The organism is Variovorax sp. GW821-FHT06D12 (assembly GCF_059419205.1).
This window is the reverse complement of record NZ_JBWKRI010000005.1, coordinates 282,658-337,270: the sequence shown is the minus strand read 5'-3', so window position 1 is coordinate 337,270 and position 54,613 is coordinate 282,658. Positions and strand designations below refer to the sequence as shown.

The window sequence follows — 54,613 nt, the reverse complement described above, 5'->3', positions numbered from 1 at the left end:
CGTGGTGCCCAGCGCGATCTGGCTGGTCAGCACGGTCAGCGGAATGGCCAGCAGCAGCGGCAGGCCGACGGGCATGAGCCAGATGAGGGCGCTCGGGTCGATCATGGCGACGCCGACGGCCAGCATGGCGATCACCAGCGTCATGGGGGCCAGCTGCGAGGCAGCGACCTTCCACGGCACGGCGTTGGCTTCACGCGGGGGCGACTTCCAGTCGAGCTTGATGCCGGTGAGGGCGACGAGCACGAACAGCGAGTGGGCCAGCATGCGCACCGGAGCCTGCACGATGGCCAGGCCGGCTTCGAGCACCGAGCTCTTCACCAGGCCCCACACGCCGCCGTACTGGCGTTGTTCGCCGCGCATCAGCACAGCGGCGATGCCCAGCACGCGCGGCAGGAACAGCAGGCACAGGGTCCAGACCCACAGGCCGGCCAGTTCGGCGGGCAGCACGTTCCAGCTCGACACGAGGCTCGAGCCGCTCAGCCACAGGGCGGTGCCCAGCGTCAGGAAGGCGAGCCACAGCGGGGCCGAGACATACGCCATGGTGCCGGTCACGAACATCGCGCGGTGCACCGGGTGAATGCCGGGCTCGGCCATCAGGCGGGCGTTCTGCAGGTTGCCCTGGCACCAGCGGCGGTCGCGTTGCAGCTCGGCCAGCAGGTCCGGCGGTTGCTGCTCGTAGCTGCCGACCAGGTCGGACACCAGCCACACGTGGTAGCCGGCGCGGCGCATCAGCGCGGCTTCGACGAAGTCGTGCGACATGATGCCGCCCGACATGCCGCCGGTGCCCTTGATGGGGGCCAGCGCGCAGTGCTTCATGAAGGCTTCGACGCGGATGATCGCGTTGTGGCCCCAGTAGTGCGACTCGCCGAGCTGCCAGAACTGCATGCCCAGCGTGAACAGGCGACCCGTCACGCGCGAAGCGAACTGCTGGGCGCGGGCGTGCAGCGTGACGTGGCCGATGGCCTGCGTCGCGGTCTGGATGATGCCAGCGGTGGGGTTGGCTTCCATCAGCTTGACCATCGAGGCCAGGCAGTCGCCGCTCATCACGGAGTCGGCGTCGAGCACGACCATGTAGCGGTAATCCTTGCCCCAGCGGCGGCAGAAGTCGGCGACGTTGCCGGCCTTGCGGTGCGTGCGGCGGGTGCGCAGGCGGTAGTACACCTCGACCTGCGGCTGGTTCGGGCTCTCGGCCAGCGCAGCGCGCAGATCTTCCCAGGCGGCGCGCTCGGCGGCGGCGGTCTCGGGGTTGTAGCTGTCGGACAGCACGAACACGTCGAACTGCTTGGCGTGGCCCGTGGAGGCAACCGATTCGCAGGTGGCGCGCAAGCCGGCGAACACGGTGGCCACGTCCTCGTTGCAGATCGGCATGATGATCGCGGTGCGTGCCTCGGGGTTCATCGGGTGGTGGGCCACCTGTTTCGCCGAGAGGGCGTGCTTGTCACCGCGCACCGAGACATAGAAGCCCATGAGCGCGGTCACGAAGCCGGTCACGACCCAGCCCGAGAGCAGGCCGTACAGGCCGATCTGGCCGTATTCGAGCCAGACGTTGTCGTAGTCGGGTTGCACGCTGGCGAACAGCGACGACGCGATCACGGTGCTCAGCAGCGTGAGCAGCATGAAGGCGAGGCGGCGCTGGCCGGCGGCGCGTTCCCAGGCCTGCGGGGCCGGGGCGGCCTGCTTGGCGGCGGGGGCGCTGTCGGCGTTGCGGCCGGCGCCCAGGCGCACGAGCAGCGCGGTGCCGAGGCTGTTCCAGAAACCGCGCCAGGGGCGCGGGGCCATGGAACCGCGGTTGACCGGCGGTGCGGTCACGGCGTTGGGGTGGCGTTCCTCGCGCAGCGCGCTGCGGCGTGCGAAATCGGATTCGGCGAGGACGTTGAGGTGGGAGAAGTCGTTCGGCTTCATCGGTTCATTCACCAACGTTGCTTGTCGAGGGGGGTGTCGCCAATGGCCGGAAGGCGCTTGAAGACGCAGTCCGTGGCGGCGCCGCCGACGCCGGAGAGCGCGGTCAGCGAATGGCCCGCGGCACGGGGCCGCGAGGAGGAAAACTGCTTTTGACGCAGGCCGTCGCGCTGCGGACGCAGTGCGAAAGATGGGCTGGTAAGTGCTGTCATGTCAGTACAGGGGCAAACCCTGTGCCAGCCTGGAAAAACGCTTTAAAATCAACGACTTGGCGCGATTCGAAACCGTTTTCCGTGGGGGAGGGGCCTGCCGGGCCCTCGAAACCCCCGTTTTTGTCGCCGAATCCCGACAAGCCGGGGAGGCCCTCGGGAAACAGCCTTTCAAATCAACGACTTAGGCCTGTCGCTACTCGGCGACAGGGTCGCCACCGGGAGCGACAACGTCGGCCTTGAAGTTGCCTGGCGTGAGTTCGTGCTTCTGCAGCAGGCGGTAGAACTCGGTGCGGTTGCGGTCGGCCAGGCGGGCGGCGTCGGCCACGTTGCCGTCGGTCAGCTTGAGCAGGCCGACGAGGTAATCGCGCTCGAAACGCTGCTTGGCCTCGGCGTAGGTGAGCACCTCCACGCTCGGCACGCGCAGCGCGCGCTGCACCAGCGCCAGCGGGATCAGCGGCGAGCCCGACAGCGCGCAGACCTGCTCCACCACGTTGTAGAGCTGGCGCACGTTGCCCGGCCACGCGGCGGTGGTCAGCGCCTTCAGCGCCTCGGGCGCGAAGCCCGAGAGCCGCTTGCCGTACTTGGTCGACAGCTTCTGCAGGAAGTGGTTGGCCAGGAGCGGGATGTCTTCGCGCCGCGCCGACAGCGGCGGCAGCGTGAGCGTCACCACGTTCAGGCGGTAATAGAGGTCTTCGCGGAACTGGCCGGCTTCCATCGCGGCGTCGAGGTCGCGGTGGGTGGCCGAGACGATGCGCACGTCGACCTCGATCGACTGGCTCGCGCCCAGCGGGCGCACCGCGCGCTCCTGCAGCACGCGCAGCAGCTTGACCTGCAGCGCGGGCGGCATGTCCCCGATTTCGTCGAGCAGCAGCGTGCCGCCGTCGGCCTGCTGGAACAGGCCTTTGTGGTTCGCGTGGGCGTCGGTGAAGGCGCCCTTCATGTGGCCGAACAGCTCGGACTCGAGCAGCGCCTCGGGAATGGCGCCGCAATTGACCGCCACGAAGGGCTTGTCGGCGCGCGCGCTGGCCTTGTGGATGGCGCGCGCCAGCAGCTCCTTGCCGGCGCCGGAGTCGCCGCGCAGCAGCACGGAGGCGTCCGACTTGGCGACCATGCGCGCCTCGGCCAGCAGCTCGGCCATGCGGTTGCTGCGGCTCACGATTTCCGAACGCCAGCTGTCGTCGCCGGTCTTGCTCGGCGTGGCCGCCGGAGCGCCGAGCGCCAGCGCCTGCGCGATCTTCTCGAGCAGTTCGCGCGCGTCGTAGGGCTTGGTGAGGTAGGTGAACACGCCGCGCGCCGTGGCCTCGACCGCGTCGGGAATCGTGCCGTGCGCGGTCAGCAGGATCACCGGCAGCGTCGGGTGGCGCTTGCGGATCTCGTCGAACAGCTGCAGGCCGTCGCGCCCGGGCAGGCGCACGTCGCTGAGCACCAGTTGCGGGTGCTCGATCTCGAGCTGCGTGAGCGCGGTCTCGGCCGAAGTGACGGCCGTGACCTGGTAGCCCGCCGACACCAGCCGCATCGAGAGCAGCCGCAGCATGTCCGGGTCGTCGTCGACCACGAGGAGGCGGGCACCAGCTGTACTCATGGGTTGGATCTGCTTCCGTTGGAGGGCGTGGGGGCCGGCGTGTTGGGCCGGGCGAAGCTGCGCTCGATGGCGCGCAGCGCCTCGATGCGCTCGTTGAGCTGGTCGATGCGGCGCTGGCTGTCGCGCAGCTGCTGCACCTGCTTGTCGCGGTCGTCTTCGACGCGGCGCTGCTCCACATAGCGCGCCGCCAGCGCCCGCGCGAGCGGATGCAGTGGCTGCGCCTCGGGCGCGGGGTTGGCGATCACGCGCTGCAGCAGGCCCAGCGCGCGCGCCAGGTCGGCCGGCACGCGGGTCTGTGCGAGCAGGATCGCCAGCTGCATCTGCGCCGCGGGCGTTTCGCCCTGTTCGCCGACGCGCGCGATTTCCGCACTCAGGTCGGCGCCGCCCAGCGGGCGCACCTTGTCGGCGTAGGCCAGCATGGCCGTGAGAGGGCCTTGGGTGAGCTGCGTGAAGAGCGAGGCCGGCTGCGTGGCCGGCGCGCGGGGCTCGGCTTCGACCGGCACCACGCGCGGCGCGGCCACGGGCGGCGGCAGCGCGTCGGCTTCGGCCGGCGGCTTGGGCTGGGAGGCGCAGGCTGCCAGCAACAGGGCGCATGGCACGGCCATGGCCCTGGCGAAGGTGGATCTGCGGACGAACGAAAGGAACATGGGTCGAAAAAGCGCGGGGCGGTGTGGGTGGGGTGTCCGGGGTCAGGTCGTGCGCGGCAGTTCGATGCGAAAGCGTGCACCGGGGCCGTCCGGCAGCAGGGCGATGCGGCCCCCATGGGCTGCAATGTACTCCTGCACGATGGAAAGTCCGATGCCGGTGCCTTTCACCGTGTGCTCTGGCTGGCGCTCGCCGCGGAAGAAGGGTTCGAAGATGCGGTCGCGGTCGTTCACGGCAATGCCGGGGCCGGCGTCGCACACGTCGATGTGCACCGCCTCGGGCGTGCCCGACACGGCCAGCGTGATTACGCCGCCGGCGGCCGAGAACCGGATCGCGTTCGACAGCAGGTTGGCGATGGCGGTGCCGAGCTTGGTGCGGTCGACCGTGAGGGCGATCGGCTCGCCCTCGGCGCGCACGCGCAGGCCGTGCGCCTGCCACTGCAGGCGCTGGGCCTCGATCTGCTCCTCGATCAGCGGCAGCAGCTCGGTGCGCTCGCGGCGCAGTTCGCGCGCCTCGAAGGCGGCGGCGTTGAAGCGCAGCAGCGCCTCGATCTGGTTCTGCAGCGACACGGTGTTCTGCTGCAGGATCTGCGCGACCTCGAGCTGCGCCGGGTTCAGCGGGCCGGTCACGCCGTCCTCGAGCAGCGACACGCCTTCGCGCAGCGCCGCCAGCGGCGTCTTCAGTTCGTGCGACACGTGGCGCAGGAAGCGCGCCTTGTCGGCGTCGAGTTCGGTCAGGCGCAGGCGCAGCCATTCGAGCTGCTGCGACACGCGCCGCACGTCGGCCGGGCCGCGGATGTCGATCGGCTCGTCGAGGCGGTTCTGGCCCAGGCCGACGATGGCGTTCTCGAGCCGCTTGAAGGGGCGCGCCAGCCAGATGCCGAAGGCCAGCGCCAGCGACACGGCCAGCACGCTGGCGGCGACCACCTCGCGCATCAGCCGGCGGCGTGCGTTCTCGATGCGCTTGGCCAGCGCGTCGTTCTGCGTTTCGATCAGGAACTGCGCCTGCTGGGCGATGTTGGTGTTGAGCGCGTCGAGTTCGCGGAACTGCATCGCCATCGTGCTCTCGCGCGCCAGGGCGCTGTCGGGGCTGCCGCCGAGCAGCCCTTCGATCACGCCGAGCTGGCTGCGCCACATGTCGATGCCGGCGGCCGGCAGGCCGTTGCGTTCCAGGCGCTCCAGCACCTGGTGGGCTTCGCGCGCCGCCTCGTCGAAGCGGCGGCGCAGCACGGCGTCGTTGAGCACCAGCGACTGGCGTCCCGCGCGTTCCATGGCCGCGCTGCGCTCGGCCAGCGACTGCGAGGCGCCCGACAGGCGCAGCGCGCGCGCGGCGGCGTCGCGGCTTTGCGTGACGAGCGCGTCGTACTGCAGCACCGAGCGCAGCGCCACGCCGACCAGCAGCGCGGTGATCAGCAGGAAGGCGAACAGCAGGAGCTGCTGGAACGAGCCCCGGACGGATGGACGTTTCGCCATCAGTGGGCGAGCGCCGTGGCGGCAGCCAGGGCCGATTCGCGCGTGACCACTTCGCCGCGCAGCGTGTAGGCCAGCGAGCGGGTGATGCGCAGGTCGGCCATCTGGCCCACGAGGCGGGCGTCGCCTTCGAAGTTGACGACGCGGTTGCAGGCGGTGCGGCCCATGAGTTCGTTCGCGTCCTTGCGCGAGGCGCCCTCGACCAGCACGCGCTGCGTGCTGCCCACCAGCGCATCGCCGAAGCGGCGCACGTTGCCGTCGATCACGCGCTGCAGCGTCTGCAGTCGCGCCAGCTTCACCTCGTGCGGCGTGTCGTCCTGCAGCGCGGCGGCGGGCGTGCCGGGGCGCGGGCTGAAGATGAAGCTGAAGCTGTTGTCGAACTGGCAGTCGTCGATGAGCTTCATCATCTTGTCGAAGTCGGCGTCGGTCTCGCCGGGGAAGCCGACGATGAAGTCGCTGGAAAGGGCCAGGTCGGGGCGGATGGCGCGCAGCTTGCGCACCGTGCTCTTGTATTCCATGGCCGTGTAGCCGCGCTTCATGGCCATGAGGATGCGGTCGCTGCCGTGCTGCACCGGCAGGTGCAGGTGCGAGACGAGTTGTGGCACCTTGGCGTAGGCCTCGATGAGCCGCGGCGTGAATTCGTTCGGGTGGCTCGTGGTGTAGCGGATGCGCTCGATGCCGGGGATCTCGGCCACATACTCGATGAGCAGCGCGAAGTCGGCGATTTCGGCGGTGTCGCCCATCTTGCCGCGGTAGGCGTTCACGTTCTGGCCCAGCAGCGTGATCTCGCGCACGCCCTGGTCGGCCAGGCCGGCGATTTCCACCAGCACGTCGTCGAGCGGGCGGTTCACTTCCTCGCCGCGGGTGTAGGGCACCACGCAGTAGCTGCAGTACTTGGAGCAGCCTTCCATGATCGACACGAAGGCGGTCGCGCCTTCCACGCGCGCGGGCGGCAGGTGGTCGAACTTCTCGATCTCGGGGAAGCTGATGTCCACCTGCGGGCGGTCCAGGCGCTCGCGGTCGTTCAGCATCTCGGGCAGGCGGTGCAGCGTCTGCGGGCCGAACACGATGTCGACGTACGGCGCGCGCGCGATGATGGCCTGGCCTTCCTGGCTCGCCACGCAGCCGCCCACGCCGATCTTCACGCCCTTGGCCTTCAGGTGCTTCACGCGGCCGAGGTCGGAGAACACCTTCTCCTGCGCCTTCTCGCGCACCGAGCAGGTGTTGAACAGGATGAGGTCGGCCTCGTCCACGTTCTGCGTGGGCTCGTAGCCCTGGGCGGCGTGGAGCACGTCGGCCATCTTGTCCGAGTCGTACTCGTTCATCTGGCAGCCGAAGGTCTTGATGAATACTTTTTTCATGGGGAGCTCTCTGTGCCCTTCGCAAAGAGGAAGGGCTGCGAGGCGCGCGTGGCGCCCGCGGATTTTTGCTTGCTTGCGGCCCGGCCGCGTTACTGCGTGTTCAGCGTGTCGTTCGAGACGAACGGCCAGATGTTCAGGAACGGCTTGTTCAGCGATTCGCGGCTGGCCATGGCCTCGTCGGGCGTCAGGATCCAGACTTCGCGCAGCAGCCCGGCGGCGTCGCGCGTGTAGTTCACGAGGTACTTCTGGCCGACGATGGCGCCGGGCATGACCAGCATGTTCTGCGGGCTGCGGATGCGCGCGCCGGCGCCCAGGCGGTCGGCCCGGCCGTCGAGCTCGACGTCGGGGGCGCTGGTCACCATGAACTTGCCGCGCAGCGTGCCGATGGGGAAGTTGCGCCCGCCATTGAGCGACTCGTTCTGGGTCTGCGGACGGGGCACCTCGTCCTGGGCGCTGGCGTGGAGGGAGAAAAGACCTGCGGCGCCGGCAAGGGCTGCGCAAAGGGCGAGGGAGGTGAGTGTTTTCGTGGGTGTCTTGCAGCGGTTCATGGGGTATATCCAGAGGCTGTGGACCGGCGATTTTAGCGAGGGGGTGTTTTCCCTCATACCGGGTGCAGCGGGTGGTGCGGGGGCTTTGCGTCGGCCTGCTTTACATTTCTTTACGGCGCCCATGAACACTGCGCGTCGGCCACTGCTCCAATAGCTGCTGTCAGCCCAAAGTGCACAAGAACCCATGAAGAAATCTGCCGCCTTCGCCCTCGCGGGCGTGTTGATCGTAGCCGTCGCGGGCGGCTGGTGGCGCATGTCGGGCGATCGGCCCGTCACGAAGGACACGAAGGATGCCAAGCCCGCGAACGCCGGGCCTCCCGCCGCGCTGGTCACGCTGGCCACGGCCGAGAAGCAGGACGTTCCGGTGACGGTGCAGGTCAACGGCAGCGTGGTTTCGCTCAACAGCGTCGACCTGCGTCCGCAGGTCACCAACACCGTGAGCGCGGTGCACGTCAAGGAAGGCCAGTTCGTGAAAGCAGGGCAGCTGCTCTTCACGCTGGACGACCGCAACGACCAGGCCAACCTGGCCCGCGCCCGGGCCCAGCAGCAGAAGGACGAGGCCACCATGGCCGACCTGGAGCGCCAGTACAAGCGCAGCCAGGACCTGGTGGCACAGAACTTCATTGCCAAGAGCGCGGCCGACGCCACGCTGTCGCAGCTCCAGGCGCAGCGCGCCGCCGTCGCGGCCGATCGCGCGGCCGTGCAGTCGGCGCAGGTGGCGCTGGGCTATGCCACGCTGCGCGCGCCCATCGCGGGGCGCATCGGCGCCGTCAACATCTACCCGGGCACGCTGGTGCAGCCCACGCTGTCGCTGGTCACCATCACCCAGCTCGACCCCATCGCCGTGAGCTTCCCCGTGCCCGAAGGCAACCTGCAGGACCTGCTGGCCGCGGCGCGCACGCGCGCCAAGGTCGAGGCGCTGGTCACGGGCCGGCGCGAGCCGCTGTTCGGCACGCTCGACTTCGTCGACAACACGGTCGACCCGCAGATCGGCACCGTGCGCGCCAAGGCCGTGTTCGCCAACGCCGACCAGAGCCTGTGGCCCGGCCAGTTCGTCAACACGCGCATCACGGTCCGCATGCTCAACGGCGTCACGGTGGTGCCGGCCGCGGCGCTCATGATGCTGTCCGACGGCGCCACGCTGTACGTGGTCGATGCCGAGCGCAACGCGGCACGTCGCCAGGTCAAGGTGCTCCACACCTTCGGCACCAAGGTGGCCGTGAGCGGCGTGACGCCCGGCGAGCAGGTCGTGATCGAAGGCAGCCAGAACGTGCGCCCGGGTGGCAAGGTGCGCATCGACGTGAAGGCGCCGGCCGGGCCGGGTGGTGCCCCCGCCAACGGCACCACGGGCGTCACGCCCGGCAGCGCCGCTTCGTCGGATGTTCAGCCGGCACGAGAACGCGCATGAACATTTCAGAGCTCTGCATCCGCCGTCCGGCGATGACGGTGCTGCTGTCGGCGGCCGTCGTGGTCATCGGCATCTTTGCGTACTTCAGCATCCCGGTCGCGGCGCTGCCGAGCTACAACACGCCGGTCATCAACGTCAACGCGCAGCTGCCGGGCGCCAGCCCCGACACCATGGCGAGTTCGGTCGCGCTGCCGCTCGAAAAGCAGTTCTCGACCATCCCCGGCCTGCAGACCATCAGCTCGGTGAACACCCAGGGCGTGACCTCGCTCACGCTCGAATTCGTCAGCAGCCGCGACATCGACGCCGCCGCGGTCGACGTGCAGGCCGCGCTGCTGCGCGCCCAGCGCCAGCTGCCGCAAGAATTGACGCAGCTGCCTTCGTACCGCAAGGTGAACCCGGCCGACGCGCCGGTGCTGTTCATCGCGCTGATCTCGCCGTCGATGAACCCGTCGGAGCTCAACGACTACGCCGAGAACCTCATTTCGCCCACGCTCTCGACCATCGACGGCGTGGCGCAGGTGGGCGTGTACGGGCGCAAGGCCTTCGCGGTGCGCATCAAGGCCAACGCCGACCTGCTCAACGCGCGCAACATCACGCTCGACGAGCTGGCCAAGGCGGTGAACTCGGCCAACGCCAACACGCCGGTCGGCACGCTCGACGGCCCGCGCCAGACGCTCACCATCCAGGCCAACCGCCAGCTCATGAAGGCGGCCGACTTCGCCAAGCTGATCATCGCGCAGCGCAACGGCGCGCCGGTGCGGCTGGACGAAGTGGCCACGCTCGAAGACAGCTTCGAGTCGGTCAAGACCGCCAGCAGCTTCAACGGGCAAGACTCGATTTCGCTGGCCGTGCAGCGCCAGCCCAATGCCAACACCGTGCAGGTGGTGGACGCGGTGCGTGCGCTCATCCCGCGCTTCAAAGCCGAGCTGCCGCAGTCGGTCGAGATCCAGATGGTCAACGACCGCTCGATCTCGATCCGCGAGGCGGTGCACGACGTGCAGCTCACGCTGCTGGGCACCATCGCGCTGGTGGTGCTGGTGATCTTCCTGTTCCTGCACCGGCTGGTGGCCACGCTGATTCCGGCAGCCACCATTCCGATCTCGCTGATCGGCGCCGTGGCGCTGCTGTATGCCTTCGGCTACAGCCTGGACAACGTCTCGCTGCTGGGCATCACGTTGGCCGTGGGCCTGGTGGTGGACGACGCCATCGTGGTGCTCGAGAACATCATGCGCTACGTCGAGAAGGGCATGGAGCCGATGGCCGCCGCGCTGCGCGGCGCGCGCGAGGTGGGCTTCACCATCGTGTCGATTTCCATCTCGCTGGTGGCCGTGTTCATCCCGATCTTCTTCATGCCGGGCGTGATCGGCCTCTTGTTCCACGAGTTCGCCGTGGTGGTGGCGCTGGCGGTGCTGGTGTCGGCCGTGGTGTCGCTCACGCTCGTGCCGATGCTCGCGAGCCGGCTGCTCAGGCACGTGCCGCGCAAGGCCGGCGCGCTCGACCACGAGGAAGAACACCCCGAGCCCGGCACGGCGATCGGCCGCGCCTTCGAGCGCGGCTACCGCGCGGTGCATGGCGGCTACATGCGCACGCTCGACTGGACGCTGGGGCACCGCGCGCTGATGCTGGTCATGGCGGGGCTGACCTTCGTCGTCACGGCCTGGCTCTTCATCAGCATTCCCAAGGGCTTCTTCCCCGAGGAAGACATCGGCCAGATCCAGATCACCACCGAGGCGGCCGAAGACATTTCGTTCACCGCCATGAAGGCGCTGCAGGACCGCGTGGCTGCCGCGCTCAAGGCCGATCCGAGCGTGGACTACGTGAGCTCCTTCGTCGGCGTGGGCGGCCCGACCGCCACGCAGAACTCGGGCCGGCTGTTCGCGGTGCTCAAGCCGCGCAGCGAGCGCCCCAAGATGGCCAAGGTGCTCGAGTCGCTGCGCCAGCGCTTCCGCGAGATCCCGGGCATTGCCGTGTACATGCAGCCAGTGCAGAACCTGCGCCTGGGCGGGCGCCAGAGCAAGGCGCGCTTCCAGTACACGCTGCAGAGCGTCAATGCCGGCGAGATGGTGCCGTGGTCGACCCGGCTCATGGAGCGCATGCGCGCCGACCCCGACTTCCGCGACGTGACCAGCGACTCGCAGAACCGCGGCCTGCAGGCCACGCTGGAGATCGACCGCGACAAGGCCGGCGTGCTCGGCGTGGCCGTGGGCGACCTGCGCACCGCGCTGTACAACGCGTACGGCGACCGCCAGATCGGCAGCATCTACGGCGCCAGCAACACCTACCAGGTCATCCTGTCGGCGGCCGACAGCGACCGCCAGTTCGAGGAAGACGTGGCACGCCTGTCGGTGCGCAGCACCACCGGCAAGCTGGTGCCGCTGTCGGCCTTCTCGACCGTCAAGCGCACCGTGGGGCCGACCTCGGTCAACCACCAGGGCCAGCTGCAGGCGGTGACGGTGTCGTTCAACCTCGGCCCCGACGTGCCGCTGGGCAACGCGACCGCGAAGATCGACCGCTTCAAGGAAGAGCTGAAGATGCCGCAGTCGATCATCACGACCTACGGCGGCGACGCGGCGGTGTTCCAGAGCTCGCAGGGCAGCCAGGCCGTGCTGCTGGTGCTCGCGGTGCTGGTCATCTACGTGCTGCTGGGCGTGCTGTACGAGAGCTACATCCACCCGCTGACGATTCTGGCGGGCCTGCCCTCGGCGGCGGTGGGGGCGCTCATTTCGCTGAAGCTCTTCGGCTTCGACCTCACGCTGATCGCGACCATCGGCATCCTGCTGCTGATCGGCATCGTGAAGAAGAACGCGATCATGATGATCGACTTCGCCCTGGACGCGCAGCGCACCGAGGGCATGAAGCCGGTCGATGCGATCCGCGAGGCCTGCCGGCTGCGCTTCCGTCCGATCCTGATGACCACGCTGGCCGCGCTGATGGGCGCGCTGCCGCTCGCGCTGGGCCTGGGTGCCGGCGCCGAGCTGCGCCAGCCGCTGGGCGTGGCGGTGGTGGGCGGGCTGATCTTCTCGCAGGTGATCACGCTGTACATCACGCCCGCGATCTACCTGGCGCTCGACCGCTACAGCGGCAGCGGGCCGATGGTGGAGCTGCCGGGCGAGGCGAAGGCCGAGGCTGCGGCGGGGCACGCGGCCTCGCACGCCTGAGGGCGATTCAAATCACGCGCCTGACGGCGATTCAAAAGATGCCGGATGGCCATGAGCGTGAGCCACCCGGCCAGGAAGGACTTGTGCAGTCCCGCGTTGCGCCACACCCGGACCATCGCCCATTGAAGGCGCTCCGGCCTCTCTCCTCAACGGCTCTCTCCATTCCCTCCGCCGCTGCTCTTCCCATGTGTGTGACGGGATGAATGATCGCGAGGGGGTGAGGGTGTCGACGGTATCCAGCGATACAGGAAGCGGGCTTTTTCCTTACGGTGTCGCGTCGCGGAAACGATGCAGGGCTGGCGCATTCGGGATGCTGACCTGCCGGGCCCGCGTTTCAATGAGCCCTTCTCTCGCCAGCGCATTCAACGTGCGCGTGACCGTGACGCGGCTCAGGGCCGTCATGGCGCCGATCTGCTCGTGCGTCAGATCCACGGTGAGTTGTTTCGGTGCCTGCGCCGATGGCGGGCGTGCCACCCGCAGCAGCAAGTCGATGACCCGCTCCTTGGGCGCCGCCGAGGCCACCCCGGCGAGCTTGGCGACGATCATGTGGTTCTTGAAGCCGAGCAGCTGGATCAACGAGGTCGCGAGCTCGGGCAGCGCCGAAAACTGCTGCGCAACATCTGCCGGTCGATAGCGGCTGAGAACGGCCGGCGCAACCGCCCGGGTCGTCGTCGGCCGGGGGCTGTCGGCAAACGCCGGGCCTTCGCCGAAGATCGCGCCCGGCCCGAAGATCTCGAGCAGGAACTCCGCGCCGTTGCTTCGGTGGATCGTGGAATGCACGAAGCCCGATCGCAAGAGATAGAAGTAGTCGTGCCGTTCGCCTTCGCGCGCAATGGTGTCGCCGGCCTCCAGGGTGACGAAGCTTCCCAGGTGCGTGGCGTCGATCCACGGCGCGGACAGCGACTGGGAGGCGTCCCAGCTGGCGTAGGCCGAGGGCGTGGGGTTCGTTCTTTTCATGGGAGCGTCTTGCCCGGGGCGAAGAAAGGCAAGCGGCTCACCCCACTAGGTCGTGGTCTCGTCCAGCGGCGCGTCCGTCGCCAGGTGGGCGATGTCGCTCCAGCCGACGAGGCTGAAGCCCTCGGGCGTCCACAGCATGCGGTTGATGGCCGCGTTGCCGAGCTGCCAGGTGCGCGGCGCCTGCAGCTCCTGGCGCGTGGCGGCGCGGTAGAGCACGTCCATCACGCCGCCGTGGGCCACCAGCACCACCAGCTGGCCCGGGTGGCGCGCGGCGATGGCCGAGGCGGTGCCTGTCACGCGGTCGCGAAAGGTCAGCAGGCTTTCGCCGCCGCCTTCGGGCTCGAACTCGGGGTCGCGCTCGCGCCAGCGGCGCGCGTCCTCGGGCAGCGTGGCCTCGATCTCGGCGAAGCTCATGCCCTCGAAGCGGCCGAAGGCGCGCTCGCGCAGGCCCAGGTCGGGCTGCACCTCGAGGCCGTGGGGCTCGGCGATGGCCTGGGCGGTCTGCCAGGCGCGCGAGAGGTCGCTGGCATAGACCGCCGCGATCGGCTCGTCGGCCAGCGCCTGCCCGGCGCGCTGCGCCTGCCAGAGCCCGGTGGCATTGAGGCCGATGTCGAGGTGGCCCTGGATGCGGGTGTCGACGTTCCAGGCGGTCTCGCCGTGGCGCACGGCGATCAGGCGGGTGAGATTGGCTTCCATCCGTCCGAATTCTAGAAGTGCGTCATTTCCTGGCGGCCGGTGTGAGCTCGATGTTCACGCGGCGCTCGCCCGGCGGCGGGTTCGGAAAGCCTTGCAGCGCGGCCTCGAACATCACCGGCAGGATCGCCGCGCTCGAACTGTAGGGGCCGTCGTTGCGCGCGCGGGTCTCGTACACCACGCGGTGGCTGCCGCCCGCCTCGCGCAGCACGAGGCTCACCTCGCGCTGGTACCAGGGGTTGGCCGGCGGCGTGAACATCGGGCCGCCGTACCAGCCGCTGCCATACCAGCGGTGGCCGTAGTAGCCGCCGTAGCCGTAGCCCCAGGGGCCGGGCCCGTACAGCCACGGATCGGCCCAGGGCGACAGCGCCGCCGTGACGCGCGCGCCGATCTGCGCCGTGTACTGCGGCCTTGTGTCGTCGCGGCGCAGGCCGACCTTGTCGAGCGCGGCCGCGGCCATGGCCTCCAGGCCTTCCTGGCGCGCCGTGTCGGCCTGCTGCGAAGGCAGGCGCTCGAAGCGGTAGGTGGCGCCGGGCGGCACGGTCGTGCCCGGCGTGGCAAAGCTCTTGACGTTGCTGTCGACCACCCAGGAGGTGGCGCAGCCGCTCAGGGTTGCTACCAAAAATAGAGCTGAAAATGCACGATACATAAGGGTCTCCGGGCCAAGTGCCCTAAATTCCCCTGGGTTGCCCGAGTCAGCCCTGGACGATGCGCAGGGCGGAGGGTGCCTGGGAGAGCAGGTCGAAAGCGGGCGTGTCGAAGGCCTTGTCGCCGTTCTCGTCGGCCACGCCCGTCGCCTTCAGACCCTGGAAGTCGTGCAGCGTTCCGTCCAGCAGGTGCGAAGGCACGACGTTCTGCAGCGCGGTGAACATGTTCTCCACGCGGCCGGGGTACTTCTTGTCCCACTCGCGCAGCATCTCGCCGACCTGCTTGCGCTGCAGGTTCTCCTGGCTGCCGCACAGCGTGCAGGGAATGATCGGGAACTCGCGGTGTTGGGCCCAGCGCACGGTGTCCTTTTCGGCCACGTAGGCCAGCGGACGGATCACGATGTGCTTGCCGTCGTCGCTCACCAGCTTGGGCGGCATGCTCTTCAACTTGCCGCCGAAGAACATGTTGAGGAAGAAGGTCTGCAGCATGTCGTCGCGGTGGTGGCCCAGCGCGACCTTGGTGGCGCCCAGCTCGTCGGCCACGCGGTACAGGATGCCGCGGCGCAGCCTGCTGCACAGGCCGCAGGTGGTCTTGCCCTCGGGGATCACGCGCTTGACGATGCTGTAGGTGTCCTGGTTCTCGATGTGGAAGGCCACGCCGAGCTCGCTCAGGTACTTGGGCAGCACCTCTTCGGGAAAGCCGGGCTGCTTCTGGTCGAGGTTGACCGCGACGATGTCGAAGTGGATGGGCGCGCGCGCCTTCATCTTGAGCAGGATGTCGAGCAGCGCGTAGCTGTCCTTGCCGCCCGAGACGCACACCATGACCTTGTCGCCCTCTTCGATCATGTTGTAGTCGACGATGGCCTGGCCGACCTGGCGGCACAGGCGCTTCTCGAGCTTGTGCGTCTCGCGTTCGATCTTCAGCGAGTTGGAGGGCGCACCGGCTTCGGGCGTATCGTCGATCCAGACGGCGTTCATTGGGGGGCTACTTCGGGCAAATCAGGGGAAAGACCCCCGATTTTGCCTTGGATCACCATTCCCCGGCTTCGATGCGGATGGCAACTTCGCAGTCGTCGAAGATTTCGAGCTTGGCGATCTTCACGCGCACGCCCCGCACGCCGGGCAGTTGCAGCAGGCGCTGCGCGAGCTTGCCGATCAGGCTTTCGAGCAGGTTGACGTGCTCGGCAGTGCACTCGTCGATGATGATGCGGCGCACCTTGCGGTAGTCCAGCACGTGGAAGATGTCGTCGTCCTGCGGCAGCAGCGGCTGCGGGCCGAGGTTGAGCTCGGCGTCCACCAGGATCGGCTGCGGCGCGGTCTTTTCCTGCTCCAGGATGCCCAGGTTGGCGTCGAAGCGCAGGCCCTGGAGGGTGAGTGTCTGGTGGCCGTGCGGTGTGTTCGTGGACATGGTGGTGGTGCTCGTCACATGAGCGAGAAGTCGCGCTCGAATTTCATGAGGTGCTGGCCGCCGTCGACGAGCAGCGTGGTGCCGGTGATCGAGCTGTTTTCCAGCGCGAACTTCACGGTGGCGGCCACGTCTTCCGATGTGGACGAGCGGCCCAGCGGCGACAGCTTGTGCAGCTGCGCGAACTTGTCGTCGTCGAGCATGTGGCTCGCCAGCGTGAGGCCGGGTGCCACGCCCACCACGCGCACGCGCGGCGCCAGCGCCAGCGCGAGCATGGGGGTGGCGGCTTCGAGTGCGGCCTTGGAGAGCGTGTAGCTCAGGAAGTCGGGGTTCGGGTTCCACAGCTTCTGGTCGAGCAGGTGCACCACGGCGCCGCCCTGCGCGTCGCGCCGGGCCAGGTGGTCGTGCAGCGCCTGCGCCAGCAGGATGGCCGCGCCGGTGTTGCTGCGCGCGTGGCGCTCCATGAGCGCGTAGCTGAAGCTGGCGGCGTCGTCGTGTTCGAAGAGGGCGGCGCTGTGCACCACGGCATCGACAGCGCGAAAGCGCGCCGCCACGCGCGGCAGCAGGGCGCGCGTGGCCTGTTCGTCGGCCAGGTCGGCCTCGAACAGCGCCGAGTCGCCCGAGCGCGCGGCGCAGTCGGCCACGGTCTGCTCGGCCTCGGCACGCGAGCTGCGGTAGTGCACGGCCACCTGCCAGCCGCCCGCGGCGAGCGCCAGCGCGATCTCGCGACCCAGCCGGCGGCCCGCGCCCGTGACGAGGACGGTGCGGCGGCGATCGGGGGAGGAGGGTGGGATGGCGCTCATTCGGAGGAAGAAAACAGAAGACAGGAAGAGGACAATGGCGCCGTGACGACGCCAACGACAAACAGTTTACCCATCGCCCTCGACCATCTGATTGCCCGCTCCGTCGAGCGCGCCGGCGGATGGATCGGCTTCGACCGCTTCATGGCCCTGGCCCTGTATGCGCCGGGGCTGGGCTACTACGCCAACACCTCGGCCAAGTTCGGCCACATGCCCTCATCCGGCAGCGACTTCGTGACCGCGCCCGAGCTGACGCCGATGTTCGGCCACACGCTCGCGGTGCAGGTGCTCGAGGCGCTGGAGAAGACCGGCACCGACACGGTGTGGGAGTTCGGCGCGGGCTCGGGGGCGCTGGCGGTGCAGCTGCTGCATGCGCTGGGCGAGATGGGGCGCGGCGATGTGCGCTATCGCATCGTCGACCTGTCGGGCACCTTGCGTGAGCGGCAGCAGCAGGCGCTGGCGGGGTATGCGGGGCGGGTCGAATGGCTCGGGGAGCTGCCTGAGTCCATGCAGGGCGTGGTGGTCGGCAATGAAGTGCTCGATGCGATGCCGGTGCAGTTGCTGGCGCGGGTGAAGGGGGCTTGGTTCGAGCGGGGGGTGGTGAGGAATCCGGCGGGGGATGGGTGGACGTGGGCGGACCGGCCGACGGATCTGCGGCCGCCGGTCGAGGTGCCTGGGGTGCACGACTACCTCACGGAGGTGCATCCGCAGGCGCAGGCGTTCATTGCGACGCTGGCGGATCGGCTCGGGAAGGGGGCGGCTTTTCTCATCGATTACGGGTTTCCCGAGGGCGAGTACTACCACCCGCAACGGCACATGGGGACAGTGATGTGCCATCGGGGGCATCAGGCGGATGGCGATCCTCTGTCGGAGGTGGGGTACAAGGACATCACGGCGCATGTGGACTTCACGGGGATTGCTGTGGCGGGGCAGGAGGCGGGGCTTGCTGTTCTTGGCTACACGAGCCAGGCGCGGTTTCTTTTGAACTGCGGGATGTTGGGGTTGATGGAGCAAGGGACCGTGGCGCAGCGGGGGATGGCGGCTCGGTTGATTCATGAGCATGAGATGGGGGAGTTGTTCAAGGTGGTGGGGTTTGCTGTGGGCGAACCTTGGGACGCCGTCGGGTTCTCTGAAGGGGATCGGAGTCATACGCTCTGACTGTTTGGGTTTTGGCTGGGTGTTTGCTTCCTGAGGCCGGGACTCGCCCCGGCGGGCGACTTACTTTCTTTTGCTTCGCCAAAAGAAAGTAAGCAAAGAAAAGGCGACCCCACTGTCTGCGACCCTTCGCTTCGCTGCGGGCAACCTGCGGTGCTCGCGTTTCGCGGGGTCTCGCAGAACTCGCTTCGCTCAAACAGCTGCGAGCCCTGATCCGCGAAACGCTGCGCTCCTCGGCGCAGCCAGAGGGGCTTGGATGCCGGGCGGGCCATCGCTGCGCTCGGCCCGGGGCTTGTGCTTTCAACGGAAAGAGTTGGTCATAAGCAAGCAACAAAGACTTCGTTGGGGAATGGAGGGCGCGCTTCTACATTCGCGGCATGACTGCCGTTCTTTCCCGCGCTACCCCCGCCGCAGAGGCGCCCGCGCAGCACTTCGAGGTGCGGCCTTTCGATGCGCCGGTCGGCGCGGAGATCGTCGGGCTCGACATCGCTGAGCCGATCAACGCCGCCGATTTCCAACGCATCCACCGCGCGCACCTGGACCACCACGTGCTGGTCTTTCGCGACCAGCGCATCACGCCCGCGCAGCACATCGACTTCAGCCGCCGCTTCGGGCCGCTCGAGATCCACGTGCTGCACCAGTTCCAGCTGAAGAACCACCCCGAGATCCTGATCGTCTCGAACATCAAGGAGAACGGCGAGCCGATCGGTCTCGGCGACGCGGGCGTGTACTGGCACTCCGACATTTCGTACAAGCCCAACCCCAGTCTGGGCTCGCTGCTGCACGCGCAGGAGCTGCCGAGCGAGGGCGGCGACACGCTGTTCGCCGACCAGCACCTGGCATGGGAGGCGCTGCCTACCGAGCTGCAGCAACGCATCCTGCCGCTGAAGGCGGAGCACAGCTACCTCGCGAAGTACGAGGAACTGCGTGCGAAGAACCCGTGGCGGCCGAAGCTTTCACAAGCGCAGATCGATCAGGTCGCTCCCGCCGTGCAACCCGTGGTGCGCACGCACCCGGAGACGGGGCGCAAGGCGCTGTTCGTCAGCGAGCACTTCACGACGCGCATCGTCGGCCTGCCGCAGGATGAGAGCGATGCGCTGCTGGCCAAGCTGTTCGCGCACAGCGTGAAGCCCGAGTTCGTGTACCGCCACGCGTGGGCGCCGCACGACCTGGTGTTCTGGGACAACCGCTCGCTGATGCACCTCGCGGCAGGCACGCCCGACCACCTGCGCCGCCGGCTCAACCGCACCACCATCGTGGGCGACACGCCGTTCTGATTTCTTTTCTTTCCCTTTTCCGGACTTTCCAATGAACCGCTTCACCCGCCGCGCCGCCGCGCTCGTCACCGGCCTCGGCCTTCTCGCCGGCAGCCTGGCCGCGCACGCCGAAGGGCAGATTCGCATCGCCGAGCAGTTCGGCATCGTCTACCTGCTGCTCAACGTGGCGCAGGAGCAGAAGCTGATCGAGAAGCACGCGAAGGCCGCGGGGGTGGATGCGAAGGTGGAATGGGTCAAGCTCTCGGGCGGCTCGGCGGTGAACGACGCGCTGCTGTCGGGCAACATCGAGATCGCGGGTGCGGGCGTGGGGCCGCTGCTCACGCTGTGGGACCGCACCAAGGGCAAGCAGAACGTGAAGGGCGTGGCCTCGCTGGGCAACTTCCCGTACTACCTGGTGAGCAACAACCCGAACGTGAAGTCGATCGCCGACTTCACGGACAAGGACCGCATCGCGCTGCCCGCCGTGGGCGTGTCGGTGCAGTCGCGGGTGCTGCAGATCGCGTCGGCCAAGCTGTGGGGCGACAAGGAGTTCAATCGGCTCGACAAGATCAGCGTGGCGCTGCCGCACCCCGATGCGGCGGCGGCGATCATCAAGGGCGGCACGGAGATCACGGGGCACTTCGGCAATCCGCCGTTCCAGGAGCAGGAGCTCGCGGGCAATCCGAACGCGCGCATCGTGCTGAACTCGTACCAGGTGCTGGGCGGGCCGTCGTCGGCCACGGTGCTGTACGCGACGGAGAAATTCCGCAACGAGAACCCCAAGACCTACAAGGCCTTCGTCGATGCGCTCGACGAGGCGGCGAAGTTCGTCACGGCCAACCCCGAGAAGGCGGCCGACATCTACCTGAAGGTGAGCAACGCCAAGCTCGACCGCGAGCTGCTGCTCAAGATCATCAAGAACCCCGAGGTGCAGTTCAAGACCGCGCCGCAGAACACTTACGTGTTCGCGGAGTTCATGCACCGCGTGGGCGCGATCAAGAACAAGCCGGCGTCGGTGAAGGACTATTTCTTCGACGACGCGCACACGGCTTCGGGGAACTGACGCGATGCTGTCCCGGCTCGAGCGCCTGGCGGGGCCGCCCGCCGCGGCCTTCCTCGGCGGCAGCGTGGCACCGCAGCGGCCGGCCCGGCGGCGCGGCGTGGTGGCCACGGGCGACGCGGCACCGCTGTACGTGCACGAGGCGCTGCTGCAGGTCGAGGGCGTCAGCCTCGAGTACCGCACGCCCGAACGCGTGGTGCGCGCCACGCACCGCGTGAGCTTCGACGTGCATGCCGCCGACCGCTTCGTGCTGCTCGGGCCCTCGGGCTGCGGCAAGTCGACGCTGCTCAAGGCGGTGGCCGGGTTCATCCCGCCGGTCGAGGGCGAGATCCGGCTCGACGGCCGGCGCGTGACGCAGCCGGGGCCCGATCGCATCGTCGTGTTCCAGGAGTTCGACCAGCTGCCGCCGTGGAAGACGGTGAAGCAGAACGTGATGTTCCCGCTGCTCGCATCGCGCACGTTGGGGCGCAAGGAGGCGGCCGAGCGCGCGCTGCATTACCTGGACAAGGTGGGCCTCTCGAAATTCGCCGACGTGCACCCGCACCAGCTCTCGGGCGGCATGAAGCAGCGCGTGGCGATTGCGCGTGCGCTGGCGATGCAGCCGCGCGTGCTGCTGATGGACGAGCCCTTCGCCGCGCTCGACGCGCTCACGCGCCGCCGCATGCAGCAGGAGCTGCTCGAGCTGTGGGACGAGGTGCGCTTCACGCTGCTGTTCGTCACGCATTCGATCGAGGAAGCGCTGGTGGTCGGCAACCGCGTGGCGCTGCTGTCGCCGCATCCGGGGCGCATGCGCGCCGAACTCAACAGCCACGGTTACTCGCTGGACAGCCTGGGCGGCGCCGACTTCCAGGCGACCGCGCGGCGCATCCACGACATGCTGTTCGAGGAAGAACAGGGCACCCCATGAGCACCCTGACGCCACCCATCCGTCCCGAATACGAACGCACACTCGAGCCCTTCACCGAGCTGCCGGTCGAACGCGCGCTGCCGCTGACCACGCGCCTGGCCTCGCACACCTGGCTGCGCAAGGGCCTGATCCTTGCCGTCATCGCCGTGCTGTGGGAGCTGGCGGCGCGCTGGCAGGACAACGACCTGCTGCTGCCCACCTTCACCGCCACCGCCCGCGCGCTGGCCGAGGGGCTGGCCAGCGGCGAGCTGGTCGAGAAGGTGCGCATCTCGCTGGCCGTGCTGCTGCAGGGCTACCTCGCGGGCGTGCTGCTGGCCTTCGGGCTCACGACGCTGGCCGTGTCCACGCGCATCGGGCGCGACCTGCTGGACACGCTGACCTCGATGTTCAACCCGCTGCCCGCGATCGCGCTGCTGCCGCTGGCGCTGCTGTGGTTCGGGCTGGGCCGCGGCAGCCTGGTGTTCGTGCTGATCCATTCGGTGCTATGGCCGCTGGCGCTCAACACGTACGCGGGCTTCCAGGGCGTGCCCGAGACGCTGCGCATGGCGGGGCGCAACTACGGGCTGAAGGGGCTGCGCTACGTGCTGCAGATCCTGGTGCCGGCCGCGCTGCCGTCGATCCTGTCGGGACTGAAGATCGGCTGGGCCTTTGCCTGGCGCACGCTGATCGCGGCCGAGCTGGTGTTCGGCGCCTCGTCGGGCAAGGGCGGGCTGGGCTGGTACATCTTCCAGAACCGCAACGAGCTGTACACCGACCGCGTGTTCGCCGGCCTCGCGCTGGTGGTGCTGATCGGCCTGCTGGTGGAAAGCCTGGGCTTTCGCACGCTGGAGCGGCTCACGGTGCGGCGCTGGGGCCAGCAGCGCTAGCCCGCAGGTGAAGGGGCCGGGCGCACGAATGCCCCGGCGATGGCGCAAGGGCCGTGGGCTCGGGTCTAATCGCAGCTTTTGGCACGCGTTCTCCTTCCCATGAGCTCTTCCGCCCCCGACCTTTCCGCGATCGCCGGTGCGCTGGCCGATGCGGCCGCCGCCCAGTCGATGCGCTACTTCCGCACGCCACTGGACATCATCACCAAGGCCGACGAAAGCCCGGTCACGCTGGCCGACCGCGCCGCCGAGACGGCGATGCGCGAGATCCTCGGCGCACGCGTGCCCACCGACGGCATCTTCGGCGAGGAGCACGGCCCCGAGCGCCTCGATGCCGACCGCATCTGGGTGCTCGACCCGATCGACGGCACGCGCAGCTTCATCACCGGCTCGCCGCTGTGGGGCACGCTCATCGGCGTGCTGCAGGGCGGGCGCGTGGTGTTCGGCATGGTCGACATGCCGGTGCTGAAAGAGCGCTGGATCGGTGAGGCCGGCAAGGGCGCCACGCGCGACGGCCAGCCCGTGCGCGTGAGCGGCTGCACCGAGATCGCCAAGGCCCGCATCGTCACCACCTCGCCCGACATCTTCTCGCCGGCCGACTGGAGCGCCTTCGACCGCCTGAGCCGCCAGTGCGCGATGCGCCGCTTCGGCGGCGACTGCTACGGCTACGCGCAACTCGCGGGCGGCACCATCGACCTCGTGGTCGAGACGGGGCTGCAGCCCTACGACTTCCTGGGCCCGGCGGGTCTGATCGAGGCCGCGGGCGGCGTCGTCACCGACTGGGAGGGCCGGCCGCTGGGGCTGAACGCCGACCAGCGCGTGATCGCGGCCGCCACACCCGAACTTCACCGACAAGCCCTGGCCGTACTGGCCGCCTAGACTGTCTGCATGTTCCGCTGGCTGATCGTCGTCGTCCTGGCGCTGGTGCTCATGAGCGGCCTGACCGCCTGGCTGCGCCGCTTCGGCTTCGGACGGCTGCCCGGCGATTTCGAGTTTCGCGCCTTCGGCCGCGACTGGCAGCTGCCGATCGCGAGCACGGTGGTGCTCAGCATGATCGCGGCGCTGGTGGCGCGGCTGCTCTGAGAAACGCCTGAGAAAGAAGAGAACCCCGCAATGAGAGCCTGCGTAGACATCGGCGGCACCAAGGTCGCCGTGAGCCTTTCCGCTTCGAGCGACGCGCCGCTGATCGGCCGCCGCAGCGAGCCCACCGCCAAGACCGGCAGCAACGACGCCGTGGCGGTGCAGATCCTGCGGCTCATCGACGAGGTGTGCGCCGAGCAGGGCATCGACCCGGCGAGCATCGACCGCGTGGGCGTGTCGTCGACCGGGCCTTTCGAGCTGCACGACGGCATGGTCGAGCTGGCCACGCCCAACATCTGCGGCGGCATCGCCGGCCCCTCGCGCGGGCTGCCCAACAACTGGATGACGGCCATCGTCGAGGCGCCGCTGGCGCGCCGCTTCGCCCGCGTGCGCGTCGAGAACGACGCCGTGGCCGCGCTCGAGGCCGAGCGCCACTGGGGCGCGCTGAAGGGGCTCGACAACTGCGCCTACGCCACCTGGAGCACGGGCGTGGGCGTGGGCCTGTGCGTCGACGGCAAGGCGCTGCGCGGCAAGAACGGCAACGCCGGCCATGCGGGCCACAGCTTCGTGGTCGACGACGACAGCGGCGCGCTGTGCGGCTGCGGCAACCTGGGCGACGTGGAAGCGCTGGCGGGCGGCAATTCGATCGCGCACCGCTTCGGCCAGCCCGCGGCCGATCTGTTCACGGCCGCCGCGGCCGGTGACGCCGCGGCCCTCGAGAAGGCCGACGCGCTGTGCCGCGTGATCGGCCGCATGCTCTACAACCTGGTCATCACGCTCGACCTGCAGCGCATCAGCCTGGGCGGCAGCGTGTTCTGGCACCACCGCGATTTCGTGCTGCCGCGGCTGCAGGCGCAGGTCGACGGCAAGCTGCCGCCGCTCACGCGCGGCGTGTTGCTGGTGCCCGCCGGGCTCGGCGACAAGGTGGGCGACTACGCGGCCCTGGCGCTGCTCGACTGAGCCGCCGCGCGCGGCGATCGCACCCCCGTCGCCGGCGGGTGCTTCTGCGCCGCGCAGCCTTCCTCGACGATCCGCCCGAGCCGGCGCAGCCCCGCGTCGACCGCTTCGCTGAAGGGCCAGCCGCAGTTGATGCGCAGGTAGTGGTCGAAGCGCGAGGCGTTCGAGAACTGCGCGCCCGGCGCCACCAGCATGTGCTCGCGCAGGGCCGCCTCGAACACCGCCACCGACGACAGCCGCTCGGGCAGCTCCACCCACAGCTGGAAGCCGCCGCGCGGCAGGTTCAACCGCGTGCCGGCCGGGAAGTAGCGGGCGATGGCGTCGGCCGTCTGGTCGCGCTGCGTGTGCAGGCGTTCGCGCAGCCGGCGCAGGTGGCGGTCGTAGCCGCCGCTGGCAATGATCTCGCCCGCGGCGATCTGCGCCAGCGCCTCGTTGTTGCGCGTCTGCGCGTACTTGAGCATCTCCACCTGCGCATGCCAGCGTCCGGCCGTGATCCAGCCCAGCCGCAGGCCCGGCGCCAGCACCTTGTGCAGCGAGGCGCAATACACCACGTTGCCCGTGCGGTCCCAGGACTTGATGGCGCGCGGCGGCACCTCGGTTTCCACCAGGTCGCTGTAGGTGTCGTCCTCGACCAGCGCGATGCCGTGGCTTTCGCACAGCTGCACCAGCCGCTGCTTGTGGGCGTCGGGCATCACGCTGCCGATGGGGTTCTGCAGGTGCGGCACCACCACCACGGCCTTGATGTCGTCGTAGGTGTGGATGGCCAGGTCGAGCGCTTCCAGCGAGATGCCGGTCTGCGGGCTGGTGGGAATCTCCAGCCCGCGCAGGCCCAGGCTTTCGAGCACCTGCAGCAGGCCGTAGAAGGTGGGCGATTCGACGGCCACGGTGTCGCCGGGCTTGGCGATGGCGCGCAGCGCGAGGTTCAGCGCCTCGATGCAGCCGTTGGTGACCAGCACGTCGTCGGGCGCCACCGTCATGCCCACGCGCAGGTTGCGCTGGGCCACCACCTGGCGGAACTGCTCATGGCCTTTTTGCGAAGAGGCCGTGGTCAGCAGCTCGGGGCGCTGGCGCAGCGCGCGCGTCATGGCGTTGCGCAGCGCCTCGGCCGGGTAGAGCTCGGGGGCGGCGCGCGAGATCGCGAAGTTGAGCTTCACGTCGTTGAGGCGCCCGCGCGCCATGAAGTTGGCCATGCGCGTGCGCATGTTGACGAACTGCGCCGGGTCGGGCGGCAGGCCGGACACGGGCTCTTCCATGGCCGCGATGGCCAGGCGCTGCGGACGGCGCACGAAGTAGCCCGAGCGGTCGCGCGCCTCGACCCAGCCTTCGCTTTCCATGGCGCGGCACACCTGCAGCGCGGTCGAGAGGCTGATGTCGTGCAGCCGCATCAGGCTGCGCAGCGAGGGGAGCTTGTCGCCGGCCTTGAGCGAACCGGCGTGGATCGCGTCGACGTAGTGCGCCGCGAGCTGGCGGTAGAGCGGTAGCGAGTCCATGGGTCGATGTTCCCCGCATCGGGCATCCGAAAACAGATGCAGTTGACTGGGAAAAAGACCATAACAGATGGCGTGGCGGCCCGGCTGTTCCGGTCGCAATAGCCACCGGGTGTGCCTGTTTTTCGGGCGACGGAATTCCTACGATGAAGCCCACATCCACCCGAGGTCCGCCATGATCACCACCCTGTCCGAAGCCCCCGATTCCATCGTCCTCGAACCCGGCCAGTCGCTGCGCACCGCCGTCGACGCGGGCGCCTGGCTGCAGCTGGCCGAGGGCCGCGCCCGCGTGGTGTCGCCGCCGGGCTGGCTGGGCGAGACGGTGTTCATGACCGAGACGCTGCTCGGCGAGGGCGACATGCACTGCGTGCCGCAGGGCGGGTGGATCGAGGTGTCGGCGGTGACGGCGGTGCACCTGCGGGTGCATGCGCCCCAGCGCGCGGCCCGGGCCGCGGCGCCGGTGGCGGCGCGGCCGGTGATGCGCTTCGTGCGCCTGCTGACGGGCTGGTGAGGTCCGGGGCAGGGCGCCTGCCCCGAACCAGAGCCCGAAGCCGCCGTCAGTTCTTCGGCAACTTCTGCGGCCGCTTCCAGTTCGCGAAGCTGACCTGCTTGCCCCGCGCCACGGTCAGTGCGCCCGGCTCGGTCGACTTGTTCACCGTCGAGCCGCCGCCGATGGTGCCGCCCGCGCCGATGGTCACGGGCGCTACGAGCACGCAGTTGCTGCCCACGTGCACGTCGGCCTCGATCACGGTGCGGTGCTTGTTGGCGCCGTCGTAGTTGGCCGTGATGCTGCCCGCGCCGTAGTTCACGCGCTCGCCCACCGTGGCGTCGCCCAGGTAGGCCAGGTGGTTGGCCTTGGCGCCGGCCGCCAGCGTGGAGTTCTTGACCTCGACGAAGTTGCCGATGTGCACCTCGGCGCCCAGCTGGGCACCGGGCCGCAGTCGCGCAAACGGCCCGACCAGCGCGCCCGCGCCCACCGTCACGCCGGCCTTCTCGCCGTCGATGTGGGTGAAGGGGTGGATCACCGCGCCGGCCTCGATGCGCACGTTGGCGATGACGCAGTTCGCGCCGATGCGCACGCCTTCGCCCAGCGACACCGTGCCTTCGAACACGCAGTTGACGTCGATGTCCACGTCGGCGCCGCAGCTCAGCGTGCCGCGCAGGTCGAAGCGCGCCGGGTCGGCCAGGCGCACGCCCTGTTCCATCAGCGCGTTGGCCTGGCGCAACTGCCAGGCCCGCTCCAGCGCCGCGAGCTGGGCCGGGCTGTTGATGCCGGCCACCTGCAGCGCGTCGGTCGTGACATGCGCCACCACCGGCACGCGGTCGTCGGCCGCGAACTTCACGATGTCGGTCAGGTAGTACTCGCCCTGGGCGTTCTTGTTGTCCAGCCGCGCGAGCCAGCCCTTGAGCAGCCGTGCGGGCGCGGCCATCACGCCGCTGTTGATCTCGCGCACGGCGCGCTGCGCCTCGGTGGCGTCCTTGTGCTCGACGATGGCCGTCACCTCGCCGCCGGCACGGGTGCGGATGATGCGGCCGTAGCCCGTGGGGTCGTCGAGTTCGATGGTCAGCAGCGCGAGCCGCTCGCCGCCGCTGGCGGCGATGAGGGTGCGCAGCGTGTCCTCGGCGATGAGCGGCACGTCGCCCGAAAGGATCACCACGGTGCCGTCGTCCGGCAGCAGCGGCGTGGCCTGCTGCACGGCGTGGCCGGTGCCCAATTGGGGCTCCTGGCGCGCGAAGCCGAGCGCGGCGGCGTTCACGGCCGTGGCCTTGATCGCGGTCTCGACCTGCTCGGCGCCGTGGCCCGTCACGACCACGACATGGCGCGCGCCGATGCGCGCGGCGGTGTCGGTCACATGGGCCAGCAAGGCGCGGCCGGCCAAACGATGCAACACTTTGGGCAGCTTGCTCTTCATGCGCGTGCCCTTGCCGGCCGCCATGATGACGACGTCGACCGGTCCCTGGTTGCTCTGCTGCGGAGTCTGATTCATGCGCTTTTCTTCCCGGATTCGTTGTGCTGGACTGGCCCGAATTATCGGTGTGCTGCTGCTGGCCGCTGCCCTGGGGGCTTGCAGCGCGGTCAAGCTCGCCTACAACAACCTGCCCGAGCTGAGCTACTGGTGGCTCGACGGCTACTTCGACTTCGATGGCGCCCAGACCCCCAAGGTGCGCGACGAGCTCGCCCAACTGCTGGCCTGGCACCGCCAGAACGAGCTGCCGCGCATCATCGGCCTGCTGCAGGAAGCCCAGGGCCTGGCGAGCGCCGACGTGACGCCGGTCCAGGCCTGCCAGCTGGCCGACCGGGTCCGCGAGCGCCTGCTCGCCGTCACCGAGCGTGCCGAGGCCGCCAGCGCTGAACTCGCGCTGAGCCTGAGCGACGCGCAGCTGCAGCAGCTCGAACGCAAGTACGCCAAGAACAACACCGAGTACCGCAAGGACTGGCTCGATCGCAGCCCCGCGCAGGTGCAGGACAAGCGCTACGACCAGTTCCTCGAGCGCCAGGAAGACTTCTACGGCCGCCTGACGACCGAGCAGCGCGCGCTGCTGCGCCAGCAGGTGGCGCAGTCGGTGTTCAGCCCGAAGCTGGCGTACGAGGAGCGGCGCCAGCGCCAGCAGGAGGCGCTGGTGCTGCTGCGCGGCTTCCAGGGCGGCAACGGCGGCCCGCGCGCGTCGCCGGCCGAGGCCCGCGCCGCGCTGCATGCCTACATCCAGCGCATCGCCGATCCGCCGCCCGGCCCCTGGCGCGAGCAGCAGCAGGCGCTGCTGCAGGAAGGCTGCCGCAACCTGGCGGCGCTGCACAACACCACCAGCGCCACGCAGCGCGAGCAGGCGGTGCGGCGGCTGCAGGCCTACCTGGGCGACCTGCGGCAGCTGGTGGCGGCGCGCTGAGGCAGGCGGCGCCTTCAGATCATGGGCACCGGCCGCAGCGGGCGCTCGAAGTAGTCGCCCAGCGTTTCGAGCGCGTGCGGCTCCAGGATGCGCAGCCAGCCGCCGTCGAGCTTGTACAGGCTCAGGCGCTGCAGCCGTCGCATCGTCTTGTTGGTGTGCACCAGCGACAGCCCCAGCGCGTCGGCGATGTGCTGCTGGTTGAACGGAAACTCCACCCAGCCGTCGCGCACCATGCCCACGCGCTGGGCGCGGCGGTACAGGTGCATGAGCAGCATGGCCACGCGCTCGCCGGCGTTGCGGCGCCCGGCGGTGACGAGGTGGTCGTCCACCAGCTTTTCCTCGCGCGCGGCCAGCCAGGTGATGTCGTAGCCGAGCCGGGGCTGGGTCTGGAACAGGGCCCACAGCCGCTCGCGGGCGAAGGCGCACAGCGTGGCGTCGGTCACGGCCTCGACGCCGTGGGTCTGGCCGTCGGCAAACTCGTCCTGCAGGCCGATGAAGTCGCCGGGCAGCAGAAAACCCAGGATCTGCCGCCGGCCGTCGCTCAGGGTCTTGTAGCGGAAGGCCCAGCCCGCGTAGAGCGTGAACAGTTGCGGGCTGGCGCGGTGCTCGTCGACGATGGTGCCGCCCGCCTCGACGCGCCGGGTGCCGGTGCGAAAGGACTGGATCGCCTCCAGCTGCTGCGCCGTCACCGGCAGGAAGGCCTCCAGGCGCCGCAGCGCGCAGTGTTCGCAGGGGTTCGCACCCTGCGGCGGGGAGGCGGCAACGGGGTAGTCCTCGAACTTCACGCCGCACTATAGGCTGGCGGGGCTATGTCTTTTGACATTTCGGGGCGCAGGATGGCCCCCTAGACTCGAAACGATGTCCCCTTCTTGCACCGCATGACACAAGAACAAGCCTCTGCAGAACCCCTGTACGAATTCCTCTATTGCAGCCTGCTCGCCCCCGACCTGCCGCCCGCCACCGTGGGCGCGATCGTCACCCAGGCCCGCGCGCGCAACGCCGAGGACGGCATCTCCGGCCTGCTGGTGTTCGACGGCCAGTGCTTCTGCCAGCATTTCGAGGGGCCGCGCGAGGCGGTGCAGGCGCTGATGGCGCGGCTGCAGCGCGATCCGCGCCACGTGGCGCTCGTGGTGGTCCACGACGGCCCGCTGGCCGCCCGGCGCTACAGCGGGTTTGCGATGGGCCTGGCCGAATGCGAAGGCCCCGACCCGGTCTCCGGCCTGCGGGCCCTGCGCGGCGAGGCGGCGCTGGCGCACTTCCTGGCGCTGCGCGCCAGCTTCGACATCAGCACCTGACCGGCTGACTGACGGAAAACTGAAAACGACGGGCAAAGAAAAAGGCGGCCGAAGCCGCCTTTGTTCAGAAGAGCCGGGAGTGCAGGCGGTCGGTCAGACCGGGTCCCACACATAGGTGGCACCGTAGCCATCCCAGGCTTCCATGACGATGCGCTGGCCGGCGGCCACGGTGAGCGACTCGCCCGGGGCCAGCACGATGTCTTCGCTGGGGCCTTGGGCGGTGGCGTCGGGCGTGACCCACACGCGGCCCTGCTTGACGCGCAGCACGCTCGTCGACCGCGCCTTCAGGCTCATCGCCTCGCCGGGCGCAATCTGCCAGGCGCCACGGCGCACGGCCGGCGGAATGGCCGCGGTGCGGGTGGAACGGGACAGGGAAGCGAGCGATTCGTTGGTGCAGACGGCGGTGGACATGATGAGGACTCCTTGGCTGATCCGAAGCGCCTTTGACAGACAGAGAGGTTGGCGCAGTTCGGGAATGAATGATCGTTTTTGCGGCCTTGGAGGTCCAATGAAAACGAGGTAGCCTACTGATGCGATTCCCGCATCAATCAACTGGGCGCCGGGAACGCACACCAAAGTCATACCCATGCAACATTCGCAAACCCACCTGCGCTCCCGCCCGATCTCCGCGGGGCACCTGCGGGCCTTCGAGGCGGTCGCGCGGCACCTCAATTTCCGCGCCGCGGCCGAGGAAATGGCGCTCACCCAGTCGGCCGTGAGCCGGCAGATCCAGTCGCTCGAAGAGGAAGTGGGCGTGGCGCTGTTCCTGCGCCACACGCGGGCCGTGGAGTTGACCAGCGCCGGGGCGCAGCTGCTGCTGTCGGTGCAGCAGGCGCTGCCGCGCATCGACATGGCTGTGCGGCAGATCCGCCAGAGCGCGGGGCGCAAGAGCGTGGCGCTCACCACGTTTGCCTCGTTCGCCTCGATGTGGCTGATTCCGCGGCTGGAAGCCTTCCAGCGCGACAACCCCGAGATCGACATCCGCATCGACGCCAGCGACATCGCGGTCGACCTCGACGTGGCCGACGTGGACATCGCGCTGCGCTACGGCCCACCCGAAGGCATGCCGCCCGGGGCCGTGCGGCTGTTCGGCGAAACGCTGACGCCGGTGGCGAGCCCGTGGCTCATCAAGAGCAACCCGCCGATCAAGACGCCGGCCGACATCGCCCGCTTCACGCTCATCGAGGCCGGCGACGCGCACCGCACGCACCTGGAATGGCTCACGTGGCGGCGCTGGTTCGAAGTGAACGGGCTGGAGCGCGCGCAGCCCCGGCGCTGGCTCTATTTCAACTATGCGTACCAGATGGTGCAGGCCGCGCTCACGGGCCAGGGCCTGGTGCTGGCGCGCAGCTCGCTCATTGCCGAAAGCCTGGCCAACGGCGACCTGATCGAGGTGCTGCCGCAGCACCGGCTGGATTCACCGATGGCCTACTGGCTCATCTCGGGGCCGCGCAACGCGCTGCGTCCGGAGATCAAGGCCTTTTCCGACTGGCTGGAGGCGCAGGCCGTGACCACGCGCCAGACCATCGGCGAGGTGCCCGACCCCGACACCGTCGACAACCTCGATTGATGGAAAGGATTTGTCCCTTCCAGGAACACCGCGGAACCGGCTTTGCCGGGCCGCTGGTGTTGCCCCCGGTGAGGGGGTTGGCGAAGCGACACGAAGTGCGCGCAGCCTGGGGGAGAGTCAAGTGACTGGCCAGACGACGCCGTTGTCGTTCAGGATCGCGTCCAGCGGCAGGTCGTGCGCCTCGGGCTCGAAGTCTTCCAGGAAACCGTTCGTGAAGCCCAGCCCCACCGTGAACGGCCGGGGCTCCAGCGCCGCCAACGTGCGGTCGTAGAAGCCGCCGCCGTAGCCCAGCCGGTAGCCGCCCGCGCTGTAGCCCACGCAGGGCACGAACAGCAGGGTCGGCACGATCAGCTCGGTGTCCTTGGGCTTGGGAATGCCGTAGGCGTCTTCTTCCATCTGGCAGCCCGGGTACCAGGCATGGAAGGTGAGCGTCTTGTGAACTTTGTCGATCACCGGCAGTCCGATGCGGCGGCGCTGCGTTTCTTCCATGAGTTCGCCGTCTTCCTTCCAGCGATGCAGTGCGGGCAGCGGGTCGAACTCGCCCTTGATCGGCCAGTAGGCGCCGATCACGGTGTCGGGCCGGCCGACCAGCCAGATCCGCATCACCCGCTGCAACAGGTCGGCCCGCGCAAGGCGGTCGGGCAGCGCCAGGCGTTGCTCGATGAGTGCCTTTCGCAGTTGACCCTTCAGAAAACTCGCCGTGGCCGAGGTGTCGGCATCCTTTGACTTGTCCATAATCCCCCGATGCAGTTCCCAAGCATTTTGGCATCCGCGCGCGCTCGTCAGCGTCGCGGCGCGCCCGCCCTGGTTTTTTCCGCCGTTCTCGCACTCGCCGCGCTGCTGTCGCAACAGCCCGCCGCCGCGCAGAACAACACCAACGACGACGTGCTGGTCCAGATGAAGCAGGCCTTCCAGCGCGGCGACAAGGCCCGTCTCACGGCCTTGCTGCCCCAAGCGCGTGGCCACGCTCTCGAACCCTGGGCCGCCTACTGGGAGCTCAAGGCCCGCCTGCAGGAGGCCGCGCCCAACGAGGTGCAGGACTTCTACGCGCGCTACCCCAACACCTACCAGGAAGACCGCCTGCGCAACGACTGGCTGCTGCTGCTCGGCCAGCGCCGCGATTGGGACGGCTTCGCCGCCAACATCGCCGGCTTCCGCATGGGCGACGACGCCCAGGTGCGCTGCTACGCGGTGCTGGTCGACACGCTGCGCACCGGAACGGCCACGCAGGCGCAGGCCGACGAGGTGCGCCGCAACTGGTTCGCGCAGAAGGACAGCGACGACGGCTGCCTCACCGCCGCCGACCGCATGGTCGCGGCCCGCCTGATGACCACCAACGACGCCTGGAAGAAGGCGCGCCTGGCCATCGAGGCCAACCGGCCCGCCGCCGCGCGCGGCGCGGTCACCATCGCCGCGCCCGATGCGCTGCCGCTGTTCGAAGAGGTCAACGCCAGCGCCGCCAAGTTCCTCACCGGCCGCGCCTTCGTCGCCGCCAAGTCGCGCAAGGAACTGGTGGTGCTCGCGCTCATCAAGATCGCGGTGGCCGATCCCGACCAGGGCGCCGCGCAGCTCGACGGCAAGTGGGGCCCGATGCTCTCCGCCGAAGAGCGCAACTGGGTCTGGGGCATCATCGGCCGCGCGGCCGCGAACAAGCTCTCGCCGATGGCCGTGAGCTATTTCGGCAACGTCACGAAGAACAGCGACCTGTCCGACGACATGCTCGGCTGGCGCGTGCGCGCCGCCCTGCGCGCCAGCCAGTGGAAAGACGTCGCGCCCGCCATCAACGCCATGAGCGACGCCGCCCAGCAAGACCCGACCTGGGTCTACTGGAAGGCCCGCGCACTGAGCAGCGCCGGCGGCGACGAGCGCCGCGCCCAGGCCCGCGAGCTGTACACCAGCATTGCCGGCACGCGCGGTTTCTATGAAATGCTGGCGCTCGAAGAGCTGGGCCAGCGCGTCGTGGCGGCCACGCGGCCCGCGCCGCTTACGCCCGAGGAAAAGAACGCCGCGCGCACCAACCCGGGCCTGCAGCGCGGCCTGCAGGCCATCGGCATGGGCCTGCGCTCCGAAGGCACGCGCGAGTGGAACTACGCCACCAACCTGCACGACAAGGGCGGCATGGACGACCGCGCCCTGTTGGCCGCCGCCGACCTGGCCTGCCAGCGCGAGGTGTGGGACCGCTGCATCAACACCAGCGAGCGCACCAAGGGCGTGATCGACGTCGAGCAGCGCTTTCCCATGCCCTTCCACGACACGGTGCTGCGCAAGAGCCAGGACATCGGCCTGGACCCGGCCTACGTCTACGGCCTGATCCGCCAGGAAAGCCGCTTCATCATGGACGCGCGTTCGGGCGTCGGCGCCTCGGGCCTGATGCAGGTCATGCCCGCCACGGCGCGCTGGACCGCCCGCAAGATCGGCTTGACCGACTTCACGCCCGGCCAGATCAACGACCGCGAAACCAACATCACCATCGGCACCAACTACCTGAAGCTCGCGCTCGACGACTTCGACGGTTCGATGGCGCTGGCCGCCGCGGCCTACAACGCCGGCCCGGGCCGCCCGCGCAACTGGCGCAACGGCCCGGTGATCGACGCGGCCATCTGGGCCGAGAACGTGCCCTTCAACGAGACGCGCGACTACGTGAAGAAGGTGCTGGCCAACACCACCAACTACGCGGCCATCATCAGCGGCAAGCCGCAGTCGCTGAAGGAGCGCCTGGGCCGCGTGGGCCCGCGCAACGCCAACGAGCCCGAGCCCAACAAGGACCTGCCCTGACATGAGCTGGCGCGACGAGGTGCTAGACACCGTCGCGTCCGAATTCTCGGACGCGGGAGACGTCGCGCAGCTCACGCGCATCTCGGTGCGGCTGCTCTTGGCGGCCGTGCTGGGTTTCCTGCTCGGCTTCGAGCGCGAGCAGCAGGGCAAGGCGGCCGGCGTGCGCACCCACATGCTGGTGGCCATCGGCTCGGCGCTGTTCGTGCTGATCCCGCAGCAGACCGGCATCGTGCCGGCCGACATGAGCCGCGTGATCCAGGGGCTGGTGGCCGGCGTGGGCTTCCTGTGTGCCGGCACCATCCTCAAGCAGGGCAAGGACGAATCCCACGTGCAGGGCCTCACCACCGCCGCCGGGCTGTGGATGACGGCTGCCATCGGCATGGCCTGCGGGCTGGGCCGCGAGGTCACGGCCGTGTTCAGCGCGCTGCTGGCGCTCGCCGTGCTGTCGCTGGTGCCGCGCCTCGTGAGCCTGATCGAGCGCGTCGTGAAGCCATCCGCAGACGCCTCCGGCCCGCGCGTGATCGTCCCACCGGAATCCCGCCAGGACGGCGACCGCTGAAGCGGCCCGCATCAATTCGCGCCGCCTTCGTCATCAATCGCAGCGCGCCGCCCGGCTAGCATCGACGGCTTTGCCCCGCATTCCCGCACTGACCCGGAGACCCAGATAGATGTCCAAGCTCTACATCGGCAACAAGAATTACTCGTCGTGGTCCATGCGCCCCTGGGTGCTCATGACGCAGGCCGGCATTCCCTTCGAGGAGGTGATGGTGCGCTTCGATTCGTTCGACGCTACCTCGCAGTTCAAGCACGTGATCGGCGCCATCAACCCCGTGGCCAAGGTGCCGGTGCTGGTCGACGGCGACCTCGCCGTCTGGGACACGCTGGCCATCGCCGAGTACCTGGCCGAGCGCTTCCCCGAGAAGCAGCTGTGGCCCCAGGGCGTGGCCGAGCGGGCCCGCGCGCGCAGCATCTGCGCCGAGATGCACTCGGGCTTCACCAACCTGCGCGGCAACTGCCCGATGAACATCGAGGCCTCGCTGCCCGAAGTGGGGGCGCGGCTCCTGGCCGAGCAGCCCGGCGTGCAGGAAGACCTCGACCGCATCGTGCAGATGTGGACCGAGCTGCTCGAGACGCACGGCGGCCCGATGCTGTTCGGCGCCTTCACCATCGCCGACGCCTTCTTCGCGCCGGTGGGCATGCGCATCCGAGGCTACGGCCTGCCGGTGCCGCCGGCCATCGACGCGTACATCGCGCGCGTGGCGGCCCTGCCGGGCGTCGCCGCGTGGATCGACGGCGCCCTGGCCGAGAAGACCTTCGTGGCCTTCGACGAGCCCTATCGCACCTCGCGCGACTGAGGCTCGCCGGACTTCGTCAGAACCGGTACGTCGCCGCCAGGTAGGTGACGATCGGGTTCAGCTTCAGGCTCGCCTCGCTGCGCGCCACCGGCAGGCCGGTGATGCTGGTCGTGGTGAGCTTGGCCTTGGTCTTCAGCGGGATGTAGGACACCGAGAACGACACGCCCCAGTGCTTGTCGAACTGGTAGGCCACGCCGGCGTTGAGCACGGGCGCGAACGAGCTGTCGAGCTTGGCGGTGGTGTTCACCGAAGACGGACGCACGTGGAACTGGCTGGCCAGCGCGCCCTGCAGGTTCGACGTGAGCTTCACGTCGCTGTACCAGACGTAAGTGGCGCCCAGGCCCACGAACGGACGGAAGGCGTCGTTGCCCTCATTGAAGTAGTACTTGGCCAGCACGGTCGGGCTCCACTGGCGGGCCTGGCCGAGTTCGCCCACGCGCGCCAGCGTGCCACTGCCGTTGAGCTTGAACTTGGGCGGCACGCCGAGCACGCCCTCGACGGCCCAGTGGGGGTCGATGAAGTACGCGACGTTCAGGCCCAGCGTGTCCGAGTTGGTGACGCTGGCGCCCGAGCCGGCCAGCACGCTGTGCACGGGCGAGGTCACGGTCAGCGGCTTGCTCGAATCCTGCGGCGACAGGTGGAACCAGCCGGTGCCGACGACCCAGTCGCCCGCGTTCTGCGCCATGGCGCTGCCCGATGCCAGGACCCCGAGTGCCGCCAATGCCAACGATGCTGTTGTTGTGAGTTTCTTCATAGCTGTGAATGCTCCTTGGGTATTGAAAACAGCCCCGCGCACGGGGGCACCGGCCAGCGACCGGTGCTTCGCGCGATGCGAATTTACGAACGGTCGTTCGCATCGCTCGTCGATTATCGAACGACCGTTCTTTTTGTGCAGGAAGAGTATCCCTACACTGCACTCATGAACATTTTTCTCGTCGGCGGTGCACTGCGCGACCGGCTGCTGGGCCGCCCCGTGTCCGACCATGACTGGCTGGTGGTGGGCGCCACGCCCGAGGCCATGGTGGCGCGCGGCTACCTGCCCGTGGGGCGCGATTTCCCCGTGTTTTTGCATCCGCGCACGCGCGAGGAATACGCGCTGGCCCGCACCGAGCGCAAGAGCGCGCCGGGCTACCGTGGCTTCGTCGTGCATGCGGCGCCCGACGTCACGCTGGAACAAGACCTCGCCCGGCGCGACCTGACCGTCAACGCCATCGCGCTGCCCGCCGAGCACGTGGGCGCCGACGGCAGCTTCGAGGCGCGTCCCGAAACCCTGGCCGACCCCTTCCACGGCCAGCGCGACCTGCGCGACAAGGTGCTGCGCCACGTGACCGACGCCTTCCGCGAAGACCCGGTGCGCATCCTGCGCGTGGCGCGCTTTGCCGCGCGCTTCGACGACTTCACCGTCGCGCCCGAAACCATGGCACTCATGCGCGAGATGGTCGCGGCCGGCGAGGTCGATGCGCTGGTGCCCGAGCGCGTGTGGCAGGAGCTCGCGCGCGGCCTGATGGAAACGCGGCCCTCGCGCATGTTCGAGGTGCTGCGCGACTGCGGCGCGCTCGCCGTGCTGCTGCCCGAGGTCGACCGGCTCTGGGGCGTGCCGCAACCGGCGCAGCACCACCCCGAGATCGACACCGGCGTGCACCTGATGATGGTGCTCGACACCAGCGCGCGGCTGGGCGCCACGCTGCCCGTGCGATTCGCCTGCCTGATGCACGACCTCGGCAAGGGCACCACGCCCGCCGACATGCTGCCGCGCCACATCAACCACGAGCTGCGCAGCGTCGACCTGCTGCAGGCCGTGTGCGAACGCTGGCGCGTGCCGGTGGAGCTGCGCGAGCTGGCCGAGGTGGTGGCGCGCGAGCACGGCAACATCCACCGCAGCGGCGCGCTCGACGCGACGCCGCTGGTGCGCCTGCTGGAGCGCTGCGACGCCTTCCGCAAGCCGGCGCGCTTCGCCGAGGCGCTGCTGGCCTGCGAATGCGACGCGCGCGGCCGGCTCGGCTTCGAGGACACCGCCTACCCGCAGCGCCCACGCCTGCTCGCGGTGCTCGCCGCCGCCCAGGCCGTGGCCACCGACGTGGTGGCGCGCGAGGCGCAACAGGCCGGCGCCACCGGGCCGCGCATCGGCGAGGCGATCCACCGCGCGCGCATCGCGGCGGTGAAGGCCTCGTTGCCGGCCACGGCCGACTGAATCCCCGCCATCGGCGCACGCCGGGACTTTGGCCGACACGCGCCGCGTGCGAGCCGTGCTATGGTTTTTCCCAATGCCAAAGTCCTCCAGCAGCAACGCCCAGTTGCCACCTCCGCCGGGCCGGGACGCCGCCCTTTTTCTCGACTTCGACGGCACGCTGGTCGGCCTCGCCGCCACGCCTGAAGCCATCGAGGTGCCGCCCGCCCTTGTGCCCCTGCTGAGCGACCTGCGCGACCTGCTCGGTGGCGCGCTCGCCGTGGTGTCGGGGCGCCAGATCGATGCCATCGACCGCTTTCTCGCGCCGCTGCGGCTGCCCGCGGCCGGCGAGCACGGCGTGCAGCGCCGCGATGCCAAAGGCGGCATGCAGGAGCAGCGCCCGCCCGACCTCGTCCCGATCCTGGACGTGGCCAACGAACTCGCGCGCATCCACGAAGGCCTGTTGGTCGAGCGCAAGCACGGCGCCATCGCGCTGCACTACCGGCTCGCGCCGCAGCTGGAGGCCGTGTGCCGCGACGCGATGGCGCGCGCCATCGAAGGCCGTCCGCAGCTCGAGCTCATGCACGGCAAGTTCGTGTTCGAGGTGAAGCCTTCGGGCGTCAACAAGGGCCTCGCGATCGAAGCCTTCATGACCGAAGCGCCGTTCGCGGGCCGCACGCCGGTCTTCGCGGGCGACGACACCACCGACGAGAGCGGCTTCGCCGTCGTGCAGCCGCGTGGCGGCGTCGCGATCAAGGTCGGCGCCGGGCCGAGCCTGGCGCTGCACCGGCTCGAATCGCCGCGCGCGGTCTACGAATGGCTGGTGCAGGCGCGTGACCTGCTGGCTGCACCCGCTCCCCAGACACCATCACCGAGGAAGCCCGCATGAGCGAACAACAACTGCCGAAGGCTCCGGAGGACCGCGCGGGCGACGCCCTGGCCGGCGCGGCAGGCCCCGACGACCAGGCGCCCGTCGACGCCGCGAAAGTGGCTGCGGCCCCGCCGCGCGGCTTCGCGCCGCCGGCCGAGCCTTCGCTCAATGTCGGCGTGATCGGCAACTGCGCCTACAGCGCGCTCATCGATGCGCGCGCCCGCGCCGTCTGGTGCTGCCTGCCGCGCTTCGACGGCGACCCGGTCTTCAACGCGCTGCTGCACCCCGGCGAGGAGGCCGGCGCCTGGGCCATCGAGATCGAGGACTTCGCCTCCAGCAAGCAGTGGTACGAGCCCAATACCGCCGTGCTGCGCACGCAGCTGTTCGACAGCGCGGGGCAGGGCATCGAGATCACCGACTTCGCGCCGCGCTTTCACAGCCGCTCGCGCTACTTCCGTCCGCTCATGATGGTGCGCCGCGTGCGCCCCATCGCCGGCGCGCCGCGCATCCGCGTGGCGCTCGACCCGCGCTTCCAGTGGGGCGCCTCGGCGCCGACCGAGGTCACGCGCGGCAGCAACCACATCCGCTACGTCGGGCCCGACGTGACCTTGCGGCTGAACACCGACGCGTCGATCTCGCACATCCTGTCGCGCCAGCCTTTCGTGATCTCGCGCGAGTACAACTTCATGTTCGGCGTGGACGAGACGCTGCTCGAAGGCATCGCCGACACCGCGCGCAAGTTCGAGCAGGAAACCATCGCCTACTGGCGCACCTGGAGCAAGCGCCTGGCCATTCCCTTCGAGTACCAGGACGCGGTGATCCGCGCGGCCATCACGCTCAAACTCTCGCTGTACGAGGACACCGGCGCCATCGTGGCCGCCATGACCACCAGCATCCCCGAGGCGCCGGGCAGCCAGCGCAACTGGGACTACCGCTACTGCTGGTTGCGCGACGCCTTCTTCGTGGTGCGCGCGCTCAACTCGCTGAGCGAAGTGGGCACGATGGAAGACTACCTGCGCTGGCTCGGCAACGTGGTGATCGGCTCGCACGGCGAGCACATCCAGCCGCTGTACGGCATCGGGCTGGAGCGCGAGCTGCCCGAGTCCTTCGTCGAGGGCCTGCCCGGCTACCGCGGCATGGGTCCGGTGCGCGTGGGCAACCAGGCGCAGGAGCACTTCCAGCACGACGTGTACGGCAACATCGTGCTCGGCGCGGCACAGGCTTTTCATGACCACCGGCTGCTCAGCCGCGCGGGCGTGGCGGAGTTTCCGCACCTGGAGGCGGTGGGCGAGCAGGCCGTGCGCGTGTACGGCACGCCCGACGCCGGCATGTGGGAGCTGCGCACGCGTGCCCGCGTGCACACCAGCTCGGCGCTGATGAGTTGGGCCGCTTGCGACCGGCTCGCCAAGATCGCGCGCACGCTGGAGCTGCCCGAACGCGCCGCCTACTGGCACGGCCATGCGGCGCGCATGAAGGAAGAAATCCTCGCCAAGTCGTGGTGCGAAGAGCGCCAGGCCTTTGCCGAAAGCTTCGGCGGGCACGAGCTCGACGCGAGCATCCTGCTGATGGTCGAGGTGGGCCTGATCGATGCGCGCGACCCGCGCTTCATCTCCACCGTCGACGCGATGGAAAAGTCGCTGTGCGACGGCCCCTACATGCGCCGCTACGAAGCGGCCGACGATTTCGGCAAGCCCGAGACCGCCTTCAACATCTGCACCTTCTGGCGCATCGACGCGCTGGCCAAGATCGGCCGCAAGGCCGAGGCGCGCCAGATCTTCGAGACCATGCTCGCCGCGCGCAACCCGCTGGGGCTGCTGTCGGAAGACACGCACCCGGTCACGGGCGAGATGTGGGGCAACTTTCCGCAGACCTATTCGATGGTCGGCATCATCAACGCGGCCGTGCGCCTGTCCGCTCCCTGGGATTCGTGCATATGAGTCGTCTCGTCGTTGTTTCGAACCGCGTGGCCGACCCGCGCAAGCCCGCCGCCGGCGGCCTGGCCGTGGCCCTGGGCGAGAGCCTGCAGCAAAGCGGCGGCCTGTGGTTCGGCTGGAGCGGCCAGATCGTCGAAGGCGGGCCCACGGGCGAAGGCGAGCTGCACAAGCAGCAGGCCGGCAAGGTGACGCTGGCCACGCTCGACCTGAGCCGCGACGACCACGACAGCTACTACCTGGGCTACAGCAACGACGTGCTCTGGCCGGTGTTCCACAACCGCCTGGACCTGGCGCATTTCGATGCCGGCTTCATCGGCGGCTACCGGCGCGTGAACCAGCTGTTCGCGCGCAAGCTGATGCCGCTGCTGAAGGACGACGACATCATCTGGATCCACGACTACCACCTGATGCCGCTGGCCGCCGAGCTGCGCGCCATGGGTTGCAAGCAGCGCATCGGTTTCTTTCTGCACATTCCGCTGCCGCCGCAGATCATCATCGCGGCCATTCCGCAGCACGAATGGCTGATGCGCTCGCTGTTCTCGTACGACCTGATCGGCTTCCAGGCGCAGCAGGACGTGCAGCACTTCGAGCACTACGTGCGCAACGAGGCCCATGGCGAGTACCTGGGCAACGACATGTACCGGGCCTACGGGCAGACGGTGCGCTGCAACGCCTTCCCCATCGGCATCGACGTGGACGAGTTCGCGGCGCTCACGCACGCCAAGGAATCGCGCGACATGTACGAGACCATGAAGCGCGAGTACTCGAGCCGCCGGTTGCTGCTGGGCATCGACCGGCTCGACTATTCGAAGGGCATCCCCCAGCGCGTGCGCTCGTTCCGTGAGCTGCTGGCCAACTACCCCGAGAACCGCCGCAGCGCCACGCTGATCCAGATCGCCTCGCCCACGCGCGAGACGGTCGATGCCTACGCCGACATCCGCAAGGAGCTCGAGTCGCTGTGCGGCGCCATCAACGGCGACTACGGCGAACTCGACTGGATGCCCGTGCGCTACATCCACCGCATGGTGGCGCGCCGCCGCGTGCCCGGCCTGTGCCGCGCGGCGGCCGTGGGGCTGGTGACGCCGCTGCGCGACGGCATGAACCTCGTGGCCAAGGAATACATCGCGGCACAGGACCCGGCCGACCCCGGCGTGCTGGTGCTGTCGCGCTTCGCTGGCGCGGCCGAGCAGCTGAAGGAAGCGCTGCTGGTGAATCCGTACGACACGCACGGCACCGCCGAGACGGTGCAGCAGGCGCTGCAGATGCCGCTGGAAGAGCGGCGCGAGCGGCACCAGAAGCTGCTGTCGCGCATCCGGGCGCAGGACATCCACTGGTGGCGGCGCACGTTTCTCGAAGCGTTGCGCGAGGCGGCGAGCGAGCGCTGATCGCGACCGGAGCCCGCGTCAGCCCAGCGGCACGCGGGCCCCGAATTTCGCGCGCTTGAGGCTGAAGAACGCCTTCACGTTGCGCACGTTGGCGTCGGCCGTGAACAGCCGCTGCGTCAGCGCGCCGTAGCCGGGCATGTCGCGCGCCACCACCACCAGCACGAAATCGGGCCCCGGCGACACGCGCCAGCACTGCTGCACCGCGTCGTCCGCGATCACGCGGGCCTCGAAGGCGTCGAGCGCGGCGGCGTCCTGCCGGTCGAGCGAAATCTCCACCACCGCCTGCAGGCCGTGGCCCAGCACCGTGGCGAGGCGGTCGGGCGAGAGCAGGGCGACCTGGCGCTCGATGAGCCCTTCCTGGCGCAGCCGCTGCACGCGGCGCAGGCAGGTCGGCGGCGAGATGCCCACCTCGGCGGCCAGGCGCTGGTTGGTCTGCGAGGCGTCGTTCTGGAGCGCGTCGAGCAGCTTGAGGTCGATGGCGTCGAGGGAGATTGATTCCATATGAGTTGAAATTATGGAATAAAACTCCATCTGTAGGTTTGAGTGAAATAAAAATCCAAAACTGTGGAAATTTAGACGCCATATTTCTTGGTCGTCTCCCTACCATCGAGCCCTTCTGTTCTTCAAGACAAGGTACACCCCATGTGCGGCATCGTCGGCGCAGCCTCCCATCGCGACATCGTTCCGGTCCTGGTCCAGGGCCTTCAGCGGCTCGAATACCGCGGCTATGACTCCTGCGGCGTCGCGGTGCATGCCGGCGGCCTGAGCCGCGCACGCACCACCTCGCGCGTGGCCGACCTGCTGACCCAGGTGCGCGACGACAAGGTCGAAGGCCTCACCGGCATCGCCCACACGCGCTGGGCCACCCACGGCGCACCGGCCGTGCACAACGCGCACCCCCACTTCAGCCACGGCGTCGGCGCCGACGCGCCCGCCGCGCGCCCGGGCCGCATCGCGCTCGTGCACAACGGCATCATCGAGAACCACGAGCCGCTGCGCGCCGCGCTCGAGGCCAAGGGCTACGTGTTCGAGAGCCAGACCGACACCGAGGTCATCGCCCACCTCGTCGACAGCCTCTACAACGGCGACCTGTTCGAAGCCGTCAAGGCCGCCGTGCTGCAGCTGCACGGCGCCTACGCCATCGCCGTCATCTGCCGCGACGAACCGCAGCGCGTGATCGGCGCGCGCGCCGGCTCGCCGCTGATCCTGGGCGCCGGCAAGGACGGCACCGAGAACTTCCTGGCCAGCGACGCGATGGCACTGGCCGGCGTGACCGACCAGATCGTGTACCTCGAAGAAGGCGACGTGGTCGACCTGCAGCCGGGCAAGTACTGGATCGTCGACAAGAACCACAAGCCCGTCACGCGCACCGTGCGCACCGTGCACGCCCACAGCGGCGCGGCCGAGCTGGGCCCGTACCGCCACTACATGCAGAAGGAAATCTTCGAGCAGCCGCGCGCCATCGGCGACACGCTCGAAGGCGTGGAAGGCATCGTGCCCGAGCTGTTCGACGGCATCGGCCAGGACGGCGCCACGGGTGCGAGCGCGCACCGCGTGTTCCAGGACATCGACAAGATCCTCATCCTGGCCTGCGGCACCAGCTACTACAGCGGCTGCACCGCCAAGTACTGGCTCGAGAGCATCGCGAAGATCTCCACCCAGGTCGAGATCGCCAGCGAGTACCGCTACCGCGACTCCGTGCCCGACCCCAAGACGCTGGTCGTCACCATCAGCCAGTCGGGCGAAACCGCCGACACGCTGGCCGCGCTCAAGCACGCGCGCTCGCTGGGCATGGAACAGACGCTGACCATCTGCAACGTCGCCACCAGCGCCATGGTGCGCGAGTGCAAGCTGGCCTACATCACGCGCGCCGGCGTCGAAATCGGCGTGGCCTCGACCAAGGCCTTCACCACCCAGCTCGCGGGCCTGTTCCTGCTCACGCTCGCCATCGCGCAATCGAAGGGCCGCCTGAGCGCCGTCGACGAGGCGCGCTACCTGAAGGAAATGCGCCACCTGCCCGTCGCGCTGCAGTCGGTGCTGGCGCTCGAGCCGCAGATCATCGGCTGGGCCGAAGACTTCGCGCGCAAGGACAACGCCCTGTTCCTGGGCCGCGGCCTGCACTACCCGATCGCGCTCGAAGGCGCGCTCAAGCTCAAGGAAGTGACCTACATCCACGCCGAGGCCTACGCCGCCGGCGAACTCAAGCACGGCCCGCTCGCGCTCGTCACCAGCGAGATGCCCGTGGTCGCCGTGGCGCCGAACGACGCCCTGCTCGAAAAGCTCAAGAGCAACCTGCAGGAAGTGCGCGCCCGCGGCGGCGTGCTTTACGTGCTGGCCGACGGCGACACGCAGATCGCCAGCGGCGAAGGCCTGCACGTGATCCGCATGCCCGAGCACTACGGCGCGCTGTCGCCGCTGCTGCACGTGGTGCCGCTGCAGCTGCTGGCGTATCACACGGCGTGTGCGCGCGGGACCGACGTGGACAAGCCGCGCAACCTCGCGAAAAGCGTGACGGTGGAGTGAGCGTGCGTGGGCGACGCGATCCTGATGATCTCGCCAAATAAAGTCTTGAACGCGGAAATAGCGTCGTAAATACTTTGAATTTGTTGATTTCCGTTTACGAGTAATCCAGTCCTCCATGCGAACAACGGCCGCAAGACATTGCGGCCGCTCAGTTCACGATGGACAGGTGGATCAAACGTCCACGGAAATCAACATGGAGCGATCCGACGAGTTGGATATTTTTCAGCGCGGTCGTCGAATGCAACTCACAGAGGCGAAAGCACCCAAGGGCTCCGCTCATCGGTCATGAGATCTTCGGCAATACCGATGATTCCGCCCAGCGTCATATTCTGACCCGCCCAGCTGGCCCGGCCGATGATGTAGCTCTTTGCAAACTGCGGCCAGGACGAAAAATTCGAGCGCAATTCTTTGTCTGCATGGGCAAGAACTCGATCGAATTCGGCCTGCTCGATGTATTTGCAGTCCAATGACATTCTTGCAACCGTGACGAGGCGGCCCAGATCCCAGGCAAGGATGCCGGCGCTGTAATCCTTGGGAAGGTACGAGCCATTGACTTTGTCTTCGAGAAGACGAAAAACGGACCGCAGATTTTCCAGCATCTCCATCGCCTGCGCCAAAGCCGAGAAAATGAGATCTTTTTCCTCACTCGGCCCCTGCGCAGCAATCTGCTCGCGCACCGTTTCCGGGGAACCGTAGCGCCCACTGGCGATCAAGGCCTCGAGAATCTCCTGGCGCTCCTCTCCCGAAGCACCATCGCTGTAAATACGAAAAACAATGTCGTAAAAAAAGCGATGGCCATGGCGACCGAGTGACGCCAGGGTTTCAGCAGCCTCCTGGGGCGAGCGTATGCCCCAGTGCGAGCCAAGTCCCTCGGAGAGAGTTTCGTCAGACAGCCCCGTTGCGTAGCTGTCGCAATACGCCATGATCTGTTCGGAGTTGATGAGCCCCGCTTGAAGTGCGCGCTGCGCTGCCGGATCCGCTGCGGCCCCATTGGGGCAGTTTCTGTATTTTTTGCCAGAAACTATCTGGAACAACTTCTTCAAGAAACCCATGGGTCAGATTTGCTTGAAGGTGGCATTGACGGCGCGATGCTTGAGCGCATTCACAAGAACTTCAAAGTCTGAATCCTTCACCATGTGAATGGCATCGAACTCGTGCTTCTTGGGTGCCATCGACGGCGTGCTGATTTCTATTGTTTTCTCCGCACTCGATGTAGAGGTTTCCGGGATGTCCGTGATGGTGACTTGATTGATGGCGTCATAGCCCACGGTGGTCAGTACGCCCGAGAATTTCTTGACGGTCGTGAAAGACATGCCCTTTTCATCAAGAACAATGCTGGCGCCCTGGCTGTTGGCTGCGCGCTTCTTGAAAAGTGTTCCGACCGTAAGGTACGTGACGTAAGCCCCGATCAACATGAGAACGCCATTGGCCACGCCGGTCGGCAGGTGAAGCCGAAGGGTGCCTATTTTCAGATCCGCAATCGGATAAAAAATGGCGGCAATGATAATTGCCGGGCCAATCAGGCCGAAAACGTACTCGAGAATCGAGTACTCCATCTTGTAATTGATGGTGTGCATGTAGCATTTTTCCTTATAGTTGATTTGGCCGGGCGATCGCCCGGTAGGTAGTCGGTCCTGCAAAATTCCTCCAACCCCCGGACTAATGTAACAAATCGCGTCTTGATGCCGCCGACCTGCTGTACCTCCAATGCGCCTGCAGAGGCTTCGCCTGCCTTCGTGCGCAACACGTGCATCGCGATGGCGGTAAGCGCACTTCTGGCTGCTTGCGGTTCACACGATTCCCAGCCGCCCGAGCGAACGCGACCCGCGCCTGCTGCCCCCACCACGGTGATGCTGCCGTCCGTCGTGTACGGGCATGACCAGGGCCGCCGGATGTCCGAAGCCGATGACGCGTGCGGTGTGCCGGACCCGCTGCGTCAGGCCGTGCAAGATCAGTTGAAGGCGCGGTATGAGGTTGTGCGCCCTGTGCCGGGTCCCGGCAGGGAGGCCGCCCTTGTGCTGAAGATCGACATCATGGACATCGTGACCGTCAGCGCCGGTGGCCCCACGATCGTGGTCATCCATGCGGTGCTTGAACAACCGGGACTGCCCGCTGCGCAATTCAAAGCCCTGCGCCAAGAGCACACCCCCTACGCTGAAATCACGGCGGAGACGACCGAATGCAGCGCAATGGACGCAGTGATTCACGGCTTGGGCGTGGACGTTGCAACATGGATGCGCAAGCCGGAGGACGGGGTGTCGCTGGTGAACGGAGAGTGAGTGTGGTCTTCGACTTGGTTGGTCCAGGTCAGCTCCTCGCACACGCGACCGCGCGACCGCGCGGCCTTCATGGACAAACGGTAATGAAACGTGGGCCTTTCCCGCTTCCAGCTGGGCTAGGATTTGTGTCGCACGCCCTTGCATTCCAGGGGCCGCAACGTGAGCACAACCGCACCGCCATCCATGGGTATTTCTCGCCGTGGCCGCACCGACTGACGTGCTCGGCCCCACCGTCATCTGGAACTGCCTCATCGTCGAGGACGATGCCGACAACGCGCGCTACATCGCCGAAGGCTTCCGTTCGCTCGGCCATGTGGCGGTGATCAGCCGCGATGGCGCGGATGCGTTCGCGCGCGCCACGGGCGAGACGTGGGACCTCGTCATCCTCGACCGCATGCTGCCCAACGACGTGGACGGCCTGTCGATCCTCACGACGATGCGCGCCCTCGGCAAGAAGACGCCGGTGCTGGTGCTCAGCGCATTGAGCGCGCTCGACGAGCGCGTGCGCGGGCTCAAGGCCGGCGGCGACGACTACCTGGCCAAGCCCTTTGCCTTCTCCGAACTCGCGGCGCGCGCCGAGGCGCTGGTGCGGCGCTCGCGCAGCGGGCCCGAGATCCGCACGCTGCAGCTGGCCGACCTCACGCTCGACCTGGCGCGCCGCCATGTGGAGCGCGGCGGCCGGCCGATCGCGCTGCAGCCGCGCGAGTTCAGGCTGCTGGCCTATCTCATGATGCATCCGGGCCAGGTGGTCACGCGCACCATGCTGCTTGAGGCCGTGTGGGACTACCAGTTCGACCCGCAGACCAACGTGATCGACGTGCAGGTGAGCCGCCTGCGCGGCAAGCTCGATGCGGGCGGCGCGCCGACGCTGATCCACACCGTGCGCGGCGTGGGCTACACGCTGGCCGCGCCGCAATGACCCGGGCCCTGCGCCAGCTGTGGCGCTCGGTCGGCTTCCGGCTCGCCTTCTACTACGGGCTGCTCGTCGCGATCACCATGCTGGCCGCGCTGGCCATCGTCTACATGCAGACCGTGGGCGTGCTGCAGCAGCGCATGGTGCGGCAGGTGGCCGCCAGCGTGCAGCAGCTGGTGGTGCGCTACGAAGCGCGCGGCGCCGAAGGCGTGGCGGGCGAGATCGCCCATGCGCTCTCCGACGGCCGCAATTCCGACAACGAGATCTACCTGCTCACCGACCGCGAGGGCCACAAGCGCGCGGGCAACCTCGACCAGATGCCCTCGCTGGCGCCCGATGCGGGCGACGGCGTGCACCGCCGCGTGGTGCGCGCGGGCCAGACCGTCATCGCCTACCTCGTGATGCGCCCGCTGCCCGACGGCGGCATGCTCGTGGTGGGGCACGACCTGCGCGACCAGGAGTCGATCGAATCGCTGGTGGCGAGCGCCAGCGCGGCGGCGGGCATCGTGGCGGTGCTGCTGCTCATCGGCGGCACCTTCGTCTTCCGCCAGGAGCTGGAGCGCAGCGTGGGCGCGGTGCGGCGCACGGCCGCGCGCATCGCGGCGGGCGAGTTGCAGGAGCGCGTGGTGCCTTCGGGCCAGGAGGACGAGTTCGCGCTGCTGGAGGGCGACATCAACGCGATGCTCGACCGCATCCAGTCGCTGATGGACGGCGTGCGCCACGTGTCGAACACCATCGCGCACGACCTGCGCACGCCGCTCACGCGCGTGCTGGTGCGCCTGCGTGCGGTGGAGGCGGGGCTGGGCGACGCCCACCATCCACAGCGCGAGCCCGTGGCCACCGCCATCCGCGAGCTCGAGGAGCTGGCGGTGATGTTCGAGAAGCTGCTGCAGATCGCCGAGGTCGAGGCCGGCGCACGGCGCCAGCAGTTCGCGCCGGTGGCGCTGCACGTCATTGCCGACGACGTGGCGGAGCTGTACGAGGCGGTGGCCGAGGTGCGGGGCATCGCGCTGCTGCGCGAGCCGGCCGACCGCGCCATCGCGCTGGGCGACCGCGACCTGCTCGCGGGCGCGGCGGCCAACCTGCTCGACAACGCGCTGAAGTACAGCGGGGCCGGCGCCACCGTGCGCATCGGTACGCACACGGTGGACGGGCGTGCGCAGCTGTTCGTGCAGGACGACGGTCCCGGCATTCCGAGCGCCGAGTACGAGCGCCTGGGCGTGCGCTTCCATCGGCTGGATCACAGCACGCCGGGCCACGGCCTGGGGCTCGCGAGCGTGCAGGCGGTGGTGGCGCTGCATGGCGGGCGCCTGCAGTTCGGCGATGCCCGTCCGGGCCTGCGCGCCTGCATCGACCTGCCGACGGCGGACGCCTGAGCGGCGCCTTCTTCGTCTCCTCGCATCTCGAACATTGCCGAATGGCAATGCTTTGTTCATACACACCGCGGCGCTGAATTCCTAGGATCGCTGACGCACATCCTGTGCCGATCAACGCAGTTCCAGGAGACATCAACGGTGAGAATCAAGAGTCAGAGAGACTTCTGCTCGGGCGTGCTTTTCAGCGCCTTCGGCGTGGCCTTCGCATGGGGCGCCACGACCTACAACGTGGGCACCGGCGCCCGCATGGGCCCCGGCTACTTTCCGCTCATCGTGGGCATCCTCATCGCGTGCATGGGCGTGCTGATCACGTTCAAGGCCCTCACGGTCGAGACCGCCGACGGCGAGCCCGTGGGCCGCATCGCATGGAAGCCGCTGCTGTTCATCATCGGCGCCAACCTGGTGTTCGGCGTGCTGCTCGGCGGCCTGCCGAGCATCGGCCTGCCGTCGATGGGGCTCATCGTCGCGATCTATGCGCTGACCTTCATCGCGAGCCTGGCGGGCGACAGCTTCGGCTGGAAGGGCGTGACCCTCCTGGCGACCGTGCTCGCGCTCGGCAGCTACCTGGCCTTCGTGGTGGCGCTGAAGCTGCAGTTCCAGGTGTGGCCCACCTTCATCGCCGGCTGACCCGCGCAGAACAACAAGAAATCCAAGAGAACAATGGACCTGATTACCAACCTCTCGATCGGCTTCGGCGTGGCCTTCACCGCGCAGAACCTTGTCTATGCCTTCGTCGGCTGTCTGCTGGGCACGCTGATCGGCGTGCTCCCGGGCATCGGCCCCGTCGCGACCATCGCGATGCTGCTGCCCGCCACGTACGCGCTGCCGCCCGTGTCGGCGCTGATCATGCTGGCCGGCATCTACTACGGCGCCCAGTACGGCGGCTCGACCACCGCCATTCTGGTCAACCTGCCGGGTGAATCGTCGTCGGTGGTGACCGTGATCGACGGCTACCAGATGGCGCGCAAGGGGAGGGCCGGGCCGGCGCTCGCCGCGGCGGGCCTGGGCTCGTTCTTCGCAGGCTGCGTCGGCACGCTCATTCTTGCGGCCTTCGCGCCGCCGCTGACCGAGCTGGCCTTCAAGTTCGGCCCGGCCGAATACTTCTCGCTGATGATCCTGGGCCTGATCGGCGCCGTGGTGCTGGCCTCGGGCTCGCTGCTCAAGGCCATCACGATGATCCTGCTCGGACTGGCACTGGGCCTCGTGGGCACCGACGTGAACTCGGGCGTGGCGCGCTACAGCTTCGACATTCCCGAGCTGACCGACGGCATCGGCTTCATCGCGATCGCGATGGGCGTGTTCGGCTACGGAGAGATCATCGCCAACCTGGCCGTGCCCGAGCATGAGCGCGAGGTGTTCACCGCCAAGGTCAAGGGCCTGTGGCCCACCAAGGAAGACTTCCGGCGCATGACGCCTGCGGTGCTGCGCGGCACCGCGCTGGGTTCGGCCCTGGGCATCCTGCCGGGCGGGGGCGCGCTGCTGTCGGCCTTCGCGGCCTACACCATCGAGAAGCGCATCAAGCTCAAGCAGGGCGAGGTGCCCTTCGGCAAGGGCAACATCCGCGGCGTGGCGGGGCCGGAGTCGGCCAACAACGCCGGTGCGCAGACCTCGTTCATTCCGCTGCTGACGCTGGGCATTCCGCCCAACGCCGTGATGGCGCTGATGGTGGGGGCGATGACGATCCACAACATCCAGCCCGGCCCGCAGGTGATGACCAGCAACCCCGAGCTGTTCTGGGGCCTCATCGCCTCGATGTGGATCGGCAACCTGATGCTCATCGTGCTGAACCTGCCGATGATCGGCATCTGGATCAAGCTGCTGACCATTCCCTACAAATGGCTCTTTCCGTCGATCGTGCTGTTCTGCGCGGTGGGCGTGTACTCCGAGAACAACAACACCTTCGACGTGTGGATGGTGGCGATCTTCGGCATCGTGGGCTACCTGTTCCTCAAGCTCAAGTGCGAGCCCGCGCCGCTGCTGCTGGGCTTCATCCTCGGGCCGATGATGGAAGAGAACCTGCGCCGCGCGCTGCTGCTGTCGCGCGGCGACTGGAGCGTGTTCGTCATGCGTCCGCTGTCGGCGGGGCTGCTGGCCGCGGCGGCGCTGCTGCTCATCGTGGTGCTGCTGCCTTCAGTGAAGGCCAAGCGTGAAGAAGCCTTCGTCGAGGAGTGACGAGGCGGCCGTGGCGCGGCGTCAAAGCCGCGTCAGCCGCCGAACAGGCGCCGCATCCACCCCATCTTGACCTGCCCCGCGGCGCCGCCTTGCTGCACCGCCTTGCGCACCTGCGCATGCACCAGCACCTCCGCGGACGAATCCGTCGTGTGCAGGTGCGCTTTCACGGTCGGCACGTACGCGCCGTCTTCGTGGCGGATGTGGTTGAACAGCCAGCGCGAGAGCATGTCGTGCAGCTCGGCCAGCACCTCTTCGCCGTGCTCGAAGCGCGCGCGGAACTCGGTGACGCGGCGCACGAAGATCTCGTGCACCTTTCGGTGCGGACCGGTGAAGGGGTAGCCCGCGTCCTCGATCATGGCCTCCTCGAACGCGAAGTGCGAGGCGGTGTAGTCGATGGTCTCTTCGATGATCCGGCCCACGGCCTGGCGGTCGTTCGTGCGCCGGGCATCGTCCAGCGCATTGATGTACTGCACGATGCGCTGGTGCTGCGTGTCGATCTCATGGATCCCCGTATTGAGCTCGGTCTTCCATACAAGGTGGGCCATGGTCTTCAGAACTTTGCAGGTGGATGTAAAAGTCCAGTATCGGCAGCCGAAAGCGGCGCGCGGTTGATCTGAATCAAGCGCGTCGGTGCGGTGAAAGAGAAAGAAAGACAATCGGCCCGTGACGCCCGCCGAAGACCCCCAGAACCCGCCCGCTGCCGTGGAGCCCCGGCCGCTGCCGCTGCTCGTGCGCTGGCTGCTGATGGCCTTTGCCGCGCTGTGCCTCGTGCTGGCCGCCATCGGCGTGGTCGCGCCGGGCATGCCGACCACGGTCTTCGTGCTGATGGCCGCCTGGGCCGCGGCGCGCAGCTCGCCGCGGCTGCACCGCTGGCTGCTGAACCACCGGCTCTTCGGGCCGCTGCTGCGCAACTGGGAAAACGGCCGCACCGTGAGCCGTCGCGCCAAGTGGAGCGCCACCGCGGCGATGGCGTTCTGCGCGGTCGTCATCGGGTTCACCGCGCACAAGCCGTGGCTCGCGGGTGTCGCCATCGGCTCGATGGCGGTCGTGCTGGCGTGGCTGTGGCGGCGGCCGGAGCCGCCGCAGGGCGGCTGATCAGCCCTTGGCCAGCTCGGCGCAGATCGCCGGGTTCCAGTGGAAGCTGCGCGCCTTGTAGGCCGTGTCGAAGATCACCTTGTAGCGGCAGCTCGTCGCACCGCCGCCCGAGCGGAAGTGAAAGACGTAGTCCCACTCGCGCACGGCCGCCATGCCTTCGTCGAAGTGCGGGCGGCCGATGAGCGCGTACAGCTGGTCCTTGGTCGCGCCGGGGCCGATGGCGCGCAGGTTCTCGCGGTTCGGAAAGCTGCCTTCGGTCTGCCAGGTCTGCTGCTGGTCGGCGCCGGGCCAGACGAGTTCGGCGGCCTTGCCGTCGCTGTCGATGCCGCGGCTCACGTACGAGGTGCAGCCGGCGAGGGTGAGCAAGGCCAGCAGCGCGGCGGTGGGCAGGAAAGTACGTGTCATGAAGGAAGAATGCGTGGGGCCTGGAGCGGTGGCGGTTCTGTGGTTCATGCGGCTCACCACTGGAAGCCCGCGCCGGCCGAGACGCCGACGTTGCCGCGCGAGTTGGCCGAGCCGGTGAACTTCATCACCCACTTGCCGTTGTCCGAGATGCTCGAGAAGCCGACCGCGAGGGCGCTCTGGCCCTCGTAGCCGGCGATGCCGGCCGCGATCATGTTCTTGCCCGGCATGTAGGCCTGCGGCATGCCGGCCATGGCCATCGCACCAGCGGTGCCGGCGTTGGCGTCGCGCTGGTTCACGCGGATGGCGTCGCGCCACTGCGCGCTCTGTGCGTTCAGCTGGTTGACGTTCACGGCGTCGGTGCCGGCCACGCCGGGCGCCACGTTGGACACGGTGGTGCCGTTGGGCGCCTGTCCGTTGCCCAGCACGATCTGGTTGTGGTTCACGCTGCCGTCCACGTTGGTCACGTAGTTGACCGCGCCGGCCTGCACGGCCTGCAGTTGGCGCACGTTGACCGCGTCGGTCGCCTGCGTGCCGCCCGCCACGTTGGTGATCTGCCGCTCGCCGCCCGCGCTGCCGACCGAGACCGCGCCCTGCGTGGAGCCCACGGCGACGTTCGAGAAGCGCTCCTGCTGGCCGCCCATGCCCGCGCGATCGGCGGTGGCGCCGGCGCCCAGCGCCACGCCGTTGATGGCGCTCGCCGTCGCGCCCGTGCCGATGGCGACGGCCGAGGCGGCCGAGGCCGTGCTCTGGCGGCCCACGGCCACGGCCGACTCGGCACCCGCGGTGGCGCGGTCGCCCACGGCCACGGCGCTGTCGGCCAGCGCCTGCGTGTTCGCGCCCAGCGCGGCGGCGTTGATGCCGTCGGCAATCGCCTTGTCGCCGGCCGCCAGGCTGCTCTTCTTGCGCGCCTGCGTGTTGGCGCCGAGCGCGGTCGAATTGATGTCGCTCGCGGTGGCACGGTCGCCCACTGCGACGCTGCTGGTGGCCACGGCCGTGCTGTTGGCGCCGATGGCCGTGGCGTTGGTGCCGAAGGCCTGGGCCACGTTGCCCACCGCGGTGCTGCTGACGCCCGCGGCCACGGTGGTGGAGCCGATGGCGGTGGCGTAGGTTTCGGTGGCGCGTGCGTCGGAGCCCGCCGCCACGCTGCCGAAGCCGGTGGCCTTGGCAGCCGTGCCGCCGAGCAGCAGCGCGTCGCCGCCGAGGTTGCCGCTCACCATGCCTTGCAAGGCTGCGGCATCGGGGCCGCCGTTCACGGGGTCGGTCGGCACGCCGGTGATGAGCGCGAAGCCGCCGCTGGCGTTGGGCACCTGGCAGGCCCACGTGGGACCGGCGCCGCCCGAACTGCAGACCGCGCCTGAGCCGGTGGTGTAGCTGGTGCCGCCCAGGCTCACATCGGCCCAGGCCGACGGGCCGGCGAAGCCGGCGGCCAGTGCGAGCACGGCGCCCGCGATGCCTCGGGTTTTCTTCTTGCAGACGAATGCGGCGCGCGCACCGCCCCCCACGTGCTGTGTGACGTGTTCCATGGTTCTCTCTTCTCCCTGAGATGGCGCCTGATGGCGCGCTTGATGTGTGACGCTTCGACTGTATGAACCGCAGGGCGCGTGAACCTAGGACCTAATTCACAATAAATGTGAAGGTACCGAAAGCAAATGTTGCTTTCCATCGCGCATTCACACTTCAGGAGATCGCATGAAACCCCAGCCCATCGAGCACGCCGCCGCTTCCGACGAAGTCCGCGCGGTGTTCGACGACATCAAGGCGTCGCGCAACGTGCCCGACGTCAACAATTTCTGGAAGTACCTGGCCAACGACCCGGCCACGCTGAAGCGCACCTGGGCCAGCCTCAAGGAGGTGATGGCGCCGGGCGCGCTCGACCCGGTGGTGAAGGAAATGATCTACCTGGCGGTGAGCGTCACCAACAACTGCGGCTACTGCATCGCGAGCCACCACGCGGGCGCGGAAAAGGCCGGCATGACGCCGGCCATGTTCGCCGAGCTGATGGCCGTGGTCGGCATGGCGAACGAGACGAACCGGCTGGTCAACGGCTACCGCGTGCCCATCGA

54 protein-coding genes (2 of these 54 running past the window's edge) are annotated in these 54,613 nt (G+C 68.5%); 29 read left to right on the top strand and 25 right to left on the bottom strand.

The window, feature by feature from the left end; all coding sequences use genetic code 11:
* From mdoH to AC07SQ_RS17810, 7 genes are all read right to left on the bottom strand, one after another.
* Positions 1-1,902: the 5' portion of a glucans biosynthesis glucosyltransferase MdoH gene (gene mdoH, locus AC07SQ_RS17840; RefSeq protein ID WP_495261927.1), read on the bottom strand. 117 nt of this gene lie to the left of the window's left edge; the window shows 1,902 of its 2,019 coding nt (coding positions 1-1,902); it begins with the start codon at positions 1,900-1,902; its stop codon lies off the left edge, out of view.
* Positions 1,903-1,910: 8 nt separating this feature from the next.
* On the bottom strand, positions 1,911-2,111 hold the full coding sequence (locus tag AC07SQ_RS17835; protein ID WP_082818265.1) for a hypothetical protein: 201 nt from the start codon (positions 2,109-2,111) through the stop codon (positions 1,911-1,913).
* Positions 2,112-2,304: 193 nt separating this feature from the next.
* Positions 2,305-3,693 carry a sigma 54-interacting transcriptional regulator gene (locus AC07SQ_RS17830; protein ID WP_139703030.1) on the bottom strand — a complete coding sequence of 463 codons (1,389 nt, stop codon included), beginning with the start codon at positions 3,691-3,693 and terminating at the stop codon, positions 2,305-2,307.
* Entirely contained in the window at positions 3,690-4,298 is a 609-nt protein-coding gene (locus AC07SQ_RS17825; RefSeq protein WP_307583079.1) for a hypothetical protein, read from the bottom strand. The genes AC07SQ_RS17830 and AC07SQ_RS17825 overlap by 4 nt, the downstream gene beginning before the upstream one ends.
* A gap of 84 nt (positions 4,299-4,382) precedes the next feature.
* The gene (locus AC07SQ_RS17820) at positions 4,383-5,810 is read right to left on the bottom strand and encodes a sensor histidine kinase (RefSeq protein WP_095743632.1); all 1,428 of its coding nucleotides are present in this window, start codon (positions 5,808-5,810) and stop codon (positions 4,383-4,385) included.
* Positions 5,810-7,168: a tRNA (N6-isopentenyl adenosine(37)-C2)-methylthiotransferase MiaB gene (miaB, locus tag AC07SQ_RS17815; RefSeq protein WP_369631269.1), complete on the bottom strand. Its 1,359-nt coding sequence runs from the start codon at positions 7,166-7,168 to the stop codon at positions 5,810-5,812. Before miaB ends, AC07SQ_RS17820 begins: the two co-directional genes overlap by 1 nt.
* Before the next feature lie 89 nt (positions 7,169-7,257).
* Positions 7,258-7,716, bottom strand: coding sequence for a hypothetical protein (locus AC07SQ_RS17810; RefSeq protein ID WP_487848065.1), 459 nt, complete (start codon positions 7,714-7,716; stop codon positions 7,258-7,260).
* A 184-nt stretch (positions 7,717-7,900) separates the two neighbouring features.
* Here AC07SQ_RS17810 and AC07SQ_RS17805 point away from each other — a divergent pair, with 184 nt between their 5' ends.
* Complete coding sequence (locus AC07SQ_RS17805; RefSeq protein WP_495272340.1) at positions 7,901-9,124, top strand: efflux RND transporter periplasmic adaptor subunit; 1,224 nt, start codon at positions 7,901-7,903, stop codon at positions 9,122-9,124.
* Positions 9,121-12,282, top strand: coding sequence for an efflux RND transporter permease subunit (locus AC07SQ_RS17800; protein WP_495272341.1), 3,162 nt, complete (start codon positions 9,121-9,123; stop codon positions 12,280-12,282). The genes AC07SQ_RS17805 and AC07SQ_RS17800 overlap by 4 nt, the downstream gene beginning before the upstream one ends.
* A gap of 264 nt (positions 12,283-12,546) precedes the next feature.
* On the opposite strand, the gene AC07SQ_RS17795 is transcribed toward AC07SQ_RS17800, so the two are convergent.
* From AC07SQ_RS17795 to AC07SQ_RS17770, 6 genes are read right to left on the bottom strand one after another with little or no spacing between them, the layout of a single operon-like run.
* Entirely contained in the window at positions 12,547-13,239 is a 693-nt protein-coding gene (locus tag AC07SQ_RS17795; protein ID WP_495272342.1) for a Crp/Fnr family transcriptional regulator, read from the bottom strand.
* Positions 13,240-13,284: 45 nt separating this feature from the next.
* Positions 13,285-13,935 (bottom strand): histidine phosphatase family protein, encoded by a 651-nt coding sequence (locus AC07SQ_RS17790; protein ID WP_070060094.1) that lies wholly within the window; start codon positions 13,933-13,935, stop codon positions 13,285-13,287.
* A 22-nt stretch (positions 13,936-13,957) separates the two neighbouring features.
* On the bottom strand, positions 13,958-14,581 hold the full coding sequence (locus tag AC07SQ_RS17785) for a DUF4136 domain-containing protein (RefSeq protein WP_159273899.1): 624 nt from the start codon (positions 14,579-14,581) through the stop codon (positions 13,958-13,960).
* A gap of 46 nt (positions 14,582-14,627) precedes the next feature.
* Positions 14,628-15,557 (bottom strand): tRNA 2-thiocytidine(32) synthetase TtcA, encoded by a 930-nt coding sequence (gene ttcA, locus AC07SQ_RS17780; RefSeq protein ID WP_062477895.1) that lies wholly within the window; start codon positions 15,555-15,557, stop codon positions 14,628-14,630.
* 52 nt (positions 15,558-15,609) lie between these two features.
* The gene (locus AC07SQ_RS17775) at positions 15,610-15,987 is read right to left on the bottom strand and encodes a dihydroneopterin aldolase (RefSeq protein ID WP_056576172.1); all 378 of its coding nucleotides are present in this window, start codon (positions 15,985-15,987) and stop codon (positions 15,610-15,612) included.
* Positions 15,988-16,001: 14 nt separating this feature from the next.
* The gene (locus AC07SQ_RS17770; protein WP_139703037.1) at positions 16,002-16,787 is read right to left on the bottom strand and encodes an SDR family oxidoreductase; all 786 of its coding nucleotides are present in this window, start codon (positions 16,785-16,787) and stop codon (positions 16,002-16,004) included.
* A 42-nt stretch (positions 16,788-16,829) separates the two neighbouring features.
* On the opposite strand from AC07SQ_RS17770, the gene AC07SQ_RS17765 reads away from it, so the two are divergent.
* From AC07SQ_RS17765 to AC07SQ_RS17730, 8 genes are all read left to right on the top strand, one after another.
* Positions 16,830-17,942 carry a class I SAM-dependent methyltransferase gene (locus tag AC07SQ_RS17765; protein ID WP_495272343.1) on the top strand — a complete coding sequence of 371 codons (1,113 nt, stop codon included), beginning with the start codon at positions 16,830-16,832 and terminating at the stop codon, positions 17,940-17,942.
* A gap of 374 nt (positions 17,943-18,316) precedes the next feature.
* Positions 18,317-19,216 (top strand): TauD/TfdA dioxygenase family protein, encoded by a 900-nt coding sequence (locus AC07SQ_RS17760; protein ID WP_495272344.1) that lies wholly within the window; start codon positions 18,317-18,319, stop codon positions 19,214-19,216.
* A gap of 31 nt (positions 19,217-19,247) precedes the next feature.
* Entirely contained in the window at positions 19,248-20,258 is a 1,011-nt protein-coding gene (locus tag AC07SQ_RS17755; RefSeq protein ID WP_139705290.1) for an ABC transporter substrate-binding protein, read from the top strand.
* Positions 20,259-20,358: 100 nt separating this feature from the next.
* Entirely contained in the window at positions 20,359-21,162 is an 804-nt protein-coding gene (locus AC07SQ_RS17750; protein ID WP_495272496.1) for an ABC transporter ATP-binding protein, read from the top strand.
* Complete coding sequence (locus AC07SQ_RS17745; RefSeq protein ID WP_495272345.1) at positions 21,159-22,028, top strand: ABC transporter permease; 870 nt, start codon at positions 21,159-21,161, stop codon at positions 22,026-22,028. The genes AC07SQ_RS17750 and AC07SQ_RS17745 overlap by 4 nt, the downstream gene beginning before the upstream one ends.
* Before the next feature lie 99 nt (positions 22,029-22,127).
* A complete protein-coding gene (hisN, locus tag AC07SQ_RS17740) occupies positions 22,128-22,904 on the top strand; it encodes a histidinol-phosphatase (RefSeq protein WP_495272346.1) in 777 nt (258 codons plus the stop codon).
* A 9-nt stretch (positions 22,905-22,913) separates the two neighbouring features.
* The gene (locus AC07SQ_RS17735; RefSeq protein WP_056575522.1) at positions 22,914-23,108 is read left to right on the top strand and encodes a DUF2905 domain-containing protein; all 195 of its coding nucleotides are present in this window, start codon (positions 22,914-22,916) and stop codon (positions 23,106-23,108) included.
* A gap of 30 nt (positions 23,109-23,138) precedes the next feature.
* Positions 23,139-24,065: an ROK family protein gene (locus AC07SQ_RS17730; protein ID WP_062477915.1), complete on the top strand. Its 927-nt coding sequence runs from the start codon at positions 23,139-23,141 to the stop codon at positions 24,063-24,065.
* On the opposite strand, the gene AC07SQ_RS17725 is transcribed toward AC07SQ_RS17730, so the two are convergent.
* The gene (locus tag AC07SQ_RS17725; RefSeq protein ID WP_354345646.1) at positions 24,038-25,552 is read right to left on the bottom strand and encodes an aminotransferase-like domain-containing protein; all 1,515 of its coding nucleotides are present in this window, start codon (positions 25,550-25,552) and stop codon (positions 24,038-24,040) included. The two genes, AC07SQ_RS17730 and AC07SQ_RS17725, sit on opposite strands and share 28 nt — an antisense overlap.
* Before the next feature lie 172 nt (positions 25,553-25,724).
* Between AC07SQ_RS17725 and AC07SQ_RS17720 the strand changes: the two genes are divergently transcribed.
* Positions 25,725-26,060, top strand: a complete 336-nt coding sequence (locus AC07SQ_RS17720; RefSeq protein ID WP_495272347.1) for a hypothetical protein — start codon at positions 25,725-25,727, stop codon at positions 26,058-26,060.
* A 46-nt stretch (positions 26,061-26,106) separates the two neighbouring features.
* On the opposite strand, the gene glmU is transcribed toward AC07SQ_RS17720, so the two are convergent.
* A complete protein-coding gene (glmU, locus tag AC07SQ_RS17715) occupies positions 26,107-27,537 on the bottom strand; it encodes a bifunctional UDP-N-acetylglucosamine diphosphorylase/glucosamine-1-phosphate N-acetyltransferase GlmU (RefSeq protein WP_495272348.1) in 1,431 nt (476 codons plus the stop codon).
* 49 nt (positions 27,538-27,586) lie between these two features.
* Here glmU and AC07SQ_RS17710 point away from each other — a divergent pair, with 49 nt between their 5' ends.
* Positions 27,587-28,435, top strand: a complete 849-nt coding sequence (locus AC07SQ_RS17710; protein WP_495272349.1) for a DUF6279 family lipoprotein — start codon at positions 27,587-27,589, stop codon at positions 28,433-28,435.
* A gap of 14 nt (positions 28,436-28,449) precedes the next feature.
* Here AC07SQ_RS17710 and AC07SQ_RS17705 read toward each other — a convergent pair whose 3' ends face one another.
* Positions 28,450-29,220, bottom strand: coding sequence for a Crp/Fnr family transcriptional regulator (locus AC07SQ_RS17705; protein ID WP_495272350.1), 771 nt, complete (start codon positions 29,218-29,220; stop codon positions 28,450-28,452).
* A 93-nt stretch (positions 29,221-29,313) separates the two neighbouring features.
* Between AC07SQ_RS17705 and AC07SQ_RS17700 the strand changes: the two genes are divergently transcribed.
* Entirely contained in the window at positions 29,314-29,730 is a 417-nt protein-coding gene (locus AC07SQ_RS17700; protein WP_495272351.1) for a BLUF domain-containing protein, read from the top strand.
* A 93-nt stretch (positions 29,731-29,823) separates the two neighbouring features.
* Here AC07SQ_RS17700 and AC07SQ_RS17695 read toward each other — a convergent pair whose 3' ends face one another.
* Complete coding sequence (locus tag AC07SQ_RS17695; protein ID WP_495272352.1) at positions 29,824-30,141, bottom strand: DUF2917 domain-containing protein; 318 nt, start codon at positions 30,139-30,141, stop codon at positions 29,824-29,826.
* 175 nt (positions 30,142-30,316) lie between these two features.
* Between AC07SQ_RS17695 and AC07SQ_RS17690 the strand changes: the two genes are divergently transcribed.
* Positions 30,317-31,300, top strand: a complete 984-nt coding sequence (locus AC07SQ_RS17690) for a LysR substrate-binding domain-containing protein (RefSeq protein ID WP_495272353.1) — start codon at positions 30,317-30,319, stop codon at positions 31,298-31,300.
* A gap of 117 nt (positions 31,301-31,417) precedes the next feature.
* On the opposite strand, the gene AC07SQ_RS17685 is transcribed toward AC07SQ_RS17690, so the two are convergent.
* Positions 31,418-32,035, bottom strand: coding sequence for a 5-formyltetrahydrofolate cyclo-ligase (locus AC07SQ_RS17685; RefSeq protein WP_062477936.1), 618 nt, complete (start codon positions 32,033-32,035; stop codon positions 31,418-31,420).
* A gap of 9 nt (positions 32,036-32,044) precedes the next feature.
* Here AC07SQ_RS17685 and AC07SQ_RS17680 point away from each other — a divergent pair, with 9 nt between their 5' ends.
* The 3 genes from AC07SQ_RS17680 to AC07SQ_RS17670 all read left to right on the top strand — a co-directional run bounded on the left by AC07SQ_RS17680 (position 32,045) and on the right by AC07SQ_RS17670 (position 35,430).
* The gene (locus AC07SQ_RS17680; protein WP_495272354.1) at positions 32,045-34,075 is read left to right on the top strand and encodes a lytic transglycosylase domain-containing protein; all 2,031 of its coding nucleotides are present in this window, start codon (positions 32,045-32,047) and stop codon (positions 34,073-34,075) included.
* Between the two features lies 1 nt (position 34,076).
* Positions 34,077-34,634 (top strand): MgtC/SapB family protein, encoded by a 558-nt coding sequence (locus AC07SQ_RS17675; protein ID WP_495272355.1) that lies wholly within the window; start codon positions 34,077-34,079, stop codon positions 34,632-34,634.
* A 109-nt stretch (positions 34,635-34,743) separates the two neighbouring features.
* Positions 34,744-35,430, top strand: a complete 687-nt coding sequence (locus AC07SQ_RS17670; RefSeq protein WP_495272356.1) for a glutathione S-transferase family protein — start codon at positions 34,744-34,746, stop codon at positions 35,428-35,430.
* A gap of 16 nt (positions 35,431-35,446) precedes the next feature.
* Here the strand turns inward: AC07SQ_RS17670 and AC07SQ_RS17665 are convergent, their stop codons facing one another.
* Positions 35,447-36,184 (bottom strand): OmpW/AlkL family protein, encoded by a 738-nt coding sequence (locus AC07SQ_RS17665; protein ID WP_492686266.1) that lies wholly within the window; start codon positions 36,182-36,184, stop codon positions 35,447-35,449.
* Positions 36,185-36,349: 165 nt separating this feature from the next.
* Between AC07SQ_RS17665 and AC07SQ_RS17660 the strand changes: the two genes are divergently transcribed.
* From AC07SQ_RS17660 to otsA, 4 genes are all read left to right on the top strand, one after another.
* Positions 36,350-37,621, top strand: a complete 1,272-nt coding sequence (locus AC07SQ_RS17660) for a multifunctional CCA addition/repair protein (protein WP_495272357.1) — start codon at positions 36,350-36,352, stop codon at positions 37,619-37,621.
* A gap of 73 nt (positions 37,622-37,694) precedes the next feature.
* Positions 37,695-38,486 (top strand): trehalose-phosphatase, encoded by a 792-nt coding sequence (gene otsB / locus AC07SQ_RS17655; RefSeq protein WP_139705317.1) that lies wholly within the window; start codon positions 37,695-37,697, stop codon positions 38,484-38,486.
* Positions 38,483-40,405 (top strand): glycoside hydrolase family 15 protein, encoded by a 1,923-nt coding sequence (locus AC07SQ_RS17650; RefSeq protein ID WP_492732225.1) that lies wholly within the window; start codon positions 38,483-38,485, stop codon positions 40,403-40,405. Before otsB ends, AC07SQ_RS17650 begins: the two co-directional genes overlap by 4 nt.
* Positions 40,402-41,787, top strand: a complete 1,386-nt coding sequence (gene otsA, locus AC07SQ_RS17645; RefSeq protein ID WP_062481194.1) for an alpha,alpha-trehalose-phosphate synthase (UDP-forming) — start codon at positions 40,402-40,404, stop codon at positions 41,785-41,787. The genes AC07SQ_RS17650 and otsA overlap by 4 nt, the downstream gene beginning before the upstream one ends.
* Positions 41,788-41,805: 18 nt before the next feature.
* Here the strand turns inward: otsA and AC07SQ_RS17640 are convergent, their stop codons facing one another.
* A complete protein-coding gene (locus tag AC07SQ_RS17640; protein ID WP_139705322.1) occupies positions 41,806-42,288 on the bottom strand; it encodes an Lrp/AsnC family transcriptional regulator in 483 nt (160 codons plus the stop codon).
* A gap of 141 nt (positions 42,289-42,429) precedes the next feature.
* Here AC07SQ_RS17640 and glmS point away from each other — a divergent pair, with 141 nt between their 5' ends.
* Positions 42,430-44,310, top strand: coding sequence for a glutamine--fructose-6-phosphate transaminase (isomerizing) (gene glmS, locus AC07SQ_RS17635; RefSeq protein ID WP_495272358.1), 1,881 nt, complete (start codon positions 42,430-42,432; stop codon positions 44,308-44,310).
* A 245-nt stretch (positions 44,311-44,555) separates the two neighbouring features.
* Here glmS and AC07SQ_RS17630 read toward each other — a convergent pair whose 3' ends face one another.
* Positions 44,556-45,362 carry a DUF1266 domain-containing protein gene (locus tag AC07SQ_RS17630; protein WP_495272359.1) on the bottom strand — a complete coding sequence of 269 codons (807 nt, stop codon included), beginning with the start codon at positions 45,360-45,362 and terminating at the stop codon, positions 44,556-44,558.
* Positions 45,363-45,365: 3 nt separating this feature from the next.
* Entirely contained in the window at positions 45,366-45,887 is a 522-nt protein-coding gene (locus AC07SQ_RS17625) for a hypothetical protein (RefSeq protein WP_095743658.1), read from the bottom strand.
* A 270-nt stretch (positions 45,888-46,157) separates the two neighbouring features.
* On the opposite strand from AC07SQ_RS17625, the gene AC07SQ_RS17620 reads away from it, so the two are divergent.
* The 5 genes from AC07SQ_RS17620 (at position 46,158) to AC07SQ_RS17600 (ending at position 51,050) form a co-directional block, all read left to right on the top strand.
* A complete protein-coding gene (locus AC07SQ_RS17620; protein ID WP_495272360.1) occupies positions 46,158-46,589 on the top strand; it encodes a hypothetical protein in 432 nt (143 codons plus the stop codon).
* A gap of 235 nt (positions 46,590-46,824) precedes the next feature.
* Positions 46,825-47,508: a response regulator transcription factor gene (locus AC07SQ_RS17615; protein WP_159274070.1), complete on the top strand. Its 684-nt coding sequence runs from the start codon at positions 46,825-46,827 to the stop codon at positions 47,506-47,508.
* Positions 47,505-48,878 (top strand): sensor histidine kinase, encoded by a 1,374-nt coding sequence (locus tag AC07SQ_RS17610; protein ID WP_495272361.1) that lies wholly within the window; start codon positions 47,505-47,507, stop codon positions 48,876-48,878. Before AC07SQ_RS17615 ends, AC07SQ_RS17610 begins: the two co-directional genes overlap by 4 nt.
* 138 nt (positions 48,879-49,016) lie before the next feature.
* Entirely contained in the window at positions 49,017-49,505 is a 489-nt protein-coding gene (locus tag AC07SQ_RS17605; protein ID WP_062481184.1) for a tripartite tricarboxylate transporter TctB family protein, read from the top strand.
* A 33-nt stretch (positions 49,506-49,538) separates the two neighbouring features.
* On the top strand, positions 49,539-51,050 hold the full coding sequence (locus AC07SQ_RS17600; protein WP_070060062.1) for a tripartite tricarboxylate transporter permease: 1,512 nt from the start codon (positions 49,539-49,541) through the stop codon (positions 51,048-51,050).
* Between the two features lie 32 nt (positions 51,051-51,082).
* Here the strand turns inward: AC07SQ_RS17600 and AC07SQ_RS17595 are convergent, their stop codons facing one another.
* Positions 51,083-51,595 (bottom strand): bacteriohemerythrin, encoded by a 513-nt coding sequence (locus AC07SQ_RS17595; RefSeq protein WP_493196112.1) that lies wholly within the window; start codon positions 51,593-51,595, stop codon positions 51,083-51,085.
* 118 nt (positions 51,596-51,713) lie between these two features.
* Between AC07SQ_RS17595 and AC07SQ_RS17590 the strand changes: the two genes are divergently transcribed.
* Positions 51,714-52,145, top strand: a complete 432-nt coding sequence (locus AC07SQ_RS17590; RefSeq protein WP_495272362.1) for a YbaN family protein — start codon at positions 51,714-51,716, stop codon at positions 52,143-52,145.
* On the opposite strand, the gene AC07SQ_RS17585 is transcribed toward AC07SQ_RS17590, so the two are convergent.
* Together AC07SQ_RS17585 and AC07SQ_RS17580 are read right to left on the bottom strand one after the other, a co-directional pair.
* A complete protein-coding gene (locus AC07SQ_RS17585) occupies positions 52,146-52,550 on the bottom strand; it encodes an outer membrane protein assembly factor BamE (protein ID WP_495272363.1) in 405 nt (134 codons plus the stop codon).
* Between the two features lie 53 nt (positions 52,551-52,603).
* Complete coding sequence (locus AC07SQ_RS17580; protein ID WP_495272364.1) at positions 52,604-54,073, bottom strand: YadA family autotransporter adhesin; 1,470 nt, start codon at positions 54,071-54,073, stop codon at positions 52,604-52,606.
* Between the two features lie 166 nt (positions 54,074-54,239).
* On the opposite strand from AC07SQ_RS17580, the gene AC07SQ_RS17575 reads away from it, so the two are divergent.
* Positions 54,240-54,613, top strand: partial view of a carboxymuconolactone decarboxylase family protein gene (locus tag AC07SQ_RS17575; protein ID WP_159273919.1) — the 5' portion only. Its footprint extends 19 nt past the window's final position; the window shows 374 of its 393 coding nt (coding positions 1-374); its start codon is at positions 54,240-54,242; its stop codon lies off the right edge, out of view.

Excerpts from the sequence above, each read along its gene's own strand:
- AC07SQ_RS17640 (WP_139705322.1), bottom strand. The coding sequence starts at position 42,288 with ATGGAATCAATCTCCCTCGACGCCATCGACCTCAAGCTGCTCGACGCG.
- AC07SQ_RS17595 (WP_493196112.1), bottom strand. The coding sequence starts at position 51,595 with ATGGCCCACCTTGTATGGAAGACCGAGCTCAATACGGGGATCCATGAG.
- AC07SQ_RS17600 (WP_070060062.1), top strand. The coding sequence starts at position 49,539 with ATGGACCTGATTACCAACCTCTCGATCGGCTTCGGCGTGGCCTTCACC.
- AC07SQ_RS17625 (WP_095743658.1), bottom strand. The coding sequence starts at position 45,887 with ATGCACACCATCAATTACAAGATGGAGTACTCGATTCTCGAGTACGTT.
- AC07SQ_RS17800 (WP_495272341.1), top strand. The coding sequence starts at position 9,121 with ATGAACATTTCAGAGCTCTGCATCCGCCGTCCGGCGATGACGGTGCTG.
- AC07SQ_RS17725 (WP_354345646.1), bottom strand. The coding sequence starts at position 25,552 with ATGGACTCGCTACCGCTCTACCGCCAGCTCGCGGCGCACTACGTCGAC.
- AC07SQ_RS17745 (WP_495272345.1), top strand. The coding sequence starts at position 21,159 with ATGAGCACCCTGACGCCACCCATCCGTCCCGAATACGAACGCACACTC.
- AC07SQ_RS17685 (WP_062477936.1), bottom strand. The coding sequence starts at position 32,035 with ATGGACAAGTCAAAGGATGCCGACACCTCGGCCACGGCGAGTTTTCTG.
- AC07SQ_RS17830 (WP_139703030.1), bottom strand. The coding sequence starts at position 3,693 with ATGAGTACAGCTGGTGCCCGCCTCCTCGTGGTCGACGACGACCCGGAC.
- AC07SQ_RS17760 (WP_495272344.1), top strand. The coding sequence starts at position 18,317 with ATGACTGCCGTTCTTTCCCGCGCTACCCCCGCCGCAGAGGCGCCCGCG.
- AC07SQ_RS17720 (WP_495272347.1), top strand. The coding sequence starts at position 25,725 with ATGATCACCACCCTGTCCGAAGCCCCCGATTCCATCGTCCTCGAACCC.
- ttcA (WP_062477895.1), bottom strand. The coding sequence starts at position 15,557 with ATGAACGCCGTCTGGATCGACGATACGCCCGAAGCCGGTGCGCCCTCC.
- AC07SQ_RS17735 (WP_056575522.1), top strand. The coding sequence starts at position 22,914 with ATGTTCCGCTGGCTGATCGTCGTCGTCCTGGCGCTGGTGCTCATGAGC.
- otsA (WP_062481194.1), top strand. The coding sequence starts at position 40,402 with ATGAGTCGTCTCGTCGTTGTTTCGAACCGCGTGGCCGACCCGCGCAAG.
- AC07SQ_RS17680 (WP_495272354.1), top strand. The coding sequence starts at position 32,045 with ATGCAGTTCCCAAGCATTTTGGCATCCGCGCGCGCTCGTCAGCGTCGC.
- AC07SQ_RS17805 (WP_495272340.1), top strand. The coding sequence starts at position 7,901 with ATGAAGAAATCTGCCGCCTTCGCCCTCGCGGGCGTGTTGATCGTAGCC.
- AC07SQ_RS17820 (WP_095743632.1), bottom strand. The coding sequence starts at position 5,810 with ATGGCGAAACGTCCATCCGTCCGGGGCTCGTTCCAGCAGCTCCTGCTG.
- AC07SQ_RS17650 (WP_492732225.1), top strand. The coding sequence starts at position 38,483 with ATGAGCGAACAACAACTGCCGAAGGCTCCGGAGGACCGCGCGGGCGAC.
- glmU (WP_495272348.1), bottom strand. The coding sequence starts at position 27,537 with ATGAATCAGACTCCGCAGCAGAGCAACCAGGGACCGGTCGACGTCGTC.
- hisN (WP_495272346.1), top strand. The coding sequence starts at position 22,128 with ATGAGCTCTTCCGCCCCCGACCTTTCCGCGATCGCCGGTGCGCTGGCC.
- AC07SQ_RS17610 (WP_495272361.1), top strand. The coding sequence starts at position 47,505 with ATGACCCGGGCCCTGCGCCAGCTGTGGCGCTCGGTCGGCTTCCGGCTC.
- AC07SQ_RS17585 (WP_495272363.1), bottom strand. The coding sequence starts at position 52,550 with ATGACACGTACTTTCCTGCCCACCGCCGCGCTGCTGGCCTTGCTCACC.
- AC07SQ_RS17580 (WP_495272364.1), bottom strand. The coding sequence starts at position 54,073 with ATGGAACACGTCACACAGCACGTGGGGGGCGGTGCGCGCGCCGCATTC.
- AC07SQ_RS17695 (WP_495272352.1), bottom strand. The coding sequence starts at position 30,141 with ATGTCCACCGCCGTCTGCACCAACGAATCGCTCGCTTCCCTGTCCCGT.
- AC07SQ_RS17785 (WP_159273899.1), bottom strand. The coding sequence starts at position 14,581 with ATGTATCGTGCATTTTCAGCTCTATTTTTGGTAGCAACCCTGAGCGGC.
- AC07SQ_RS17700 (WP_495272351.1), top strand. The coding sequence starts at position 29,314 with ATGACACAAGAACAAGCCTCTGCAGAACCCCTGTACGAATTCCTCTAT.
- AC07SQ_RS17775 (WP_056576172.1), bottom strand. The coding sequence starts at position 15,987 with ATGTCCACGAACACACCGCACGGCCACCAGACACTCACCCTCCAGGGC.
- AC07SQ_RS17790 (WP_070060094.1), bottom strand. The coding sequence starts at position 13,935 with ATGGAAGCCAATCTCACCCGCCTGATCGCCGTGCGCCACGGCGAGACC.
- glmS (WP_495272358.1), top strand. The coding sequence starts at position 42,430 with ATGTGCGGCATCGTCGGCGCAGCCTCCCATCGCGACATCGTTCCGGTC.
- AC07SQ_RS17630 (WP_495272359.1), bottom strand. The coding sequence starts at position 45,362 with ATGGGTTTCTTGAAGAAGTTGTTCCAGATAGTTTCTGGCAAAAAATAC.
- AC07SQ_RS17810 (WP_487848065.1), bottom strand. The coding sequence starts at position 7,716 with ATGAACCGCTGCAAGACACCCACGAAAACACTCACCTCCCTCGCCCTT.
- AC07SQ_RS17665 (WP_492686266.1), bottom strand. The coding sequence starts at position 36,184 with ATGAAGAAACTCACAACAACAGCATCGTTGGCATTGGCGGCACTCGGG.
- AC07SQ_RS17835 (WP_082818265.1), bottom strand. The coding sequence starts at position 2,111 with ATGACAGCACTTACCAGCCCATCTTTCGCACTGCGTCCGCAGCGCGAC.
- AC07SQ_RS17825 (WP_307583079.1), bottom strand. The coding sequence starts at position 4,298 with ATGGCCGTGCCATGCGCCCTGTTGCTGGCAGCCTGCGCCTCCCAGCCC.
- AC07SQ_RS17730 (WP_062477915.1), top strand. The coding sequence starts at position 23,139 with ATGAGAGCCTGCGTAGACATCGGCGGCACCAAGGTCGCCGTGAGCCTT.
- AC07SQ_RS17660 (WP_495272357.1), top strand. The coding sequence starts at position 36,350 with ATGAACATTTTTCTCGTCGGCGGTGCACTGCGCGACCGGCTGCTGGGC.
- AC07SQ_RS17670 (WP_495272356.1), top strand. The coding sequence starts at position 34,744 with ATGTCCAAGCTCTACATCGGCAACAAGAATTACTCGTCGTGGTCCATG.
- AC07SQ_RS17675 (WP_495272355.1), top strand. The coding sequence starts at position 34,077 with ATGAGCTGGCGCGACGAGGTGCTAGACACCGTCGCGTCCGAATTCTCG.
- AC07SQ_RS17795 (WP_495272342.1), bottom strand. The coding sequence starts at position 13,239 with ATGAAAAGAACGAACCCCACGCCCTCGGCCTACGCCAGCTGGGACGCC.
- AC07SQ_RS17755 (WP_139705290.1), top strand. The coding sequence starts at position 19,248 with ATGAACCGCTTCACCCGCCGCGCCGCCGCGCTCGTCACCGGCCTCGGC.
- AC07SQ_RS17690 (WP_495272353.1), top strand. The coding sequence starts at position 30,317 with ATGCAACATTCGCAAACCCACCTGCGCTCCCGCCCGATCTCCGCGGGG.
- otsB (WP_139705317.1), top strand. The coding sequence starts at position 37,695 with ATGCCAAAGTCCTCCAGCAGCAACGCCCAGTTGCCACCTCCGCCGGGC.
- AC07SQ_RS17770 (WP_139703037.1), bottom strand. The coding sequence starts at position 16,787 with ATGAGCGCCATCCCACCCTCCTCCCCCGATCGCCGCCGCACCGTCCTC.
- miaB (WP_369631269.1), bottom strand. The coding sequence starts at position 7,168 with ATGAAAAAAGTATTCATCAAGACCTTCGGCTGCCAGATGAACGAGTAC.